This is a genomic window from Veronia nyctiphanis, from assembly GCF_004116385.1.
Lineage (GTDB): Bacteria > Pseudomonadota > Gammaproteobacteria > Enterobacterales > Vibrionaceae > Veronia > Veronia nyctiphanis.
Genome location: NZ_PEIB01000032.1, coordinates 1 through 57,671, shown reverse-complemented (window position 1 = coordinate 57,671; position 57,671 = coordinate 1). Strand labels below are relative to the sequence as shown.

The window sequence follows — 57,671 nt, the reverse complement described above, 5'->3', positions numbered from 1 at the left end:
CAATCTCACCACCCTCGGGTGTTACAGCGCTGTTTAACGCCATATTTTGTGGTTTAAATGGAGCCACTCGCTCACCACGCCTTGCAAACACCCGGCAAAGCCCTGCAACTAAAGTGCTTTTCCCTGCATCAGACGTCGTTCCTTGCACCATCAGCGACTTCTTTGACATCTCTCATCCTGCCTAATTTTTTTGTTAAAAAAACCACAAAACGACAATTACTACCAACAATATGCACTCGTTGTCCTTATATATTTTCCAGCCGGAGGCGGTGTTATTGCAAGGTTATATTGACGCAAGTTTACTCCATTTATGGCTATGACTTTTGGATATAAATAGATACCATCTCAGCCATACAGATGTCGCCCTGCTCTCAAAAATGGCATCGAGAACCCAGCCAATTCCTCGCCAGCTTGTCTGGCGTTATCCCCATCAATTTTAGAATTTTTGAGCATCAAAATTCCTCTTGTCATAGCTGTTGGTTGCTAACGAAATCGGCAAACAGTTTTTGTTTGAGTGGCATGTCTGAAATTTCCATCAGGCATTTGAATTCACGTTCAAGTTATTGTCTCTTGGTGGCTTAAACACGGTTTTCGACAAAGTGAAATGCGGTAGCTTTTTCAAAAGGTGCTGGCGGGCGTTAGCTTTCTTTGGGGAAATAATGAACTACGATACTTTAATACTCTTTAGCGTTGTTTCGTTTTTTTATATCATTAGTCCAGGTCCGGCAATATTTCTTGCAATCTATAACGGTGCCGTTAATGGAGTTAAATGCGTATCAGTTTCAGCATTAGGTAATATCTTGGGTTTGTTAATTTTATCTGCGCTATCTATTAGTGGGCTAAGCGCAGTATTAATGGCTTCTTCGTCTCTATTTATGGCATTTAAAATAGTTGGGGCTCTCTATTTAATCTATCTAGGTATTAAGCAAATACGTGCAAGTAAAGAAGCCAAAATTGAACATCCAGACGAAATCGTAAAATCTGCACGCCCGTTGTTCTCATATTTTAAGGAAGGCTTATTGGTTGCCGTCACGAATCCAAAGCCAATTGTATTCTTTGCTGCTTTATTCCCTCAGTTCTTGGATACCAAATCACCGCTATTAATGCAGTTTTCGGTAATGACACTAATATTTATGGCTTTTTCATTTCTATCTCTATCTACTTACGGGTACTTAGGTAGGCAAGCCAAAGAGTTTTTATCAGGTTCACATCAGACAAAGTGGTTTCACCGTATCAGTGGTGGACTGTTTGTTGGCATGGGTGTAAGCCTGTTTCACGTCAAGAGCGCAAGCTAACAAACGACTATGGCTTTAGAGCTAACCAAAAATACCTCCAGTAAAACGTAAATTACCCATATATTTCCTAATACATATGGCGGACACAGAACTCGTCTTGCCAACTTGATTCTGTCCAAATCCGCTACAGCTCGTCTGGCGTAACTCAAAATCGCCCAAATCTCTGCCATTGGTATTTTTTGTCGTGACATGATTACTCGGCATACAAAACTAAACGCAAAATTGTCACGGTGGTCGCATCATCAGCCTATGGCTATGGCTATGGCTATGGCTATGGCTATGGCTATGGCTATGGCTATGGCTATGCGAGAATAAAATTCGTGATGAGTTTGATAATATGAAGAGATATAAGTGATTTACGAGAACAAAACACCTAAATTAAATGTTACATTTATATTTCATTTTCTATTTGAATGATTAGTAAGAATGCATATATACTCGTGCTCCCTTTGGGGAGTAGCCTCTTCTTTTTGACGAAGATGATTGTCAACATAATTGAAGCTCAATCTTCATGGCAATCATGACTCACACCCTGTGAGTTTGGCGAGACCAATGGCATATCAACGTGAACCGGGCGGGGCACGAGGGTCTGTCTTTGGTACCTATAATTATCTCGCCTTTGTGAGTAATCCGTGAGTGTATTAGCAATATCCGTGTCTTCAGTCGCTTTGGCTGAGATTGGTGATAAAACCCAGCTTTTGTCATTTTTGTTGGCAAGCCGTTTTCGAAAACCCTTTCCCATTGTCGTTGCCATATTTACTGCAACCCTGCTTAATCATGCACTGGCCGCTTGGTTGGGCGTCGTTGTGTCTGATTTCCTCTCTCCCACTGTGTTGAAGTGGTTACTGGTAGCAAGTTTCCTCATCATGGCTTTGTGGATACTCATTCCGGACAAGCTTGAGGGGAACATGACGCTTTCTTCAAAAGGCCCGTTCGTCGCGAGTTTTGTAGCGTTTTTCATCGCGGAGATCGGTGACAAAACCCAAGTGGCCACAACAATGTTAGGCGCCAGTTATCCCGACGCAGTCATAATGGTTATTCTTGGTACAACGCTGGGAATGCTTATCGCAAACGTGCCTGTGGTCTTTGCCGGAAAGTACTGTTCAGATAAATTACCTTTGGATGCCATCCGCAAAGTAACTTGTGCTCTGTTTGTCTCGCTTGCCATGTTAACGGCAATCGCACACTGACTTGTTGCAGGGCCGCGCGTTGTATATTGACCGCGTGGCCCATAACCTTGATATCAATCTCAGCCTTTTATCTCTATCATTTACCTCCTTTTTCTTGCCCGATAACGTAAACCTCCCCCCAGAAAAACAGGCATTTGGTCATGGCTAACAGTATTACTCTCAGACAATTGGAGAACCAAGATCGCATTCATGCCTATGATCTCATTCAAGACAACGAGGCGATGCGTTTCCTAGGCCCAGGTCGTGCCCTTACAGAGCAAGAAGCACAAGACTGGTTTGACGATGCACTGATCTCACAATCTCGCTTTGTCATTGCATGCAGCAAAACCGACGAACTCATTGGCTTTGTGGGAATAAAAGAAATAAACGGCGTCAACGATTTTGGTTATTTCATCCGCCGCCAATTTTGGGGGAAAGGGATTGCACCCGAAGCATGCCAACTGGCCTTAGCTACCCTTTGTGAAGCAGGCATGACACAAAGCATGGAAATATTCATCGCAAACGACAATGTTGCGAGCCAGGCTGTGGCACAAAAAATCGGTCTAAAAAAGACTATCGAAGCCTTTAGACATGGTGGTATGGGGTATCTGTATACTGTCCCTAACATCTGAAAAATTTGATTTATCAGCACTTAACTATTTTATATTTCATCAATAAATCAGATACTTAAATAAATATTTCATACTCATCCATGGAACCCCGAACACCACATATGCACTTATATTAATATCGTCGAGGTGTATTTTAAGGAGAACAGTAATAAGCGGCCAGTAGGATTGGGGTAATATCAATACATCATCGGGTGAAATAACACAGAAGAAAGCACCAAAAAGTGTGGTGGATACATTCAAGGTTGAGTGGAAATCCGTGATTAACTTCCAAAACAAAGCGAAAAAAACCCACTATTGGCATGTTTCAGCATCATTCCGGTCCGCATCAAACCTTTCTGCCTGCGTTGTCATATCTTCTCTCACCCAGCATGAGAAAGCAGCAACTGAACAGGCTGAGAAATGCAGCCAAGCGATTTGAACAAGGTTTACCTGTGCTGACATCACGAGCATTGGAGCTTACGAGTCGGGGAGCAACTGCATTGCATAGAATCAATGCGAAAGTTTCATCGTCTTCTTTGCTGAAGAAGTTCAAACACATTGCCAAGCAATGATTTGAAAAACAAAAGCGACATTCCGATTTCTAAGAGCATCAATTTATATTGATGCTCTTTTCTTTCCGTATTGCATATTCACTCAATAAATCAGGTTTTATCACAATCTCAGACAATATTTATAAGGACTGGTCGATAAGTGCCTGAATAAACACAAAATAGAACACAAGTTCTGACTAAATAACAATGTGTTAGATAAAATTTATCAGGAAATTTTGGAACTGTATGCGGTAAAGACACACCTAGTCCAAGCATTGAAATTATCGTCAGGAGGTAAAAACGATGATATCCGCGACAAACCAGTTTTTGGTTCAGAACTACAGCCAGAAGGCTGCAGACATTGACAGTAAGCAAACGAACCCCGACGTGCAGAAGCTGGCGATTGTATTGCAGAATGCTGGGGTTGATCCCGTCCGCGCGCAAGCCATCGCTGAGTTATTCTACCAGCCTACTGTCGCGCAACAGCCGGATAACCTCGCTCATATCATGGCACAGCAACAACTCGATAGTGCCGTTATTGAAAGAGCGCTCGAGATGCAATTTGCGGATACGATTTCACAGCAGCAAGCCCAGTTACTAGAATTATCCAACCAGCCGTGGTCAATGGAAGAAGCGAAGCGCGATTTCGACGCTGCAATGCAGTTTGAACAGGAACAAGCAAAAGTGAAGCATACTAACCTTCACCAGAAAGATTGATTGTGCCCTTTCATTATGCTGACTGGTTCGTCTCTCCCAACCCTGCAGAATGCGCGAGAAAAAGACAGAAATGCTAAAAGGCACTCTATCTTTTTATTTAAACAAGGTGATAGCTCATTAAAAGGTACAGCTTTCTGACCTCTTGAGGGTTAGCAGAGAGAGCGGAAGTCGTCATCACTGCTTTTCTTCATCTGAACACTCAGTAAGTGAGACACATCAAACTCAGAAAAATCGAGTCCGCCTGTCCCATCGACGACAGACACTCGGTGCAAACCGTTAAGTGTTGTATCTCGCACCATATGGATATTCGTCGAGCCTGAAAAAGTGCCGTCCTCACGCTCAAAGGCGAGGCGTAAGTGATAGTCTTCTTCCTGCTCACAACGGGCAAGCACCTCAAGTTTATCGATAACTAGGGTTCGGTTACGCGCGAAAAAGGGCAGCCTGTTTTCCCCGATGGCAATCATCAGTTGCTGTTCACCTTCACTCCCCGGATGGTAAAAACGGTGCCATTTTGTAGTGAACTGCTCATCAAGCTGACCATCTGTACCAAGGGTGCACCAGACTGAGCCACATCATTCCTCAAAAAATCTTTCATATGTTCAGTGATTTTTGCTTTGAATGTTCCGCCGCTTTCTCTGGCACTGTAATCAATATTGAGTATCACATCGGCAATGCTGTCATAGTTGAACTGACGTAAGTTCCAAAGACCTCTCGCTGATTGCCCCTGCTCCTTCAAACGGTAAATACCGCTCGTCACCGAAACAAAATGCCAACACGCCCCTGTCTGACTGCGCATAACTTGCGGCAATCTGATTAACTGCCGCGTGTTCTGAATGAAAGCGCGTATCGGACAACAGGATGTCTCCATCTCTCTACTGAGGATATTCACCCTCGGTATTCATATCTGTATTCACGCGATAGTGATTTGAAAGCAGTCTGAGTGTGCAATTGATGCTGACGGAGGGGCCTACGACACAAGGTATACTGATACTCACTGAGCGGATCCGGCGGTCGAAGTGTCCCTGAAAATCAAAGTCAAACGCTTCTTCCGGCACAGTGAAATAGCATCGCCCCTGCTGTTCGGGTAATGATGCCAAACGGAAAAAGCCGAATGTTGCTGGAGAATAGTCAACCAAACTCAGGTTTTGACTGCCGGGCAAAGCCTGCAAGCTCAATAACGGGGAACCGGTTGCCAAACCGCTATATGAAGGCTTTTGCCCCACAGCCACTGCTTAGCCGAAGTTTGCGCTGCCAAGGTTAGCTTGTTAAAACCACTGGCTGCCAACGTCGGTCAAAATACCGGGTAAGCCTTCACGGTAGAGGTCAACCCATCGATGCTTTCCTCTGCTCGCTGGCGGTGCTGGAACGATATCAGCGATAACGGACTTTACCTCTCGGCTCCAGACATGCGGTTGGTAGGTAAAGCTGGCTGGAGCCAACATTTTCTCGCGTTTCTTCATCCCAGAGGTGACCTTTTTGAACGACATCACTGAGCTGACTAATTCCTGATTCATCAGATGAATAAGTAAGATGGGTCGCAGAGACAAGGCAAGGGCTCAGCGGCAACTCGTCGAACCGATGAAATAACAACACGCGCTCGCACAAGCGATAAGTGCGGATATCGAACCCTGCGCGGAAGTCGGAAAATGGATTAGCGCGAGCTGACCAGCTCTCCTGCTCGTCAGGCGTTGGAAACTGGCTGTCGTGTTCACCATAATCGAAGACAGTCTCGAACAGAAAGCCATCAATATTCGGTAACGAATCGCTCGGTTTATAAGGCGTTTTGACACCGTACCAAACACGCTTTAGGTAAAGCTGAGTACAATTACTGGTATGCCTGCACTTCTCTGAAAGTAAAGGGCTAACCTCCTCCCTGTTCTCACGTTTATAGCGATAGCGGATCAGGTTGCCTCTGTCATCCACAACATGTGACAACTTCCATTCGAAAACACGCAGAGGGTTCTCTGGATCGCTTAGCCTCGATTCCGCCGAGTATCCGTACCATAACTGCACATTACCTATAGTTATAGTGCGCCAGAAAACATCGTTCGTTGATAAATCCTGCCATCGTTCAATTCTCTGCCAACCGCCCTCATGACGGGGTCTGAATTGATCGACTCGGTAGCCATCGACATCTTGGCGGGCTCTTTGCCATTTGTTGTCTTGCTCAACTAACGCAGGCACCAGTTCTTCACCCGAAAACAGGAAAGTATCCTGCTCATCACCATCTTTGTAGGTAGGTAGCGCGCCTCTGTACTTCCTGATAATTGCAGTTTCAGATAACCTCCAGCCCAACCCAAAAGGCTTTGGCCTGACTGCGAGTTGTACTGGATATTGAGCTCTGGCGAACTTTGCTGACGGGAAGGTGAGACAGGAAGACCAATGGTGACTGATTGGCTGCCATTGACTGGGTTTACGTTGAAACTCTGCTCTATAGCACGAAGCGCGGCCCCCCCCTTCGGCAAAGAAGCGTCTGCTGTTTGCGAATTCTCAAGCCATGAATCAGGCGAGTTTTCACTGCTGCTCGTCGACTGTTCGTTTCGAAGGTCATACCCCATTGCCAAATCAACCTTGTATTTGAAGACTTGGCACAAACGAACATCATGCACCATTGATTAGCACAGATCTGTTAGTGTTACAGATCTGGGCTCGTACTGTTCTACATTGCGATGAACATTTTTTGGCAGTTACGTTAGTCAGTTGTCTTATGCACTTCAAGACCAGATTATGAGACAAAGAGTAAGTACGTATTTCTTGATAGGTAGCAACGAAAGAAGATGACTCTATCACTTGGCTCCCACATGGCCCTTAAACCATAGAAAACAACGTAAGCACATTGTTAATCCATTGGGTAATTGTAAGAATTGATTTCAAAGAAAAAACCATAGATCTTCAAAAAAATTAACTATAAATATAATTATTAACAATTAAACCACTGATTTATAAACAACCAACAATTACTATTAGCATTTATATTCGACACGTTGACTGGTGTTTGGCTAAGTAAAGTATGTGTTTTGAACATTTTGATGACAGATGCAAACAAAGGTATTTAAATTTCACCTAATAGCCATTATTCTTGCGTCGGCTCAATAAAGACATGCCTACAATGCTATACAATTTGATAGTTTTGTAGAAAAAGTGGCAAATTACTGCACGTACAGAGAATACGATAATAATGACTTCACAGCCTTGCCTGACGATGAGTAGTAGTACTGTCGGGAACGATTACAGCGTTTTGAATCAATTATCCAATCCGATCTGGATCTTTGATTTTGATTCCAGATCAATTGTTTGGGCTAATCGTAACGCGCTCACATTGTGGGAAGCTGACTCTTTAGAGGAACTGATTCAGAGAGATCTGAAGTCAGGGATGTCTGCTGCCGTCGATGCAACATTGGGTTACTACAAAAGTAAGTTCGAAAAAGGTGAGCAGGTAAGAACATGGTGGACGTACTCACCGAAGCAACGGTTAAAGCGCAAGCTTTGCCAGTTTTCTGGTTTTACACTGCCAAACAACAAACAAGCTATGCTGGTCGAGGTCATTTCAGATGAGTTTAGCCTAAAGCGTGATTTGGAAAACTCTATAGGCTCAAACCTGTCACTATTGTTCAAAGCTAACGGCCAGTTAAGCAGTTGCAACGATTACTTTAAAACCTGTTTCCATCAGGGCATCAACTCTCTTTCAGAACTGCTGGGGAGTAAACGCGAAGCCTGTGAGTGGATAGCGCGAGCCAAATCCGAAGGCGAGTTCACAGCAGAAATAGAGCCCCATATTGACAATACGCTTCATTGTTTTCGGGTGTTTGCTAAGTGGTTTGATGACAGGCAGCAGCTACTAATGGCACTGACTGATATCAGTGAGCAAAAACAGAAACTGCTTAAGGCGAATTTCCAAGCCACCCACGATGAGCTGACGGGCTTATATAACCGTCGAGGCATGTTAGAGGTCATAAACAATTCGGTTGAGCAGAGCGACCCATTTCACCTTGTTTTTATTGATGTCGATCGGTTCAAACAAGTTAATGACATTTATGGCCATCACATCGGCGATCAATTGCTGAGAAAAACAGCCGAGCGTTTGCAAGGTATTCTTGGAAAGTCTTGTCACATTGGACGCTTTGGTGGTGATGAATTTCTTGCTCTGATCCCAGAGCAGAACACTGCCAGTATTTACCTTAAGCTAGGACAAGTGTTGAGGAAAACGCAGCTCCCCCTCAGCCTGGAGACGCTTGGCGATATTTGCATCAGTGTCAGTGCGGGGTGCAGTATTTTTCCCGGTAATGCGGAAGATGCGGATTCACTGCTGAAACAAGCTGGGCTGGCAATGCATCAAGCCAAGCTGAATGGCAGAAACCGCTATCACCTGTTTACACCCAAGCTGATGGAAGACCAGCGGAGAAAAGTGCATATTCGCCATCGCCTTTCCCGCGCTGTTGAACTGAACCAATTCACTCTGGCTTATCAACCTATTTATGACGTGGTGGAAAAGCGATTCAGAGGCGCAGAAGCGCTGATTCGCTGGCATGACGAAGAGCTAGGGCGTGTGGCCCCGTCTGAGTTTGTGCCAGTGGCAGAAGAAACCGGCCAAATAGTCAACATTGGTCGTTGGGTACTGAGAAAAGCGATAAAACAGGTCGCAAAATGGCAAAAGGAGATGGATCATCACTTCACCTTGAGCATCAATGTCTCTCAGATCCAGCTTCACCCGGGGTTTGCTGAGGACCTTTCAGCCTTGCTTCAAAAGTACGATGTTGCGGCTGAAAATATCGCTCTGGAGCTAACAGAGTCATGCTCTGTGCTGAACTGCGGAGAATTAAGAGGCTGGCTGGAAGATATCGCCGCACTGGGCGTGAAGTTGTATCTTGATGATTTTGGCACTGGGTATTCGTCATTATCCGTATTGCACAACTTACCGTTTAATGTGGTGAAGCTCGACAAGAGCTTTTCACTGACAGAATCGGAAAGTAACCGGACAATTATTGCGACCACCTTGGCGCTGAGTAAGACACTGGACATGGCGGTCATTGCCGAAGGCGTAGAAACAGAGAGCCAGCAAGAGTTTCTCAAACAGCAAGGCTACAGGTACTTACAGGGGTATTACTACTCAAGACCGGTGTCAGAAACACAATTCAGTCACATTTTGTCAGAGCAATCAGCTAACCACTAACAACACTCTGCAAGACGCTGAAGATCTATCTTTCCTCAGCGTCTTTTCGTATTCGCTCAGTCGCTTCCAACTAATTCTACTCGCAGTGCAATGAGCTATTTTTTGGTGTATAACGCCGACACAGTATTCCAACATCACAGATGAATCATCAGTGCATGTACACGAAAAGCGGAACTTCACATGCAAACACCACCATCAGACGACAGTGCTCATTCAAAATACTTCCCTAAGAACGTCCACAAACAGTATCACGCACATGTGTACTTCGATCAGAAAACCTCAGATTTTGCAGCGTCGTTGAGAGAAAGAATCAGTGATGAACTTGGTCTTCCTGTGGGTCGGTTTCACGAAAAAAATGTGGGTCCGCATACAAGGTGGAGCTACCAGGTTTTATTTGATCAAAGGGATTTCGATCGCGCGATCACTTGGCTGGATTCACACCGCAATGGGCTGACTTTATTAGTCCATGGAGTAACAGGTGACGACTATGCCGACCACACAGATCATGCTTATTGGCTGGGCGAGCCAACAGAGATTAATCTCGCGGCATTTGACCATTAAGGTTTACCAATAAATCTTACACACACAAAATCACTGAGCCTTTCAGGCTAATATATCACGTCCATATATATTGGAATATTCATTCTGAATACTCAGTGACTAATATTATAGATATAAAAGCATAACAATGTTTTAAACATTTCTTTAAATAACAAACCCAAAAAAAAGTCTTAGGCAACAACAAACTATAAAATATAAACCGCAATAAGTAATACAAGCCCTTATTAAATCTCTACCAAACCTCAACCCTTTCCTATATTTATTTTCTCCAAGCAGTTAATTACTATCATATTTTCTCTCTATTGCAACAATCAATAATGCTGAATCGTCTAATACTTTCACTAATTACAATTCTTTTATTTTGAGTGAAATATGCCGTTGTTAAACGGTGTAAATGCTAATTTTTATATTTAGGGGTGAAAAAATGAAGAGCGTTTATACATGGCTGATAACTTGTATGTACTGTTTGTCCTTCTCTACTAGCGCAAGTGAAATGAAGCCACGAATTTCAGGAGGACAGAACGCGAGTTCAACGGTGCCTTCCGCAGTAAAAGTCGCCGTATTAGCCACAGATTCAAGCCTAGAGATTGATAGCGTATTGTGCCAAGGAACACTTATCAGTAAGCGTCATATTCTCACCTCAGGTTTTTGCGGGAAGCTCCTTGTCGATGGCTACGACGGTGATGCAGACGTGATAGTTGGTATATCTAACTTCAACACCCAACAAGGTCAACGTATCAACGTGGATAAAATAGATATCCATCCGGATTTCGTAACGGCTGAGTTAACGAGGAATAACCTTGCCATACTCACTCTCAAAAACAGCGTGAATAGCAGCCCAATCAGCATGATGTCAGAATCTGAGACCAATAGTCTTGCTCAATCCGACTCACTCACGACCGTTGGATGGGGACTCAAACAACTGCCACAGTCACAACAACCCCTGTCTGCCGGTCGCCCGGAGAATCTGCAAAAGGCGAGCCTTCGCATAGTCAATGGCGACTGCTCCCCTACCTTTTTTTATCTCGGCGGCTTAACCAACTACCACCTCTGTACTCAATCCACAACGTCATCCCTACAAGGAGTGTGCAGTGGAGACGGAGGCTCCCCTTTGATTCGGACATCAGGCGGCCAAATTAAACTTGTCGGTATAAATGGTGACGATGTGGCTGTATTTCCGCCTTAACGCCACACAGTGTATTTACCAAAGTATCTGCCTTCGCTGGCTGGATAAACACAATCATCAAAAGCGATAACACCGATTTTAGTCAGACAGTACAACTTGGTTATTTGCCGTCAGGTAACGTTGAGACAAGTATTCCTGTCAGCAATGAAACGTCAGAATCTTTTCAGGTGACAAGCGTTACTGCACTAGGCAATGCATCGATAACCGCAAACGCGTGTGAAAACACAACAACTGGCATTAATGAGCAGTGCAAGGTCACATTGGCACTTAACGCGCTGTCTGGAGAAAACCAAGAGACTCTCTCAATACAAACCACACATCCGCAAGCTCAAAGTTTCACTGTGACCGCAAATTATGAGGGCCTAACGCTTACTGCCAATGAGTTAGAAGACCAAATTGATATTGAAGATATCAGGGTGTTTAGTAACCAAGATGCATGGCAGACGGACGGCGAATTACTATTTCCTACAACAGTCAATAGCAAACAAAAGTCAGTTTTGATGGTATCGGATATCGACGCGAGACAGTTTCATTTTGACGTTTCAATTGATAGTGACTCGCCTGATAGCATCCTCAATATCTATCTCGATGGTGAGTTAAGAGACTCAGTTAAAGATACAGACAATGCATACAGACGATTTGAATTCAGTGGCGCTGACACTGTAGCGTTGGAATACATTGCACCGAATGGAAACGTGGCACAAACCAGTGTAAAAGTACGCGACTTTGCGGCAGGGTCATTCGCTTGGTTCTTGTTAGCTCTGGCTTCATTTGCTCTAGTGACTCGTAATCGCAGCGAATAATAGAAAGCAAAAAAGCCCAGATACAGTCAAATATTTGGGCTTTTTGTACTTCAATCTTTTTTAAACAGGTTGTTCGCAAAAGTCTGTTTCAACTAACGCCAGACCAGCGCTTTGAGTGAGTTCGCAACTTACCTACTCATCGCTACATTTTTTCCAAACTTCTACAACCTGCAACCAGATGTTTTCCGCCCCTTCCAACCTTTAGGAAGGTTGGTAATTGGAGACAGAGATGTCACTACGTTTAGCTCTTTTTTCTGGCGCAGAGCTACACAATCCCATCAACAATACCGAATAGGCCTTAGACTCACTCTCTTAAATTCTAAAGCACTTCCACTAGTGATTTTTCAATTAAATAGTAATACCAGTAGACGGTTAGACACCACTTCCTCACTTTCCTGCTGCGAGTTCATCCATTCTCTCCTTGAATCAAGCGTTTCATTTATAAAAGTTCATTGAATTCGCATGGCAAAGCTTTGCCATGACAAAGGTCAAAAGATTAGTCTTGTTAGCGAATTAAATATGAATTGAACAGATTAGTTCACGTTTCGAAATAGAGGATTAACACCGTTATGATGCGCCGATTTCACTCACTTTCCGCACTCCTCCTTTGCTTGGTTGGACTGACGTCATGCGCTGAAAAAGGCGTAAAGCCCACAGACGTGGATGGTGGTGTTGAAGGTCTGGCTTCGTGGGAAGTACAACAAGATAGCATTTCATTTACCGCCCGTTCGACGGGTTGCTCCTCTGATGCCAGTTTCAAAATATACATCGATAAGGCGGATAAAAACGTTATCGATTTAACCATAGTCAGGGTTAAGCCAGACTTTTGCCGCAGAATGCCGTTTTGGCAATCATTTACGTTGACCATACCAGAAAGCATACGTGGCAAAGAACTGAAGATATCAAATCCAATTGTTGAGGATGATGAACCAATAAATCGTTCGTAGTCAGTCAACCTCTATGTAGGCTACACCCGAAACCACTCGTTAATTATTAATATCCAAAGCGTTGTATTTAAAGAGGAAGTTCTATGCAACACAAGCAATTTAGTATTCTAATTCTCGCAGCGGTTATTCTCGCGTTCACACACGTTGCGCAGGCTCTTCCCGCAGAAGGAGGCGCACCAAGAATCGTCGGAGGCGTTGACGCGGATCGAAACGCGTGGCCTTTTATCACGGCTCTAGTTCCAAAAGGCGCAGATGCTACAAGACAGTTTTGTGGCGGAAGCTTAATAGCCAGCCAATATGTTCTGACGGCGGCTCATTGCGTAGAAACTGCAACTCCCGAAAGTATTGATGTCATCGTGAACATTCATGATCTTCGAAATGAAGGTTCTGAAGGTCAGCGTTCTGCGGTCGCTGCGATTTATCCCCACGAAGAGTACAACGCTTATACCTCCTCAAACGACGTCGCTATATTAAAGCTCAGTCAACCCATTGACGCGTCGAAAGGAACCCCTGTCGCCCTCGCAAGTCAGAGCGATATTGTTTCTCTTGAGCCAGGAAGTAATGCAACGACTATCGGCTGGGGTAATACCGTGGCGCAACCTGACCCTGATGACGGATACAATTTCCCAAATATTTTGCGGCAAGTCGGTGTGGAATACGTATCCCGAACAACCTGCCAAAATATCGGAGGTGGCTACAGTAGCATCACCGAGAATGCTATTTGTGCTGGCTTCGCCGAAGGGGGCAAAGATGCCTGTCAAGGAGACAGCGGTGGTCCGTTAATAATTAATGACAACGGCAAAATTAAACTGATTGGCGTTGTCAGCTGGGGGGATGGATGCGCTCAGCCTAACGCTTACGGCGTCTATGCCAATGTAGGGCACTTCAGTGGCGCATCAGGATGGATAGCAACGAAGAAATTGGATATCGACTACCCTACCTATACCAACGCGAGATTTATAAGTACCAATGACAGAAGTAGGGTAGTTACCATCTCAAACAATAGTGATACGTCATTTAATGTTATTGATGCAAAAGCACAGAGCGCGACGATCTCTCAGAACAACTGTCAATCAACGCTGACTCAAAACACATCATGTTCCATTATAATGCGCTGCCAAACACCCTCGGAGAAGCCTCTTCTTTGTTGACGGTTTCCACTGATCACCCTATTGCTGACGAACTCAAATCTAACCTGAGATATTACGGCCTAAAAAAGAGCTCGCAACTATTTGACGCACTGGGGAATGCCGGCCTGCCCCCTCAATCGGAACAACATAGTGATAATGGCGTCTGGACAAGCACTGGCGATGAAATCAGAGGCCCTAATATCTCTGTTGGAGAGACCTCAGTACTGAGATTGACAAATATCGCTAAAGGAACAATGAGTTTACAAGTCAGTGTCGGCGCATCACTTGACACAATTTCAATACTAAAAAACGGTGAACCGATTTCTGAAAATCCAGTCTCCGGTGAAGAAGCGACGCCTTCCTCTCTAAGACTCAAGTTATCCGAAGCGTCTAACTCCATCACCTTTTTGTTTTCACGGGAAGACAACAACAGCCCCACAGGGAACTCTGCAACCATAAAACAAATCAGCTTTATTGCAGAACAGAGCAGTGGCAGCAGCGGAGGCGGTGCAAACAATGTCTTTTCCCTAATCTTCATACTGTTTGTAGCAGTCATGTTACGGGCGGTTCGACGTAGAGCGTAACCTTCTATCAGGAGAGTAAGGGCCGTTAGCTTGGCTCTTTTTTATCTACCTAATCTGACACTTCCCCTATTTTGTATTGCAAATCAGACACTCAAGTCAGCAAATTACCTATAGATTAATAAACAAAAGCCTCTATATCATCGGTTTCAGTGTGACTAACGAAATGAGAGTTATCCTCAAAGGAAAAGCGGCGATCAAATTATGGCAACAAGGACGTGAAGAATGGAATCGCTGGGTTAAGGAACACACTGATGCCGATATCATTTTTGAGGCGGTGGATTTTTCACATTACCAGTCAGTCAACTTCTCAGGGTACATCTTTCCGAGTGGAGCTATCTCCTTTCAGCGTGCAAACTTCGCGGATGCGGAGATAAGCTTTTCGAATACGACATTTAACCAAAGTCGCATCATATTCAATGATTCAAGGTTTGGTGTGGGAAAGCTGACATTTTCAAGTGCATCATTTTCCACCTCCAGTTTTCATTTCCAAAATACCACTTGTAACGATACTGAAATTTGCTTTGATAACACCACCTCTCATCACACCACATTTAATTTTGCTAAAACGCGATTCGGCAACAGTAACTTCAGTCTTCGTCATGCTCAGATATCCGATAGCAGCCTAAATTTTAGTGAAACCTCCTTTGATGGTGGAAACATTAGTTTTTCAGACTCTACATTTTCCAATGATAAGTTAACCTTTATCGATACACAGTTTGGCTCTGGTAACGTGCTATTCAAAGACAGCACTTTCAAGCATGTTGACTTAAATCTAAAAGGAAGCCGTTATGCAGGGCCACTGTTTTCTTTTTCAGATTCGGTATTTGAATTTTCTGATGCGATGTTTACCGATATTCGTTTTGGCGATCAGAATGTTAATTTAGAAAATATGACGTTTAAACACGGAAAAATAGACTTCTCCGGGGCGATTTTTGATTGTAATCATGTTTCTTTCTATGGCTCTCGGTTTGAAGTTAGTAGCATTGATTTTTCTGCAACGCATTTCCAGTGCGAAACCTGTGATTTTAATAAAACATTTTATCGTCAATCTCCAGTAAAGTTTTCTGGCTCTTTAATTTCAGCTGAATACTTTGAGTGTGAAGACGCCGTTTTTAACGACATTGCCGACTTCAGAGAATTAATTATCACTGATTCAGTACAAAAGCTCAGCTTCAGACACAGTATTTTTCAAAACAGCTTCAGATTCTCAATCGTAGATAAAACGGAAACAGTACCAGACTTTACCGATACCATGGTGTCTGACCAACACCTTATTTCTCTGAACATTAATTTAAAAACAAAGAAAAGAGGTATTTTCAAAAAAGCCTTTAACGTCAGTGATGCGCGAAAAATAGCAGAATTACGAAGGTTGCTGGGAGATACCCCCCTTTCATCGACGCTAAGTATCACCGAGAGACGTGCAAAGCGATGGCATCACATGGCACTATTGAGTCAATAACTGAGCTTTTTTACGACAAATTCAGCAATTTTGGCACTTCGATTCAAAGACCCGCGTACGTCATTCTCTTTTTGTGGTTTCTATGTACTATTTATTCTGTTCTCAACAATATACCGAGTGTACTGGGTAATAACCATGAACTCTGGATAAAGAGCCTATCTTCTCTGACAATCAAAGATTGGGAAAATAGCGCCTTGTATTCTCTCAATGAACTGTTCCCTTATTTACCTCCATTATTTGATGATAAGTCTATTTATAATACTATTTACCCCCTCCCAAACTGGTATGTTATATCATTACAATTTTTATGCTTCATAAGTACTTTTTTCATTTTCCTGGGTATCCAGAATACTTTTAAGCACTTAGGAAAATAACGCAGACGCTTTATATTCATTGAACGATTTCTTCAAGTAATAATTTCGTTGCTAACATTGAAGATCAAATTGATATCAGTCTCAATTTTTTGATTCACTCAATATTTACTCTTTAAGCAATAATGCATGTAAACAATATGTCACTTACAAAACTCAAGATATTCGACGCTTAATTCAAACACACTGAACATGGAGTAGCGTCGTGAAACCCTCTTTTGTACTGTCGGCATTAACAGCCGCATTAATCTCAAATTCTGCCCTCGCTGAAGTACCCCAACAATCGGACAGCTGGTACCAAGAAGGCCAAAGCGCCTTGAGCAAAGCAAAGGCCAATAAGCCGATAATCGGCAAAGCCAAAAACGTCATCTTATTTGTCGGCGATGGCATGAGTGTTGGCACCATCACTGCAGCTCGAATATACGCAGGTCAAATGCAAGGTAAAACAGGTGAAGAAAATAGCCTTATGATGGGAAGCCTGCCGCATGTCGCACTAGCAAAAACATACAACACTGACATGCAAACGCCCGATTCAGCAGGTACAGCAACCGCTATGGTAGCCGGTGTGAAAACCAAAGCTGGCGTTATCAATGTTAACGACAACGTGAAACGCGGCTTTTGTAGTTCTATGAAAGGCAATGAAACTAAGACTATTTTCCAAATGGCCGCTGAGAAAGGCAAAGCACTGGGCGTCGTATCCACTGCGCGCCTGACACACGCAACGCCAGCCACTACCTATGCGCACAGCCCTGACCGTGGATGGGAAAATGATGGGAAAGTCAGCAACGTCAACAAAGCACAGGGCTGCGTAGACATTGCGCGACAATTTGTTGAATTTGACTATGGTGATGGCTTTCAGGTGGCATTCGGTGGCGGTCGTCGCGAGTTCATCCCAGCTGAGATGGCAGACCCAGAAACAGAAGGTAAAAAAGGTAAACGCAAAGACGGTCGTAACCTAATTAGTGAGTGGGAAACCCGCTATCCGGAAGGCCAATTTGTTTTTGACCGCAAAGGCTTTGATGCTGTGAACGCTAAAACGACAGAGCGCGTTTTTGGACTGTTCGAAAACAGCCACATGCAATATGAATATGACCGTAAGCAGGAAAACAACGAACCCTCACTGGCAGAAATGACTGAGAAAGCCATCGATATTCTTAACAAAGATAAAGACGGTTACGTCATGATGGTGGAGTCAGGCCGCATTGACCATGCACACCACGGTGGTAACGCAGCGCGCGCGCTTGAAGATACGCTAGCCTTCGATGCAGCAATCAAAGTGGCACTGGAAAAAACCAACCCTGAAGAAACGCTGATCATTGTTACGGCAGACCACGCTCACACCTTAATCATGAATGGCTACGCGCAGCGCGGTAACCCAATTCTGGGGCTGTCGAAAGCGAAAGGTAAGTTCAATGAAGATGCGGATGGTAAAAAATACACTACCTTGGTGTACGGTAACGGCCCAGGAGCAATAGACGGAGCACGCACCGAACTGAATGAAAAAGACGTGTTGGAACCAAACTACAAGCAGCAAGCACTGGTTCGTTTACGCTCAGAGACACACTCTGGTGAGGACGTTGCTATTTTTGCTCACGGCCCTCAGGCATGGCTGTTCCAAGGCACCGTTGAGCAAAGCTACATCTATCATGTCATTGATGATGCAACAAAACTGTCGCACTAAGCCTCAGCACTAACGGGAAAAACTAAAGCACCTTGACGGGGTGCTTTTTATTTCTCTCAACTAAACACTTTCAGAATCGGATAAAACCACTTAGGGTTACGTGTAATGCTTTTACATTGGAGTACCCTTCTCAATGCCCAAACTGCCTGTTTTTCTGATTTGTTTCTCCCTGTTTCTCTCAGGCTGCGTGCCTATTCCAACGTCGCGCACCTACCTAGCGCCAAACCCCGACGATGGTATCCTGACAACGTCCCAAGGCTGCGGCTATCAGAGAACAGGGAAAGACGCACTTTCTCGTGAAACTGATGATTATTACCTCAAAATCAAACCCTCTGATGACGGAACACATTCTTACGTTGGTATCTACATTCAGACCGAAAGCGATGGGATTGAGTTTGATCCCAATAAAGTGAAGATACTCGGTGATGGAATAGCAATGACCACGAGTAAAGTCACCGTGGACAAACGTCCACCAAGAAAGGGGAGCGAATACATCAGCTTCTTTATCAATATCTTTTATCCAGAAGACTTTGACACGTTGAATTCGCTAGAAGTGAAATTAGGAGATGCGATGACACTGAACGGCGCCCCGGTAAAACAAGCACCGCTCAGGTTCAACAGAGCAACGGTGAGTGACGTGTTTTTGGCATCGATTAACTGCTGAACTTATAAAGTCGATTTATGTGTACGTTTATCTACGATTTTCATGCGTTTTTTTCGCCGTCACCTGAATCTCGATTTTCATTTCATCGTTCATCAAGCGGGCTTCATACATAGTCGCAGCGGGGCGCACTCTTCCCAGCCATTTTTCTAGTACGGGCCAACACGGCTGGAAGTCGTCGCGATTCGGGAGGATATAAGTCACGCGAACCACATCAGCCATATCACTCCCCGCTTCAACCAATGCCTGCTGAATATTCTTCAGGCATTGATCGGCCTGTTCAACGACATCATCACTGATGGTCATGTTGCTATAGTCGTATCCTGTAGTGCCAGAAACAAAGACAAAATCACCATCAACAACCGCGCGCGAGTAGCCTACCAACGCCTCGAATTCTGAACCGCTAGAAATATGTTTTCGTGCCATACCAATCTCCCGCTAGATTTTCACTTGTAGCACCAATCATAATAACTTTGACGATGATGTCTTCGAGTCGATAAACGATATTGTATTCAGTGCGAGTGACGCCACGCTGCCTTGTAAACGACTGTTCATCACCAGCGTCGTTTCTTAAAACCTTTATCGTCGCCTTCTGAGCGTATCAATGGCCTCACGCTTTTCTCGAGCGAGCGTAGGACAATAGAGTCTAACGGTATAAGTCCCGTCACCATATTTAACATGAGCTTGCTTGCGTTCCACTCCCACTCGTCAACGGGAAGAGAAAATACTGTTACGAACATATGCAAAATTACTCATAAAACTTCTTCGATTTTGAAGCAATGCCTCTTAGACAAAGTTCTTACGACGTGCCTAGTTTGGTATGCTTCAGCATAAAAAATTAGAAGCTCCATTTTGTATTTTTCGCTTTAAACGCTTTTCACAGTCCCGTAAGGCCAGCCAACCTTAGACATGCAGGAGATTTTAAAAATAAGTTTATGACGTCAGTTTGGGTGAGAGTCTGATATTCCGCCGTTAGCTGACGCCCTGCTTTGAGAGGAATAAAAGAGTATGGGTATGTCCATCGAAAAATGTGCGCAGGAGCAAGTCCTTAATGAACTCCAGCGTAAGGCCGTCATTCGTAAATCATCGCTTGCTCAACGTATCTACCTGTTAGTTGAGGGAGAGTTAGAAGAAGTTACTTTTCCGATACTTCTTGAACGTGCTGGCATTGACTACGAAAAAGACAATGTCGTAATATCAAATTACAAGGGTATTAATAACTTACCTCATGCCCTACGGATTATTGATCAGACAAATGGCCATCGTTATCCAATTATCGTCACGCACGGCAATGGCTTGATGATGAAAGCACTCGCCGGGTACTATCACAAGATACCAACAGCCTCAGCCACATAACACTTTTCGCTCTCCCTTTTCAAAATGTGGTTACTTATAAAAACGGCTGTAAAGGAAGCTCGTTTGAAGAGTCTTTCGACCCTGTACACTTTATTGATGTGTGTTTTACTACTGAGGTGATGCCTGAGCGCATTGTTGCAGTGAAGCAGACGTTTCTCACTGCTTTCGATATAAATACGCCTTGGCTACGTCAAATTGCTGAGTTTTGTCATGCGAGTGGTGATATGAACTTCGGTACCAGTGAGCTAAAGCTGGCTGAGCTACTGGCATTGTCTTCTCCCACATTACCCTCGAGTTTTATTGATTTAGCGAATTTGATAGCTGAAACCCGGCAAAAAAACGCATTCAAGCACTGCGATAAAACCAAACGACCGAAAATAAGCGGTATTACGCGTCCGAATATATGAAAGCGTAACTACGCAATACGACCAATAGTTACAGGTGTTAGTTACACGTTTAAAGCCCATCACAGGGGTCAGAAAGTACTACCTGATATACCAAGACTTCCCTTGTCCCGCAATGCGGGACTCTCCTTATCACTGGTTGGTCTCAATCATATAGCTACGCTATCCAAGGCTTTGGTATCTCCCGAAGCCACCTCGGGCAGCCCGCCATTGGAATGGATGACAGCTTCGAAGTTAACGCAGACTCAGGTTGCCAACAACATCCAAATGTTCCCGCTATAAATCTTTCCATGCAGCAATCGAAGACGCTGCAATCCAATTCGCCCAAGCGGCTCTCAACGCTGATAAGCTACTTTCAAAGAGTAGAAAATTCTTATCAATTATCTGAACAAACCAATACGACGCGCCTAATATGCTTACTCTATTTTGGCTTTGGCGTAAACTTGTGAACGCTTTAACGCAAAGACGGATAATGTTTGAAAGGAAAGTGGCAAAAGCGGTGTCTTATCTCAGTGCTATCCGTTGAGTAGTGTGTAATACGTATCAGCCAAAGAGAGATCGGAGAATACATAATGAAAAAATCACTTGTAATTGGACTGCTTGTTTCACATTCATTGGTGCTGGGAATTGGCTTTGCTGCGGGTTTGTATGTACTACCCATATTAATCGCACCACCACCACCAGACTCAGTGAGCATCCAAAGCGCTGTTCAGGCGAGTGAATATACCGGAGCCTTTACGAAAGACCGAGAAGACAGTGATGGTTTGCATTGGGGCGAGGGAGAAGTGTCAATCGGTGACGATCAGGTCGTATTCACAGGAGAGCTCGCTCCAGGTCCAGACTACTACCTGTATTTTTCACCGGAATTCGTAGAAACGGAAGCCGACTTCAATAGACTCAAAGCCAATATGGCTCAGGTTGGTCAGGTGAAAACATTTGAAAACTTCATTGTCGATTTACCTGATGATTTTGACCCATCAAAGTACAAGGCTGTTATTGTCTGGTGTGAATCCTTTGGGCAGTTTATTACATCTGCTGAATACACCCAAAAGAAGTAAGCACTTCCTATATCTGGTGCATTATGGCAAGGGGAAGACGTCACCGTAGGTGATCACTGTTTGTGAGACCACCTACGACACATCATAAAGCATAAGTGCCCCTATCACCCGTCATGGCAGTACGTGCCGTCAACGGTGAAATAGCCAAGGAGAAAAAGACAATAATAGCCACCCCAAGAGCCTTCATGACCGCAACTAACCGAACATGGCATCATGTTGGTGTGCCGCCAATGTGGGCTTTTTTCTGTCCACCAGCATATCTCGCGTATAGTCATCACCAATAATTGCACCGTGATGACGAATAACGCGACCACCGAGTTTATTTCCCTGTCGGCAACATTCGGTGAGATCTTCACCCGCACACAAATTTGCGAGAAAAGCCCCATTAAACGCGTCACCGGCGCCTGTGGTATCCAGCGGTAAATCAACACAGTCTGTTTCAATATGCGTCTGTTCGCCGTCAACACTGAGTAAACAACCTGCACCCGCAAGTTTCACCACCACCGTTTTGACTTTGAGTTCATGAAGCCGCTCACAAGTGAATTCAGGGGAAGGGTCACCCCAGAGTTGTTTTTCATCCTCGAACGACACCATCGCGATATCAACGTAATTCACAATCCTCAGATACCACCGCCTTGCCGAAGGAATATCTGCCAGAGTGATGGTCGGTAGTTGGAGTCGAATACAACTTGCGCGTTGTTCTGGCGCGCTTTACCCAGCAACGCTCTCAGATGACGCCTGTCATTGTCCATCAATATGGCCACAGAAATTGCGGTCAGGTAAATCAAATCAGAGTACTGCAGTTGTTCGCTGATTTGACTGAATTGTTTGTGGCGAAACATTGCACGTGCCGCTGAATCAACCCGCCAATACTGGAAAGACCTCTCTCCTTTCTCATCAAGCTTTATCATGTATAGGCCAGGCTGCCTTTTTTCGTCCCGCATGACAAAGCTGGTCCGAATGCCATCGGCTTGCATTCGCTCAACCATGCCATTGCTGAGGTCATCGGTACCGACAGCTGTGACAAAGTTTACCTCGGTAAAGGCTTTCCCAAGCCTTGCCAAGTATGAGGCGGTGTTTACTGTGTCTCCACCATAATATTGCGACATCTCACCGAAGGGCGAACCTCTGAGTTCGACCATGCCCTCACCAATGAAGGCGGCGCGTTTTTTTATAGTCATTATTTTTCTCCTAACGGGCCGACAAACTCCTGACCCCGAAAATCCACTACTGCAGATAATGCGTAGAATTCGCATCATCAACGGCTTTAAGGAATTGTTTCATCATCATCACACCCGGCTCTCCCAATGCAGACTCAATTTGAGCTTCAACCGCAGGTTGCGCCGCTTTACGCATCTTCTCGCGCTCTTCTGGCGCAAGCGCATTGACTTTCATTTTTGCCTTCAGCCTTCAAGACCGCGATCTTTGGACGCTTCAATTAAACGCGAGAGTCCACGGTTGGCGCTAAGAGCAATTTCCGTTGCATCAGAGACAATTTTTTTCTCCTCTGTCGAAAGGCTGTCGTAGACCGTTTTGTTCATCATGAAGGTATAAGGGGCAAACAAATGATTGGTCAGGGTCAGGTATTCCTGAACTTCATTGAACTTAGCAAATGACACAGTGGGAATAGGGTTCATTTGTCCATCAATAACGCCAGTCTGTAAGGAGGTATACACCTCACCCCACGCAAGCGGGTAAGCCTGTGCGCCCAGAGACTGAATAATGGCTTGGTGGGTGGGTAGCGTCATGGTACGAATCCTGAGGCCTTTAAAGTCTTTCAGGGTTTTCAGCGCTCTTTCTGAATTCGTGATAGAAAAAAAACCACCCGTATCAGGAAACGCCAGCACCTTTACATTTCCCAGATCTTTTTCAATATCTCTGGCAAGAATTTGCCCAAACTCACCGTCAAAGACACGATAAGTGGAGGCGTTGCTGGTGAAAACAAAAGGTACATCCAGCACACCGATTTTGGGGTAATAACCCGCCAGCGCGCCAACCGAGGTCAGCGTGGCTTGAAGCTGTCCATCACGTACCATCTGGACATGCTCCTTTGCACTGCCGAGTTGGTTACTCGGAAATACCTGTACTTTCACGCTGCCATTTGTTGCCGTTTCGACAATATTTTTGAACACAGCTGTAAATGCATGGGCAGGGTTTTCCATTGGATCTGCTTTATTGTCATGCGCAAAACGAATGACCTTTTCAGCCGCCGCCGTTGGTGAAAACAATAACGCAGCAAGTATCGAGGTGATTATCTTTGTAGACATTTTGCTCTCCGCTTTTAAACGAGACGGCTATTTATTGTTGTTCCGTCAACATATTTATCTTCAGTACCCAAGCATCCTCGGTATAAACAGGGCTAACTCTTCGTTATATGCGATAGTCAGTAACAGTGCTATTTGCCCGATAAGAAAAGGCATGAGCTCTCTAGCAATGTTTTCCAACCGCTCGCCAGTCACTGATGACAACACAAACAAGCAAGCACCTATTGGTGGTGTCATCAAAGAAATATTCAGTGCAAGTACAAACACAATGCCAGCATGAAGTGGGTCCATGCCGATTTGTTCGGTCAGAGGGATCAGGATGGGCGCCAGTATTACCAACATCACATTGATATCCATGATGGTTCCCACTACCAGCAACAGACCAATGATCATCAGCAAAACCAGATCTTTGTTGTCTGTAATCGCAAGAAACGCTTCTGCAATCTGCTGAGGAATTTGATTAAAGCTCATCCACCAGCCAACAATGCCCGCTGAGCCGATGATTAAATAAATCACCGCAGTCAGTTGAGCAGTCCTAACCAACATCTGGTAGAGATCGTTTAAGCTCACGTTACGAAAGACCACCGCACCCAAGAAAAGCGCGTAGGCAACCGCAATGGAAGCGGCTTCTGTTGGTGTCACGATACCAAAAACAATCCCGCCAATAATAATGAGCGGCATAATCAACGCCAGCGAGGCATCTTTCACACGAGCCATAATTTCGCCGAATCTCGCTGGGCAGTCAGTCTTGGGGAGACCTTTTCTTTTCGCGGTAACGGCGATAATGATCATGCAAATGGCACACACTAAAAGCCCCGGCAACACACCGGTGGCAAAGAGGCCTCCAATAGACACGCCCATCAGGCTTCCGTAAATGACCATAAGGCCGGAAGGGGGATAGTTGGCCCAATAATGGAGCCAGCAGCAGTGACAGCGCAGGCATAAGCCCGCCCGTAACCCTGACGCTCCATCGCAGGCACTAACGTGCGCCCGAAAGCTGCCGCGTCAGCGGTTGCAGCGCCTGTGATGCCGGAAAAGAAAACAGATGCGAGCATATTCGAGTGCGCGAGGCCACCACGCTTGTGGCCGACCATCGCATCAGCTAACAGCACCAATTGGCGGGTGATGCCGGTGTGATTCATGATTTCAGCCGACAAAATGAAGAAGGGCATAGCAAGAAACGGGAAAACATTGAGGCCATTGAATATTTTCGACGGAGCGAGGGAGGCAAAATGAGCACCGCCGATATCAAATAATCCCGACACACCAGCAACGCCAAGCGCGACGGTAATAGGTGCGCCCAGCACGAGTAGGAGAATGAAAAGCATTGCGACAATCATGAGACCGCCCCTTTCACATCCGAATGACGAGATTCGAACAGCGCTATCACGTCAAGGGCTAGCACCAACAGTCCTTGAAAGGCGGTGAGACCAAAGGTCACGGGAATAGCGAGGTAGGCCCAAAACATAGGCAAGGCAAACACGGTCGAAAACTGCTGAAAGCCCTTTTCAGCAAACGCAATACCCGTAACAGCAATCAATGTGAAGAAGCCGACGCTGGTAACACCAATCGCAATCGAAAGCAGTTGCTGCGGGAATAAAGGTAACCTATCAACAACAAGCCTTAACCCCATGTGCTCACGTGCAGCCGTGCAGCATGGCACTGCGAGCATAATCCCCCAGATCATGATGTAGCGCGCTAACTCTTCAACCCAAGCAAGTTGAAGGTGCAACACATATCTGTCTAATACGCCAAGCCAGACATCAACCAGCAAAATTGCCATCAGTATGCCCACGAGGCACGATTGAGCCTAACACTGACCTGTTGGACAGTGACGAGTCGTTGCCGCAAAACTTCCATCTTTGTGTTCCTCAACAGCAAACTTACTTACAGCCTGACGAAGGCTGAGTAATCCCTGAGGACGGCTCTATGCGCGTTCTTATATTTGTTTTTTGTTATTGTTTACGGTTTGTAGCAAGTCACATCCACTTCGACTTTACAATCAACCACCAGATCGGCAACGAGGCAGATCCGTGCAGGTGGATGCTCACCAAATATCTCTTTAAACACTTTGTTGAATGACTGAAAGTAGCGGGCATCTGTCAGCACGACTTTTGCGTGTACGACATGCTCAAGACCATAACCCGCCTCTTTCATAATCTTCAGACAATTGTCAATCGCGATTCGCGACTGGTCGACAATCCCCCTTTCGACGACTTCGCCGTCAATCATAGGCGTTTGTCCTGATACGTAGAGCCAGCCACCAGCTTCGACTGCCCTTGAAAAGGGTAGGTGTTGACCACCGGTACCCTGTCCGCCTTCTACTCCATAGCGTGTAATTGCCATCATGACTCCTCACCCTTCATGGGTTTTGCTAGCGGAGATGATGCACGCCTAAGCAGTCTTCCCCGTCGGTTTTGGGTGACTTTTCCGTCAGTAAACGACAACTCGCCATTCACCCAGACTGCATGAATTCCTTCCGCCTGTCTGACTGGATTTTGATAATCCGCCACATCTTTCACTTTTTCGGGGTTAAACAGAACGAGGTCTGCATAGTTACCCACTTTGATGACGCCGCGTTCTACAAGGCCAAACTCACTCGCTGACAAGCCCGTCATTTTGCGCACGGCCTCTTCAATGGTCAGTAATCCGAGATCTCTTGAGTAGTGTCCCAGAACTCTCGGAAAGGTGCCCCAAAGACGTGGATGAGGCTTGGGGTCGTTGGGAAGCCCGTCAGAGCCAACCATACAAGCAGGATGTGAGAGCACACGCTCAAGATCGTCAGCCAGCATACAATGGTAAACCGCTCCTGCTGGCTGCAAACGACGCGCGGCGTCTTCAATAGATACACCCCATTCTTTTGCAATATCAACCAACAACCTGCCGGCCTGATCGGGTTCGCTATCTGACCAGGTAATTTGGATATCGTAATCTGCGGTGACCTGCTTGATATCGAGATTGCTTGAACTCGCGGTATATGGGTAGCAATCCAGCGCCACGTGTTGTTTGCAACGCATTTCGTCAATTTTGGCCAGTGTTTGCTTTGTCCGCCCCCAGTTCGCCTTACCCGCACATTTGTGATGCGAGAGCACAACAGGGACTTTAGCCATATCGCCCACTTCAAAGGCTTCATCCATCGCCGCGAGAATCTCTGCAAACTCGGAGCGTAAATGCGTGGTGTAGACACCGCCATACGTGGAGAGTTCACAGGCCAGCGCAATGACTTCTGAATTCGGTGCCGCCATTGCAGAGCTGTACGCAAGGCCTGAACTGAGACCAATCGCACCTTGCTGCAGTGCCAACCTCAGCGCATCGCGCATTGCCGTAATTTGTTCTTCAGTTGCAGGCTGCTTGAGATCAGAAAGTGTCGATGCTCTAAGCGAAGTATGCCCAATCAGTGCAGCAACATTCACGCTTGGACGTGCTGTTTCAACGGCCGATGCGTAGCTCGCGAAATCGGGATAGGTGAAGTCGAATCGATCGCCGAGCAGATTCATTGGATCGGGTGGGTCACCATCTAAAATCACAGGAGAGGCACTAATACCACAGTTACCCACAATGACAGTCGTTACCCCCTGACTGATCTTCGCCATCATTTCCGGCGAATGAATCACATTGGTATCGTCATGGGTATGAACATCAATAAAGCCGGGTGCCAAGCAATACCCTTTTCCCTCGAATACAGTATCAGCGTCTTCAGCATTGAACTGACCAATGGCCGCAATGCGGTCACCCGATATGGCGATATCGGCAGATTTTGCTGGCTGACCCGTACCGTCTACCAACATCACATCTACAATCACTGAGTCAAATCGTGCTGACATTGTGCTTAATCCCCCAAGGGTAGTCTGTCATGGCCTTTGCGATGCTCATCCAGGCTGACCTTGATTCGTCTTAGGTTGTCCTGTGTGTCTTCACCATTTACTTGCGCCAGCCGGAGAGCCAGAATATCGAGCATCAACAGCGCTGCGTAACGTGACGATGTAGGACGATATATATCGTCACCCTCAAAGGTTTCCATCAACAAGCCGCAGTCCATCACCGTCGCCAGTGGAGACCCCGCTTGGGTAATCGCGACCACTCTTGCACCGTAACGTTTGGCAATCATGCTGATCTCAAGCACTTCCGGTGTGTAACCCGTCAGTGAAAAGACAAGAAGTACATCTCCCGCTCTGAGCGTCGATGCCATCATACGGGCCATTAAACCATCGGTGACTGCGCTGCAGCGAATACCCAACCTGAACATTCTGTTTTGGGCCTCTTGAGCCATTATGGTGGACCCACCGCCACAGCCAAAAATGATGGTATTTTCAGCCTTGCTGATAACACGTACCGATTCTTTCAAGGCCATCTCATCAATACGTTTCTCATTGTGATCAAGCAAATCTCTTATCCCCTGAAAAATCCCGCCGATATCGGTGTTAACAGGAGTAGCGACGAAGCGCTGCCCAACAGCCAGCGATTGTGCCAACAGCACCTTCATTTCGCGGACATCTTTACACCCCAAAGCTTTCGCCAAACGCGTCACACTGGCTTCACTGACACCCACTCTTTTGGCGATATCTGAGATATTTGCCTGCGAACAAAACACTGGATCGTCTTTGATTGTGTTCGCGACTTTCTTCTCTGCCTCTCTTAGATTGGGCAGACAAATTGCAATGCGAGTGAGAATATCTGTCTGTTGAGTCATTGTGCCTCCGCGTTTGTTCCACGATAATTTAGTGACATTTAGCTAACATATTTGTTAACTAGATCACTATTCCGCAATTTGTATGTTAGTTTCTAACATGGTTAAACAAGTAACATCTCGCAAAACTATGTAATTAATGACTTTTTAGTCAATAGTATAACAAGATAAATTTTTTGACATCGTGATACTAACTAACATGCAGTTGTTCAGATCACACAATAGGAGTAAGTGTTTGATATGGAGAAGGGATATTGTTTTCTGCCTGAGGAAATAGGAGGTTCACCTAATTTAGTGCGTGAAGAAATAAGCCTTCCGGCTGCCGTTATTTTTGCTGAACAACTTGAAGAAAACCTGATGTGGATGCAGGAGTTCTGCGACCGACAGGGTGTCCTTTTCGCACCACACGCCAAAACAACCATGACTCCCTATATCTTCACCCGACAGCGCAAAATTGGCGCATGGGGGCTGACATTTGCAACCCCCGTACAAATCTATAACGCATACCGCAGCGGCGCCAGAAACCTCATCATGGCGAACCAACTTGTGGGTCGCGCCAACATGAAAATCATTGCGGCGATGCAAGAAGACCGAGATGTAAATTACTTTTGTGTTGTCGACTCCATTGATAACGTTCGAGACCTTGCAGACTTTTTTGCCGAGCACAACCAAACACTGAATGTCATGATCGAACTCGGTGTGCCCGGAGGGCGTTGTGGATGCAGGACTGACAAGCAGGTTGACCGACTGGTCGCCGAAATCGCCAAACATGCGTCTATTCGTTTAACCGGTATTGAGTTCTACGAAGGCGTTGTGCATGGTGACGACCCAGAAATCTTGGTCAGACAGTTTATTGAACGTGCTGTTTCGACACTCAAACGCCTGATGGTGGAAGATGCATTTGATGATGATCAGGTGATTGCGACAGGCGCTGGCTCGGCATGGTATGACATTGTGGCTGACGTATTTTCAAAAGCAGATCTACCGCTGAATGTTTTGCCGGTGTTACGACCGGGCTGTTACGTGACGCACGACTGCGGCATCTACCAAGACGCACAAGATAAAGTATTACTGAGAAGCCCCTCTCTTTGTGAGATCCCCGGTGAACTGACCAACTGCCTCGAGGTGTGGGCAATCGTCTGCTCAGTACCGGAAGATGGCAAAGTTGTTGTGAATCTTGGTAAACGCGATGTGGCTTTCGATGCCGGCTACCCAGGCGTCGTTCGTCATTTCCGCAAAGGCAGAGCCATTGCCTCAAATTTTGCTGACTGGCAAGCAACAGAGATTATGGATCAACATCTGATGATAGATGTACCCTTGACCACCGACATCAAGCCCGGCGACATGTTAGCCTTCAGCCAGAGTCATCCGTGCCTCACCATGGACAAATGGCGTCAGGTTCACCTCGTCGATAATCACTTTAATGTGACAGAGACTGTATCGACCGTATTTTGATTATTTACAAAAAGCCCGTGAAAACCGGGCTTTTTGCTCAATATCAATCTGTCGGTTCAGTCGCTTTGACGGGTTCTCGTGTTTGATTAGACGTAAAGAATCGATTCAAATTTGCAAACGCTGACCAATCATAAAGCTCCCGAAAAGCGACCCAATCAAGAAGGCAATAGAGACAAATCGCGGGGTAATCCCAGTCCGCAAACTGTCCTTGTGCCGCCGCATCATCAAGGTGTTCAAACGCAACAGCCGCACGTTCACGATGAAGGTTGAAACAAAAGGTATCGTCTTGGACATCAAAGCCTGATCGCTTAAGCGTCAACAGCTGAACCATCGAATCGTTTACTGCGTTAATCACTGTCAGCAGGTTCTCTTGCTGCCAGGTTAAATCAATGCAGCCAAACTTTTCTTGTAGATATCGATAGATAACATTGGAATCAAAGATGAACTTACCGTCATCCTCCAACATAGGAATTTTTAATGTCGGATTCTTTGAAATCAAAAACTCACGTTGTTTTTCCTCGAAGATGTTCATCGGAACAAATTCAACATCTTTTCCGTCCAGCAAGATGCGTATACGACGAACATAAGGAGAAGGCAGAGAACCATACAAAGTCAGCATGTTGTGTCCAAATTCAAGAGAGTAATGTCAACTACATTCAACGCCCATTGAACGACGCAATCAAATAACTTGAGTGCAGGGAACCAAAAAACCGGTTAATGATAGAGACAGATCACTCATTGATTGATGTTTCAAAGCCAAAATAGGCAGCGCCAGCCAATACAGTACCGCTTCGATAATTATCATTAATCGTGCTGAAATCCTCTTTGTCGGAATAAAAAACTACCACCCTCCTCTATAGAAATGACCGACGAAACGGGAGAGTGGCAGAAACTTTTATACAATGGCTCTGGCTTTACTTTTTGCCCTACTGATAGTAGTCAGGACACCATGACAAACCGCCCAGCGAGAATGTCAAAGGTTTAAAAGAAAATGAAACCAATCAATCAGATAGTCTGATACGTGTTTTTCCGAATGAGGAATAAAAAGCTGCCACACTCCACAACAGGAATTGCCGACGAAACGGGAGAGTGGCAGAAACTTTTAAGATGTGGTCACTGACTCGGTTTGTTTTTCGTCTGACGCCTCTTCAGGGAAGCTGAAAAGCCACGCAGAAAGAATGCCCACGGCATAAAAACTTACGAAAACGAAATCGATGAACCAGAGCCACTCAAAATGAGTAATGGGAGTATTGGCGAACGTGATCATGCATGTAAACAGGACAAGTCTCGCGACTGGCAGCAGTGCTTGTTTTTGTCCTTCCATCACGGTGGTGTACGTCCAGACATTAAACAACGCGAAGCCACCGAAGAGATAAGAATGAAATACCGACAGTTGTGGTAAAGCCAAGAAATAAAGCATGATCAATAATGTCGCAGCATTTAGCTCTAGAAATGACCACACTTTGAGCGCTCGCGATGTTTTCGGCTGGTACTTTTCTAAGCGATAAACATCACCGACACGCTCAGACGGAAACTTCTCTTTCACATCTTCAGGGCGCCAGTTGGTTGGTGCATACCAGATTTTTAGTTTGTCAGACCATTTTTTCGTATGAAGAGTGTCACGGAGCATTTTCGCCCACAACATGTAATCAATTTTGATTGGATTCCACGTTTTTACCGGATGAGTGATGCCATACACTTGCTCTACACCGGGGATTTTCAATTGGAAGGTGCCAAACATCTGGTCCCAGATACTGAACCACGCACCAAAATTCGTATCGATATACTCTTTATTCATTGAATGGTGAATGCTGTGCTGCTGTGGCGTCACGATGATGTACTCCAACCACCCTAAATCGCCGATAAGTCGCGTGTGGTACCAGTACTGATAAAACAAGTGTACAAAGCCAATGATGGCGACCATTTCAAACGGGATCCCAATGAGTGCAGCAGGGATGAGAGCGACGCTCGCGTAATTAACAAAGCCATTCGTCGACTGTCTGAGCGCAACGGGAAGGTTATATTCCTCACTGGAGTGGTGGATTAAATGAAGCTGCCAAAGACTATTAACGCGATGCGTCCATCGATGAAACCAATATGCTGAAAAGTCTTTGCAAAGGATGACAACCACCCATGCTATCCATGAGTCTGCCGGCACGTGAAATATTGCGTAATTCTCTACAAACCAGTTGTAGGGAGCGAGGACAAAAATAAAACCGATTGCAGCAAACGTTATGTTTGCGAGGCCAGAACTCAAGGAACTTACAACATCTTCAAAGCTCGGATAAACATTTTTTTTCATATACAGCGACGCGCCGTACTCAATGGCTATCAGAAGTACAAAGGCAGGTACAGCGAAGAATAAACTATCCTGAAATGTCATGCTTGCTCGTCCATTAATTAAACATGCAATCATATTGAAGGCTTAATCGACAATCTTCCTATGGAATGGTTTGCGACAACCAATGAAAACGTTTAATCAAATTAAAAACAGTAAGTTAAGATAGAAAAAACATGATTAATGAATTTGTATATTGGATAATTTCAACAGAAAAAGTGGTAGGCTTTTTAATATTTCCAAACACAGTGTGAATAAATTCAGAGGCGATAATTGTCCCTTGAGTCACTGGCGACAGAAAAGAGGTAAATGGGGAGTTTACGCAAGCACAACATAAAAAAAGCTGCCCCTGAGGACAGCAAATCATCGCTAGAAATAACTTACGTTATGAGGCAGTGGGAGCCAGCGCATTGACCGAGCGGTTCCAGCTCCATCCTACCCATAGACCTGCCAGATAAATGCCAGCAAGCAGCGTATCAACAAATGCTAATGCATCGTTGTTAAAGACTGTCACTCCGATATATTGGGTCAAAATAAGAAAGGCACTAAATCGCAGTAAAGGTAAAAGTCGAGCGCCTTTCCCCTCCATCACAATGGTGTAGACGGCGACATCAAAAATGATAAACACACCGAACATCAAGGTCTGGAATGCAGACAACTGTGGTAATTGGAAAAATAAGCCAAACACTAAAACAAGGGATAAAATAAGCTCCATCATTGACCACACCAATAAAGGGGTGGAAATTTTTGGCGCAAATTTCTCAAGCTTTGACACATCATCCAGCTTATTGATTGGGAACCGCGTACTTACATCCTCAGGTCGCCAGTTAGTTCCCTTGAGAAGCACGCCAAACTTATCGCGTATTTTTCTTGTGAATAACAAATCACGGGTAATTTCCCATAGAGGAACAAAGTTTATCGTGACTGGATTCCAGGTTTTTACTGGCTGAGTGACACCATAGACAGGCTCGACACCCTTCACTTTGAGTTGGAAAGTCCCAAAGAGCTGATCGAAGATACTGAACCATTTTCCGTAGTTTTTGTTCTGGTATTCCTTGTTCATCGCATGATGAATACTGTGCTGCTGCGGCGTCACCAGTACATATTCGAGCCACCCTAAATCACCGACTAATTGGGTGTGATACCAGTATTGGTAGAAAGTATGAACGGCCAACATCACAACCAGCATTTCGGGCGGTACGCCCAACATCGCCGCGGGGAAAAAGAATAATCCAGTTATCTCAACAAAGGTGTTGATGTTCTGACGGAGCGCACACGCTAAATTAAACTCTTCGCTTGAGTGGTGAATAATGTGGAAGCGCCAAAAAAGGTTATTTTCATGTCCCAGTCTATGGCCCCAATACCCTATGAAATCAGCAATCAATACAACCGCTAACCACGCCAGCACAGGGTTATCTGAAATATCGACAATGATGAGATGCTGATACATGGCCTCGTAAGGTACAAAAACGAAGATAACACCCAGACTCGCGAAGGTGATGTTCGATATGCCGGAGCTCATTGAGCTAATCGCATCCGGGATGTTGCTGTATACGTTTTTTCTTTTGTAAAGACCGACAAAAAATTCTAACCCGACCAACAAAACAAATACGGGTATCGCGAACAATAACGTTTCTTGGTAAGTCACTCGACATACTCCTTTGCATTCCGACAGCTGAGTCTCCTTTAAACAACTGCGGCATTAATTGAATGTCGGTAAGTGTTGGTCAGGTTTGCAAAACCATCCTATGAAAACGTCACAATGAGATAATGAAAAAATACAAAAATAGATAATTCATTTTTAAATCAGAGTATTAAACTCAAATAAATTAGGTAATATTTTCTTTTTTTCTGAATTCACTCGGGGTAACACCACATATCTCTTTAAAGGCCTTGTTAAACGTCGACAGGTTCTTATAGCCGACTTCTATGGAAATCTTGAGGATGGTATCGTTGGCCTCTTTATCAATTAACCGAGACTTAGCTTCAGCGATCCGGTACTGGTTGAGGTATGCGTTAAAGTTTCGAAAACCCAGTCCTTGGTTGATCGCTTTCCTGAGTCGGTAAGTGGGAATGTTAACTTCCTCTGCCAGCTTGGTCAGCGATAACTCCATATCGTGGTATAGGTTATTTTCTTCCATCTCTGTTTTCAGGCAACGCAAGTCGGCCTCATATTCTTCTGCAAAAGCCTTGGTTTTCTCCGGCATGGCATCAGGTGAAGCACTTTTGATGAACTCCGGCTTGAGGTCGAAATAAACAACAATGATGAATAAACAATGAATGATGATAGCAATGGAGATGATGGCATTGGTCAGCAGAGACCAATATATGACGCCAGCAGGGGAGCTATTGATGGCATATACATAGAGAACGATGGAAATGATAATAACCGGACCCGTCACACACAAAATGAATGTTCGAGCCAAGCGGCGATATTGCAGTAAATCATCCGACCAATTCCGAAACATGGTCCAGTAAGCGAATATCACACACATCACATCAACCATAAACTGAGTGCTAATCAAGTAGTAACGGACCCCTCCCTCCGTCTCTTCACCTGTTGATGGCCCCTGAGCCATAAACGCAATGTAAAATAGCGCGGTGAATACTAAGGTGCCTTTCTCGACATAAGTGAGGACAAACCCATCTTCAAAATGAAGCCTCAAACAAATTAGAAACAACACCGGAGTGAAGTATTCTAGTCCATTAAACATATGCGCAAGGTACGGCGAATTACCATCAAATAGCATTCTGAACACATAAGCCAGAATACAGAGGTTAAAAGCCAGGTTCCACAAGCTGTAATATGAGGATGGAATAACCCTGATTGTCTTTATGCTTAACAGCGAAACGGTAAGCAACATAGTTATCGCTGAAAAAAGTAAAGGTGTTAGATAGTCCGACATGCCAGCCACAGTAAATTAAAAAACAACGATGCTATCATTTAGATTATAAGTTAAGTGTCTCAAAGGCCGTTATATCATAAACATCTTTTAATTTAGTTTGATCTAATTAATAACGATGAGTCGCTGATATTGATTTCGCAAATCTCCAAAGGCCTAAAAAGAATACGTCCATAGTTTCATACCTTATGCCTATATTTTTAATACACAGCAAAATTAACTCGCCGACCAAGCAATAATATTTACGCAACACTGACACCATGCTTAGAACAAAAAAAGCTTTGTAATCAGTATAAAACAACAAACAATCATTTAATTAACTGGTTAAATATAAATTTATAATCAATAACCCTTCATTTACATTGCTTAGTAATTATTTTAACTAGCTTGGTGCTTATTGATAATTTAAAATACCTCCATAATAAGAGGAACGTCATTATGTCTGTAAGTCAGGTCCTACCTCAGAGAGAATCCTCTGAGGCCTTTAGCCTTTTCGTTTTATTTTCTGTTGTATTTTTGGGCTCAGCGGGTTTCTTTATTACTATTCCCTCCTACGTTGGGCTCTTTTTGAGTCACTCAAGAGGAATGACTGACAACAGCATGAGTATTGAGGAGAGACGCCAGCTTTACGGCTTGGTCATGTCTTTCGCACCATTCATTTCCATGCTGTTTACACCGTTTCTTGCGCGATTATCTGACAGTATTTCACGCAAATTTATGATGTCACTTTGCCTTGTTATCGCCGCCATTGGTTTCGCCATGCCTGTGTTGGCCATTGCAGCAGGCTCTATTGTACTTCTGTTTGCCGGAAACATGATCAACAGTCTTGGCTCTGCGAGTCAGCCTATTGCGCAAGCTGAGCTGTCCAAAATCTCTGAGGGACCAAAACGCGTCAAACTGATGAGCCTCGTGGGTGTGGTCATGACGGCCGCCATGTCTTTTGGCCCGGCGCTGGGCAGCAAATTGAGTGCAGAATTCGGTGTTTCAGCGCCCTTCTATGCGTGCCTCGGTTTATCACTCATCAATCTGATCATGCTGCAATACACCCATGTATCAACCAAGGCTGAGGTAAAGGAAAACCCAATTTCCTTACTCGCACCGCTCAAGCGGAGTCAAAAAGGATTTTTTAGCTCGCTCGGGCTGGTATTCCTGTGTCAGTTTTGTTGGAGCCTTTATTTCCAGAGCACGGCTTTTATTCTTCCTGAAGTTTTCAACTACTCCATTGAAAGTAGTTACTATCAAGGATTGATGTCAGCCATTGGTATCATCATGATCGGCTCTCTTCTACTGCTTCCGACAGCGCTAATGACACATTGGCCGCTAACGACATGCATAAGAGTGGCATTAGTTGTCGCTGGTGCTGGAATGTTGATCATGACATTGTGTAATGAATATTGGCTTCATATGCTAGTACTCGTGCCCACAATCATTGCCGTTGCGGTCTTGTATCCTTTTTATCTCATACAGCTGTCAGAGGCAGCAGCGAGAGACGATCAGGGCTGGGCAATGGCTTTGGCCAGCGCAGCTATTGGGCTGGCGTGGACATTAAGCGGATACCTGACAGCGATGATGATAAATATCACGCTCTATTTGCCTCTTTGGGTAGCATCGGCGGGGCTGTTCGCGGCGATAACGCTGACCAGAAAAGGAAAAACGAATGCCAACACACTTTGAATCGTTGTTAAGCAGCCTTGATGTATCAACGGTTTTGCCGCCTGAGATCCAATTTGGCCAAGCGTTGATTGTTGACCTCTCACGCACTAGACCAATGTGGCAAGCCGTCGGTGATGGAAATCCCGATGAATGGGTACTCAATCAAATGCGTGCGATCGGCGCGACAATGTCCATTGGACGTTACAACGAGCAACGTCCAATCTACGAAAACACAGAACAGTTCGAAGGAACACCTGATCGCGATTTGCACATCGGTCTTGATTTAGGCGTGATGCCCGGTACACCGCTAACAACACCAGTTGATGCGACCGTTTTCAGTCTTGCTGACCACCAGCATCAAGGGGATTACGGGCCAACGGTGATTCTTCGCCACCAAGAAAAAGGCCTAACGTTCTTCACGCTTTACGGACATCTCGCCGCTGATACCTTGAACAAAATTAATGTGGGGCAAACGCTGGTTAAAGGTGAACTGTTTGGGTGGGTGGGTGATAAAAGTGAAAATGGCGGATGGGCACCTCACCTCCACTTCCAGATCATTCAAGATCTTGGTGAATGGAAAGATGACTACCCAGGTGTGACTTATTCAAATCAGGCAGAAGTCGTTCTTGAAAACTGCCCGGATCCAAACCTGATAATCCGCCGAGATGACCTTTAAGCTATCGCATGTTTACACAGCGCCACTGGCGCCTATATCCTAAAAGGTATAGGCGTCTGCTACACCGCCGAGTTGGCCAACCGCAACCCATTAAACACGCTCTCAATAATCCTCATACTTCGTTCAACAATCTCCATGTTTCTGACCTTAGAAACCACTCTCATGCCATATAATTGCGTGATCACCAGCGCTGCTAATGCGTCAACATCAGTGTCTTTACTGATAGAGCCGCGTTGAATATCGTTCACCAGTGCATTGCAGACAGCAGATGCCATCGAGTCCAGCGCGTTGTCGCACATCCGGTGAATGTCTGAGTCAGACATCGCACGTTCTGCCAACGCATTCTGTAGCAAACAACCGTGCGGGTCGCGATGGAGCATCGACACAAACCCGGAGAAATACTTAACAATTTCGATTGTCCCTGCTTCCTTCGACCTCAGGGGCTCTAAATCCTTGAGAACAACATTCTTCAGGTAGTAATCCAAAGACTCTTTGTACAATGACTCTTTATCTGTAAATGCGTCGTAAAGGCTAAACCGATTCATGCTCAGTTCATTGACTAAATCAGCCATGGTTGTTTGAGCAAACCCTTTACGTCTAAACAAATTTATCGCCATTTGCAGTTTTTCGTCTTTATCTATCCTCTTCACTTTTCCCATTTTCGAATAATCTCTTTTCTGAAACACATTTTTTGAACAGTTGTTTAAAAAACAAATATCGGTGAAATTGACTACCGATAAAACTATGTTTAAATAATAGCCAGAACGTTCATTCTAATATGAGGTATGATGAAAATATATCAGCGAGCAGGCACACCCAGCGCTAGCAGGGTAGCTATTTATCTCAAACTGAAAGGCATAGAAATCGATGAAATCGATATCGATATTCGTGGAGGTGAAAACCTCACTGACGCCTTCAAAGCCATCAGTGTTACCGGTTTAATACCCGCTCTAGAACTGGATGACGGTACGACGATCAGTGAATCCGTGGCTATCTGTCGTTACTTCGAAGCCTTATATCCAGACCAAAAGCCGAACCTGTTTGGCATCTCGCCTATCGAGCAGGCGAAAGTGGAAATGTGGCAGCGGATAGTGGAACTGAACGGATTGCGCAATGCTTTCGATGCCTTCAGAAACGTAGCCCAAATTTACAAAGACAGAGAGAATTGCATTGAGGAGTGGGGGCACGAAGCAAAGCTCAGGCTAACTCAGTTTTTGCCCAAGCTCGAAAGACAACTCTCAATGCATCCCCATGTCGCAGGAGAAAACCTGAGCATCGCTGACATTACCGCGTTTGTTCTGGTGAACTTTCTCCCCTATGTCGATGTTTCCATTGATGACAATAGCTACCCGTCACTGCTTGCGTGGCATCAGAAGCTGTCACAAAATCCTGCCTTTCAACGGCGTTAGGGTCATCACCCTTTCGCTGATTGCTTTGCTTTCATTACCGGTCGTTATACTCTCAACACCCAAGTACGCTTTTCGACACTCGGTGAAGTTCGAAAACCGTTAAGCCGTCTCCTCTCTGCTGAAGGCAAAAATATGATTGAGCTATACACTGCCGCCACACCTAATGGTCACAAAGTCTCCATAGCGCTTGAAGAACTGGGGCTCGACTACACCGTCCATGCGCTCAGCCTGACCGATAACGAGCAAAAACAGCCTGACTTTCTTGCTATTAACCCCAACGGACGTATTCCAGCCATCGTCGACAAAAGTAACGATGACTTTGCGGTATTTGAGTCTGGTGCAATACTGCTGTACCTCGCGGAAAAAACGGGCAAGCTGTTGCCTTCTGACGCCAAAGCGCGCTCTAGAGCCATCCAGTGGCTGATGTTCCAGATGGGCGGTGTCGGTCCTATGATGGGTCAGGCCAATGTGTTTTACCGCTATTTTCCAAAGAAAATTCCTGCTGCCATTGACCGCTATCAACATGAAGGAAGACGACTGTTTGAAGTCATGGATACCCAGCTTGCCGACAATACCTATCTGGCAGGCGATGAATACAGCATTGCCGATATCGCGACCTGGCCTTGGGTAAGAATCCATGAGTGGAGCGGTATCAGTATTGACGGCCTAGAAAACCTTCAACGCTGGGTGGCATTACTGGCCGAACGACCCGCCTGTCAAAAAGGCATATTGGTGCCGCCGCCTTCAGAATTGTCTGACGAAGAACGGGCGAAACAGATCAGTAAAATGGTTTCTCGCTAGTATAAAACACACTGCATATTTTCCTTTTAAACCAACCTCCAAATCTTTGATTAACTCCGGTGATGGCGCTCCTTTAAGCGGTAATGCGCTTCAAAAGTCAGACCCGGAGTAACTTGCCATCGCGTCTCCTTGTTTTTTTTCTCAATACCTAACTAGGATGAAAGCAGGGAGAGCGATATAAATCGCTTTATAGCAGCAAGGAGAGTTATGGGCCGTACAACACAGGAAAAAAAGCTAAACACGGTTTCGAATACTGAACAGGACGCCATAGATCCGGACAACCCGTTGCCCGCGCACAGTAACGTCAGTTACTCAACGGAACAACAGCACATCAACCCGCAGGTTATTGTGCCGTGCGAAGTGCCGCTGGCTATTAGCTACAACGGCGTGAACCATGCCGTCATGATGGTGACCCCGCAAGACGTCGATGACTTTGTCGTGGGGTTTTCGCTCACATCTCACATCATTAAAGACAGTAACGAGGTCCATGATATTCAGCTGACTCGAAGCAACGATGCACTCCTTGCCGACCTCTCGCTGGCAAACCGTGCGCAAGCAAGACTGAGTGAGTCAAAGCGTCAACTTGCAGGCTCAACAGGCTGCGGCATCTGCGGTATCGAGTCTTTGCAAAAAGCCTTTCCAGATCTTCAGCCTCTCAAACCAGCCGAACCTTTGAGTGAAGCCCAGCTTTGTCATGCGCGATGCACATTGAGAGACTGGCAGAAGCTAGGCAATGTCAGTGGGGCTATTCACGGCGCATTAATCCTCGACAGCAAGGGGGATATAAAGCTATCACGCGAAGACATTGGCCGTCATAACGCGTTGGACAAAGTGATTGGGGCAGCAATGAAAGCAAACCTGCTTTCAAGTGATGCTACCCTTCTGGTGACCAGTCGATGCAGTATCGAGTTGGTTCAAAAAGCCATTACAGCGGGTGTAAGTAGTTTAGTCACCCTAGGCACACCCACTACTCTTGCAATCAAAACCGCACAGCAATATGGCCTTAACCTTATCCATCTGCCAAGACGCGATACCCCCCGTTTTTATGACAAAAATGCCTAGGGGAAAAGAGGCGTTCAGGAAGCACTCGCTCTGCACGTCTCCCGAATCCAACTGAGATAGTCAGTTGAGCCCGCAGTAATGGGCAGCATAATGATTTCAGGAACGTCATAGGGGTGGAGCATTTTGATGCGTTCAGAGAGCGCGTCGAATAGCTCCCGGCGGGTCTTTATCATCACCAGCTTTTCATCGTCACTCTGAATTTCGCCCTCCCAGTGATAAAAGCTCTGTACCGGATACACCTGTACGCATGCCGCCAGCTTTTCTTCCAGCAAGGTTTTGATCATGGCTTGCCCGGAATCATCATCCGCATAGGTGGTGACAACAACTACAAACTCGTCACTCGCTGAGTGGGTTATTTCAGACATGTAAATACTCATGGTTGATTGTTCATACATCAACAAAGTAAGGCATAAACGCTTTATGTAATGCAAACATGAATAACAACAAAGTAGGTGTAGAAAGTAGGAAAAATAAACAGGGCGCAATAAAGCGCCCTGAAAAGAGGTGTAGTTAGAAGCCAATCACGACGACTCAGTCGCCACGTTTAATGGACGTTCCTTCAATAACGGCAACGCGCTGCGTACCACCCGCCAATGCATCACCCAAAGAACAATTGCCACCAGCCCGGCAACCGAACCAATGGCAAACGGCAGCAGCGACAAAATTTGTGCGGTACACCAGCCGTAACCTAGCCAGAGTCCATTAGTTTTCAGCACAGTCAGAGACGGTCGCCGCTCACGTTCACTGTCTAACGCATCAGCGACATTCTTCATGATGAAGAAATCTTCGATAAAGTTATAGGGGATAAGAAACATCAACCATACACTGGTTGGCTTTACCTTTCGTGACTCAGGGTGGACCAGCAGCATCAAATGATAAAGATCGCGACAATACAAATAGACCAAAGCAAGAAAGCCAAGCGCCACACAAACTGAGCCAACGGGCCCAAACACACTGAGCTCTGCCATAGTCCCCCCTGCCGGGCCATCGCTGATAAACGGATAAGCGAGGCCATAAGCGACGGGAATCGACAGTAATAATTTTAGTAATAGCAAAATTCTCTCCCCTTTCTTTCATGTTTTCTGAGTTAAAAGTGTGTAAAACAACGCGTTCATCAGAAAAGTAGCCAGTATGTATGATTTGATTCTAATCGATAGATTTGAACCGGTGAGTATCCGCTCTATTTTTTCGAGCTAAATCATCAATTTCTGAAAATATAGTGGTTTTATCCGTTTTGTTTCCTTGCTCAGTTTTCGCTAACTAAAACAGCGAGTGAAAGAATCTGCTGCCGAAATGGTCTAGTTCAAAGTCCGTTATAAGGAGTCAGCTATGAACATCAGGGAATTTTGTGCATCGATTAGCGCGACGCTGTTACTCAGCCTGCCTGTCAGCGCTCAAACCTGGGTGAATAACCAAGCACCCGCCACGATTGTCGAGTTATTCACATCTGAGGGGTGCAGCAGTTGCCCATCTGCAGAGAAGAAGCTCAATACATTGAAAGAGAGAGAGGAACTCTGGACCAAAGTCATTCCTCTCGCGTTTCATGTTGATTACTGGAATTACATCGGCTGGAAAGACAGGTTCTCAAAGCGCGAATTTTCAGACAGGCAACGCATTAAAGTTGCCAAGCGTCAGGCGAAAGGCGTTTATACGCCGGGCTGGTTTATCAATAATCAGGAATGGCGCGGTTTCTTTGCCCGACACCCTATCCCTTTTCTTTCAGGATCAAAGGCTGGTGAGCTGAAAGCAACACTTGAGAATAATCAGGTGACCGTGAACTATGACCAGCCTGAAGAATATTCCGTCAACATTGCCTTACTCGCGATGGATGAAACGACCAAAGTCACTCGTGGTGAAAATACCGGAAGAAAGCTCGACCATGACTTCGTTGTCGTTGACTTCGCGACATACTCTGGCAAACAAAAATGGCAACATAACCTGCCTCAAGCGATGTCAGCCGAGCCAGACGCCATTGCAGTATGGATTGAATCGGCAGGAAACCGAGATCCGATACAAACCGTTGCAGGAGTGATAGCGAAATAAACGCCCCCCAATTCGCGAGATGTGTTTCAAGGCCAAACCTGCCCTATGGGGTTTGGTTTTTATCATCAACACATGAAATAACCCCTTGCCTCAACGATACAACAACATGCAACTCTCTGTTCCCGTAAGCTTTCTCAGCCATAAAAGGTTTTGCCAATTGCAGCGGTAAGCAAAACCACGTTGTACGAATTTCAACCAATCACTATACCTGAATAAAGCCACACAGAATGGAACAGGAGAGGAATATGGATAGCAATAGCAAGTGCCCATTTCACCATACAGCCGGTGGCGGTAAAACCAACCGTGACTGGTGGCCCAACCAACTTCGTATCGACATCCTGCACCAACACACATCAGAATCAAACCCGTTGGATGGCGACTTCAACTATCGTGAAGCGTTCAAAAACCTCGATTTAAAAGCGGCAAAACAAGATTTGCACGCTGTGATGACAGATTCACAAGCGTGGTGGCCAGCAGACTTCGGTCACTACGGCCCACTTTTCGTGCGCATGGCTTGGCACAGCGCAGGCACATACCGTACCTCAGACGGCCGCGGTGGCGCTGGTACAGGTAATCAGCGCTTTTCGCCGGTTAACAGCTGGCCTGACAATGGCAACCTCGACAAAGCCCGTCGCTTGCTGTGGCCAGTCAAACAAAAATACGGTCAGAGCATTTCATGGGCTGACCTTATGATCCTTGCCGGTAACGTTGCGCTAGAGTCGATGGGTCTCAAAACTTTTGGTTTCTCCGGCGGTCGAGAAGATATCTGGTCACCAGAAGAAGACATCTACTGGGGCAATGAAAAAGAATGGCTCGATGATAATCGCTACACCGACGACCGAGACCTCGAAAACCCACTGGCAGCGGTTCAAATGGGGCTTATCTACGTGAACCCAGAGGGGCCAAACGGTAACCCCGACCCTATCGCCGCCGCCAAAGACATTCGCGAAACCTTTGCTCGCATGGCAATGGACGATGAAGAAACCGTCGCCTGATCGCAGGCGGTCATACTTTTGGTAAAACCCACGGTGCAGGCGATGCAGGCAATGTCGGCCCTGAGCCAGAGGCATCCCCCATTGAAACGCAAGGGTTTGGATGGAAAAGCAGTTATAAGTCCGGCAAAGCGGGCGACAGCATCACAAGTGGTTTAGAAGTCACTTGGACGCAAGCCCCAACACAATGGACTAACTACTTTTTTGAAAACCTGTTTGGTTACGAGTGGGAGCTGTCGAAAAGCCCCGCAGGCGCACACCAATGGGTAGCAAAAGATGCAGAGGCCGTGATCCCCGATGCCTTCGACGCAGGCAGTAAACATTTCCCGATGATGCTGACCACAGACCTCTCGCTTCGATTTGACCCCGAATACGAGAAAATCTCTCGCCGCTTCCTGCAACACCCAGAGCAATTCGCCGACGCCTTTGCCCGCGCTTGGTACAAACTGACGCACAGAGACATGGGGCCTAAAAGCTGTTACATCGGCCAAGAAGTGCCAGCAGAAACCATGTTGTGGCAAGACCCTATCCCCGAGCAAAACCATAGCCTGATCGATGAAAACGACCTCGCCACACTGAAAAACAGCATCGCGGAGAGCGGGCTCAGTGTGTCCGAATTGGTCTCAACCGCATGGGCATCGGCCTCTACGTTCAGAGGGTCAGACATGCGCGGTGGCGCCAACGGCGCGCGAATCGCACTTTCGCCTCAGAAGAATTGGGAAGTAAACAAACCTGACCAATTGGCGAAAGTGCTGGATGTGCTTGTGGATATACAGAGCAAATTCAACGACGCACAAACGACCGACAAGCGGGTCTCTCTGGCTGATACCATTGTTATCGCGGGCAGTGTCGGGATTGAAAACGCTGCGCGCGCGGCAGGCACAGATCTGTCAGTACCGTCACCCTTGGCCGTATGGACGCCACGCAAGAAGAGACTGATATCGAATCATTCAACGTTCTTGAGCCTTATGCTGACGGCTTCCGTAACTTCCAGAAAACCAAATACACCGTAAGTCCTGAAGATCTTCTGATTGACCGCGCACAGTTACTCACGCTGACAGCACCTGAAATGACGGCGCTGGTCGGCGGTCTGAGAGTACTGAACACCAATGCAGGCGGCGATTGCCACGGTGTGTTCACCAATAAACCGGAAACCCTGACTAATGACTTCTTTATCACCCTGCTCGACATGGGCGTCGAGTGGCACGCGCATGAGGGCGACATGACGTTCGAAGGCCGCGACCGCAACAGCGGAGAAGTAAAATGGACAGGTACCCGGTTCGACCTGGTCTTCGGCTCTAACTCGCAGTTACGCGCCCTTGCCGAAGTCTATGCTTCGAATGATGGCAAAAAGAGGTTCACTGACGATTTCATCGCCGCTTGGGCGAAAGTCATGAACCTCGACAGGTTTGATCTGGTGGCTGATTCAGTCGTGACCGACTATTTCACTGCCAAAATAACGCACAAGGGCCATCTCGTATGGCCCTTTTTATCAAGAACAATACATTAACAATTTCGCTATCAATTCCTTACATCACACATTTCCTGAGACTACTTCGTCGCACTGTTCAAAAAATATGCAACCACTCGAAAGCTGACACTTCGAGACAGATCTCATCATAACCACTGGTTACTGTCTGAACAGACCAACCTCCAAGTTAATGAAATGTAGGGATAAAAGGATGAAACAACCACGTTTTAGACGCAGTACGCTGATGAAAAGCCTGCTGCTGCCCGGACTGCTGTTTTCCGCCAGTGTGCTGGCAAGCTACCCGCAATACAATGAAGAATCGGTATATTCCGGTGGCCAAACGGTCATTCATGAAGGACACATCTACGAAGCCAGATGGTGGACACAGGGTGAAATACCAGACAAAGACAACCCATGGGGTCCATGGAAATTAATAGGCCCTGCTGATGGCACGAATCCCGACCCTGATCCGGACCCAGACCCAGATCCTGACCCGGATCCCGATCCAAATCCACCGGGCGACACATATCCCGGGCAATGGCCTGCATACAAAAACGGTAACGTCTATACAGCAGGTGAAAAAGTCAGCCATGTCGGCAATGTCTATGAAGCACAATGGTGGACGCAGAACGAAGCGCCTGACAGTGCTGAGCCAACAGGCGTATGGAAGTATCTGGGTAAGGCCGAAACCCCGAAAGACCCGGACCCCGATCCAGACCCAACGCCAGACCCGGGCAATGGCATCATAGGCCAAAACCCAGACGGCAGCTACATCATGAGTAAAGCGTTCCTTGATAAACGCGAAGCGGCATTGACTGATTCACCAGAGTTCCGAGCCGCTCTCGCGTCTATCGCCACACGCGACAATGCCGTGGTTGAAGCTGTCTCACCCGGTTCAGCCGCCAACCCAGACAACGTCCAGCGTGTCGAGAAACTGATCTCGCCAACCAAGTGGGATAACCTCTTCCCAGAGCGCAATGCCGCCTATACCTATGACAACTTCCTCAAAGCGGTTGCCAAGTTCAAAGGCTTCTGTGCCACCTACACCGATGACAGAGCCGCGAAATCTGACGATATTTGTGCCAAATCACTCGCCGTGATGTTCGCGCACTTTACGCAAGAAACCGGCGCGCACAACCCATTCTCGCCAAACCCAGAATGGCAACAGGGCCTCTACTTCGTGCGTGAATCAGGCTGTAGCGCAGACTCCAACTCTTGCGGCTACAACAGCGAATGTGCAGCGAGTAACTGGCAGACAGAAGAGTGGCCATGTGGCACCGACAGCAATGGTCAATATGTGAAGTACTTTGGCCGTGGTGCCAAGCAGCTTTCTTACCACTACAACTACGGACCGTTCTCAGATTTCATCTTTAACGATGTAACTGTGCTGCTGAACGACCCGGACCGCGTAGCAGAGAGCTGGCTGAACCTAGCATCCGCCGTCTTCTTCTTCGTTTATCCGCAACCGCCGAAACCTTCAATGCTGCATGTGATTGACGGCACATGGCAGCCATCTGCGGCAGACATTGCAGAGAAACGTGTACCGGGCTTTGGGGTCACCACCATGATCATCAACGGCGGTATCGAATGTACCCAAGACACCGAAAAGCCGCAGTCGGTCAACCGCATCAAGTACTACCGCGGCCATGCTGAAGCGCTCGGCGTGCCCATCCCGGCAGACGAGCAATTGGGCTGTGCAGGCATGAAAGCCTTCAATGCAGACAGCGCCAGCTTCGGCCTCTACTGGGAAAACGACTGGAGCTACAACAAAGACAACCCGGGCGGTAAGAGCTTTGCCTGTAAGGTGATCAGCAATTACCAGACACCGCACACAACCCTTAAAAAAGGCGACTACGCCAAGTGTGTCCAGAGATACTACGGCGTGACCGTCGAATAACTGGATAGTACCTCTCAAAGCCCCGTTTTAAGGGGCTTTTTTGTTTTTAACAACGCATAAGTCACCATTTATAAATCATCCAATTTTATGGACAAGTCAGTGTAGTTGATAGAGATATCAAAATTCACATTTTGAAAAAGTGGCGATGAAGTGGCGATGAAAAAATTTTACTCATTCGCGCTAAAAGTTGGTATCCGATGGCAACATCACACTGCACTTTTTCAATTTTGAAATTCCAAGCGAACACCTAAAGTGTCTGGAAACCCCGTTTTTCTTGGGTCTGCATCAACTCCACTGAATTGACGCATGATCAACAGATCATTCTGTTTTCTGACTGAAATAACCGAAAGCCCGTAATTTACTGGCCTGCAAGGCAGAATGTGTCTATTCCACGGATCGTAAAAACTTCTATTTTTTTCAAAATTTCGAGATCGAAAACGTCGCAGGTGGGCGAGGGGGAGCGCGGATTTTGTTACTAACTATTTTCCGTTTTAATAAAGTCTGGTTGTGTCTAGAGAGGTATGAGATTGAAAACCGGACTGAGTCAGCCAACTAGACAAAACTCAAAAGACGTCAGCTCTTGTTTAGTGAACCCATTCTAATTAATCGCAGCAAAGATTCTCCATATCACAACCAATCTATAGACTGCGCAAAGCTAAAGTGTAATTGGTGAAATATGATGAAGAACAGTTCAATACTTATACTGTCAACAATTTTCCTATCGGCATGTTCTAGCAATAGTACATCACATAGTTCTTTCGCAGTTGATGGCGGGTGGATTGCAGTCAATTTAGATGCTTCAGGTAAAGCGATTCCGCTAGGAGTAGTTTTTTCTGAAAACATTGCTCATATAGCAGATTTGAATAGTCAGTTGTCGAGGCGCAAAGACAGTGTCAATTTTGATTTGAAATATCAAAATAAAAAAATCAAATATCGCTTTAAACAAGTGTCAGAAAATATGATGACTGGTACTGCCAATGATGGCCGAATAGAGTCGCTCAACTTGAAGTTGCTAAAAGGATTTGAGAACAATGGCGACTTACAGAGTCTAAATAAGAAATGGACATTGTTAAGGCAGGGCGAGGTCACTTCGTTTCAAGATACTTTCACTTTAAATTCATCTGGTAAATTCAGCGATGAGTATCTTGTCGATTGCCAGGTACAAGGCTCTCTGCAGCATAAATTCTCAAATGTATTCAACTTTACCTTTTCACTGAAAGACTGCTTGACCAGCTCCCACAATGGCATCGTCAAAGGTATTGCAAGCTACCACTCTTCAGAGAGTTTATCAAAACTTGGGATAAACAAAGACAACATGGATTTTCTGTTCTTTTATACAACTGAGCATTCAAACGAAAACCTCTCACCTAAAGAGTTTTCTAAATTAGGAAGGCAAATATACGTTGCTACAGCTCCATAAACTAGCGCGTTAATAGGTCTAAAAACTAGCTATTTTATGTTGCACTTTGCATATATCGTGAAGAGTTACGCTTAAATTTCATCTCGTTATCGGGTCGAGCCTACCTTTTAGGGCGCTGCTGTCACCGCCGTGTCCATTGAAGCTTCGGCCTGTCCGGGGGCACCTGTTGTGCCTGCCCCTGCGGGGTCGCCCCACGAATATGGGTGCGAGTGGCTGGCGCAAGAGTTGGAAAGGTCGGTTACCACTTGCATAAGTTCGCTTAATAACTTCAGTACGTTTTCACCCTCTGACCCGACCCACGTTTTCGGGATTTTGTATTCCTGTTCCGCACTGGCTTGCACCTGTCTGACCTTGCATTGCAGCGCGGCCAGCTTATCGGTGACGCTGTGAAAATTGCCGTCCTGATCAACATGGTGATACACGCCGGAGCGTTGCTGGTAGCGGCTTTCCCCTTCTTTGATAGCGGGCAGGGCGTTGCCCAGTGGCAGCACGGTGCGGATAAACGGCTTGTCGGGTTGGCCGAACGCAAATTCTGCCGTGATTATTTTCAGTTTGGCCACGGCGCACTGCTGAAACTGCTGAAACTGCGTAACGTCTTTGGCAACGTGACCGGGCTGTGCCACCTGCCCGCCATGTATTTACGCAAACGGGCCAACGGCGACTTTTGGTTGCTGGAGCGCGAAAACCAAAAGCGCCCCTACCGCAAAGAAGACGTAATATACCTGCCGCAATACGACCCGCGCCAGCAGGTGTATGGCCTGCCCGACTACCTTGGCGGCCTGCAGAGCTCGCTGCTGAATAAAGATGCCACCCTGTTTCGCCGCCGCTATTACAAAAATGGCGCCCATATGGCTTTATCTTTTACGCCACCGACCCCAACCTGAGCCCCGGCGATGAAACCATGATGAAAGAGGCCATTGCCAGCTCAAAGGGCATCGGCAATTTTCGCAGCATGTTTGTGAACATTCCAAACGGCAGTGAGAAAGGGATTCAGTTAATTCCGGTGGGCGACATTGCCACCAAAGACGAGTTTGAACGGATAAAGAACATCACCGCGCAGGATGTGCTGGTGTCGCACCGCTTTCCGCCGGGAAAAGGCGGGATGATACCGCAGGGAACCGCCAGCTTTGGCGACCCGGAAAAGGTAGGGCGAGAATATGCCCGAGATGAGATTTTACCTGTGTGTGAGTTGATTTTGGATGAGGTGAATAGCGACCCGGAGATACCGGGTCGTTTATCAACAAACTAGGCTAAGCCGGAATTGACTCCCTTAGCCTCTTGCTCTCATGATAATCTTTAGCGATTGCTGTCATTTTGAAGTCTGCATCGATGCCAGCCAGTTTGGTAACTGCTTCGCGAATTTCGTCCAAATCTACTTTAAAAAACTCTTTTCGAAGGTTAACAGCATTAACCTTCGAGTACCAAACTCTCTGTGAAGAGCCGTTTCAAGAGCTGGAGCATCCTCTGTATACACCATTGCATGAACATCAAAAGGAAAAGGTACACTGGCATCGCCCAACTCTTTAACTCGGTCCAGAGGTTCAAGTCGTCTCGTAAGGCCTATCTTGTATATGTCTTCGCCGAAAGATCCAACGTTACTTATTACGTAAACATGCCCTTTTCTAGTTTGCTCAGCCATGCTTTTCGCTCTTTGCTCCTTTGCCTCCGCAGCTAATAATTGCTTTTCAAGTTCGGCTATTCTCTGCTCGGCAATGATTCGCTCATTCTCATCAGCTTGAATAAGCTCTTTACGAGCTTTTTCAAGCAATGAACGATAAACTTTCTCTTCTTTTTCCGCTTCTGCTATGGCTTTTTCATATTCCCTGATTGCTCTTTGTTCTTCCCTTATCTGCTCCTTGATAAGCTTCTGCTCTGCAATTTCTTCCTGTCTTTTTAATGTGTACTGATACTGAAGCCTACACTCCTGAAACTTTAACTCGACATAATCTATGTCGAATCCACACTCAAAAGTTGCTGCAGATTTCTCTAGTGTGTTTGCCAGTTTCTCAATCCTTTCCAGTGTTCGTGGAAAACTGCTGGGACCTACTTTTGAAATGAGAAAATCACATTCAATATTGAAAGCAGTCAGCATGAGCTTCACTTGGCCATCGAGTATTTTTTTGTTGTAGGCCTTGTTCGAGGAAATGACGGTATAGTCAGGGTAACTGATCGCACTTTTTTGCTTAATCATTTCTTTCTGTTCATTTCTGATCTCTTTTATCTCTTCAGCGAACCGTTCTGAGGTTTCATAGAGATAATCAGGTGTTTCAAACAGACCACAAGAGCTGTACTCATCAACGCGAGAGTATAAGTCTAATTTAGACATGAGATTGTCTACTGAGCTTTTCATAGTTTCAATTTCTTGGGCCAAATTGTAAGCTCAGTAGAGAGATCGTGTGATTCCTTCTCTTTCTTAGAAACCGATTGTGCTAGTTCTTTCTCTCGTGATTTCAACTCAATTAAGTCTGCGTATTCTTTCTTTACACCTACTAGCTTTTTGTAATTTTCTTCTTTTTCTATTTTTATTGACTCCAAATCTTTATCTAAGACCTGAATTGCCTCAGAAATCGATTTAAACTTATCTATTTTTTTATTAGCTCTCTGATTTGTAATAAGATAAGTAAAAAAGATTGCCAACACTGAGCCAATGAGAATGAATAATATATCTTGGTCCATTTTATTACTTTAAAGCCTCTCGTATGTAATATTTTCTTAACTCAGCTCGCTCATCGCAACGTTCTTCATACTCGGATTTAGCATCTTCGAGATTATCTTTAAAACGTTGTTTCTCAGCTTTAACGTTTGCTCTTTCTAGTTCCCGCATGTGGCGAGCTTGTTCTCTCTGAAGCTTTGCTGTTTCTCTTGCCGCTGCCTTTGCACGTCTGTCAGCTTCACGAACTGCTTTTTTATTTGCTTTATCAAGCGCCTTATATACCTTGATTGCAGTTTTTAAACCGCTACTTTTTCTAGCCAAAATTCTCCACCGCTAAATAAGAGTTAAACCAAGTTAACACCACCAAGATCTATGAAACCATTTGAAAACAACAGTTATGTAGACACTTGATAATTCCATATACAAAGCATCAAATGTACTTTAACACTTCCAACAATGTATACTCTTCTGGTCATTAATTAATCGGATTAATAACCATGCGCATACTGTGTCAATGTGGTGCAGCCTCGATTATACATAGAGTAAATGCTCTGTCTAACAGTACCGACACCGAATTAATGTGCTCCTGCACTGACCCCGAGTGTGGTCACTCTTTTATCAGTGGTGTAAGTTACAAACACGCCACCAAGCCGAGCCGGTTAACCCTTGATGAGCCAGTAAAAATTGGCGCCAGCGTATTACCTGTGGCTGTGGCTCGCGGGCGGTGATCACCAAAACCAATCGGCTATCAAATAACTGTGCAGATTTGTATTGCAGGTGTAAAAACGCGGAGTGTGGGCATGAAATGGTGCTTTCGGTGTATTTTTCTGAAACCCTGAGCCCTTCAGCGAAGGCGGCCCAAACGCTCGCCACCGCGATGGTGAAAACGCTGGGCGCCCGCAATGTGCGTCAGCTTGAACTCATGTTTTGATCCCCCTCTCTGGTTACCCTGGCCAATGGGCTGATACGCTGTCGGCCATCCCTTCAACAAGCCCGATTAAAAACCCCGCGACCTGTTCTGCGTCCGCCGTGTTCTCTGCAGTTCTCTGCGCCATCGCTTCGCGGATGAAGTCGATGGCCTGGCTGTGTAGATCAATCATTATTGCTCCTGACTGATGAAAGGTACTGTATATGTATACAGTATTTTTATATTGAGGCAATACGCTGTAACCAATTTGTGAGGGAGCAAGAAGTGTACGCAGTAACCGCAAAATGAACACAGGGAGAAAACGCAGAGGTAGTAGCAAAGTGATTGCTTTATAGAGAGAAGTGGCTGCCAAGCGACATGAGATGAGTAATAAAGGTACCCGGTGAGAGAAACTGCTTAGGGGCAGGCACTATTAGGAGATAGCCTCTCACCGGGTAAGCCAACGCCGCCGGAAGGTGCGAACATCGACACTTTCAAACTAGTACGTTAAAGACGCATCATCACCGCCGAATAATCAGTTTGCGGCTGACCCGCGCTTTCAATTTCAAAACGCTGTTTGTCAGTACTCACAGCATTTGAATTTGCCCACATAAACTTTCATGCCTGCGCATTAAGGCAGCGAGTTGGTCGGTCAGGGTGACCAGTTCACTCTGTTGCTCACTGAGTTGGTGCTGTATCTCGGTGAGTTCTGCTTTGCTGATCAGCGCCAGCCCGCGTTGCTCGGCCTCGCTGTGCAGGTCGCTGGCATTTTTCACGCTGGTGAGGTTTTCCAGCTCAGTTTTGATGGCTTTATTGGTGAGCGCGACGGTGACGGTATCGCACTCTGGCCATAAGGGGCTGTTGAACTTGCGTCGGTAGTGGTTGTGTATGGCGGTAATGCTGACGCCGCGTAAATGCGCAAGCTGGTAGATGCGATCGCGAAGTTGTTGCTCAGGGCGCGGGGTGGCGGAAAGTGCGGGGCTGGCCTGTATCGGCTCGGCGGGTTGTTGGGCTGTCCAGTGTTGCCAGAGCACATCGTCGCACTCGTTTTGAAAGCGCAATATCCGCTCGCGGATCTCTTTCCGCACTTTGTTGGGGCTGATGGTTTGCAGCCAGCCAAACAGTTTACGTAATGGCATGCAGACCGCATCCTGACTGGCGCCGTTGGTAGGTATGATCATTTTGATCATACCCCATCTGTCAGCGTTGGCATTTAGCTTTCTTAGTTGGGGTTCCCATGTTAAGCCCATGCCTTCGACAATGGCTTTCATTGGGGTATATGGCTGGTTTTGGTGCTCTACTACATACAACTCAGCACCGTTAAAAGGAACGGTAATTGCCGTGGTCATAGTGACCTCCTGCGTCTGATTTTGTGTAAATCACCACTCAGGGGTCCTAATCTCTGGGTGGCGAACTGAGCAAGGTTAGGACTACCGCGACGCATGGAAACGGCCCGCCGAAGCGGCCTCACTCAGCCCACCATAAACTGCAGGTGCGCGAGTGTAACACACAAAAAAACCAGCACGAAAAGGCTGGCGTCTGTGCGCCATACGTCTCTGTACGGGGTCCTAATCCCGGCACCGGATTTTGCCGATGCATCATTAGGTTAGCGATACATTGCGAACTGTGTCAATGGGTTGTGGTGTGATGCAGGGTTGGTTTTGACAAAGTATAGAAAAACATATACTTTCTGATGCAATTAAAATTTCAAATAATAAATAATTTTATTTAGCAGGCAAGTAATGCTCACACTTAAAAATGTAAAGATCAATGGCCTATTTGGCTTTTTAGACCACGAAATAGAGTTTAAAGAGGGTGGATTAACATTTATACATGGACCAAATGGTTGTGGGAAAACAACCGTATTAAGAATTATTGAATCTTATTTTAAACCTAAAGATTCATTTTGGAAAAATTCAGAATTCAAATCAATAATATTCACTTTTTCTGACGATGAAAATATTGCTATATATAAAGAAAAAGAAGAAGAAGAAGGGAATGAGTATAGTATAATGTACGTCTCTCTTGACGGGTTAAAAGCAATTGCTTCCTGGAAAGAATATAGTTATGGATTATTAGGTTTTGATATTAGCCCCAAACGACTAACTAAAGAGTTCCCCTTTTTAGAGTTAAGAGATAATGGTGTTTTATATGACATCTTTGAGGATAAAATAATTACAAAAAAAAGAAAATTGAATACTATATTTCTATGATAGCAAAGAAAAAGCCAAACATAGTAAAAAACAAAAGGCGTCCAGAGTGGGTTGAAAAATTTAATAACAAAATCAACTGCCATTTAATAAAAACTCAAAGGTTAATTAAGACATCTAGTTTTATGAGTAATCATAACTGGGCTTTAGCTAATGGTAATATGAAAATTACTGGGGATAAAAATGAAGACCTCGGCCTTGGAGGAAATATCTATATCATAGATGAATACTCAATTGATATAGCAAATAAAATTTCAAATGCGCACACTATATCAGCTGATATATCAAGGAAACAAGATAGAACATTCCCACAGCGACTTCTCTCTTCAAACTATTCAAATCTGACTAATGATGAGATATTTAATAAATATGAAAAAATACAAAATAAAATACTGGATTTGTCTGTTGCTGGTCTTATTGAAGAAAGTGAGCTATTTCCGATCGAAATAACAAAAATTAACGACACCCAAAATCATGTTCTTTATCTTTACTTAAATGATCTTGAAGAAAAGCTGAAAGTTTACGATGGATTGTTAAAAAAAATTGAGACATTCCGGAGTATAATATCATCTAAAATACTAAAGAAAAGTATAAAATTAAATTCAAAAGATGGTTTCTCAATAGAGCTATCTACAAATAAAAATGATAAAGAATCATCACGTGAAATACAGCCACATGATTTATCCTCAGGTGAACAACATCAAATAATTTTATTTTATGACCTTATATTTAAAACTGATAAACATCAGCTTTTTTTAATTGATGAACCAGAGATATCTTTACATGTCGACTGGCAAAGAAGATTCATAAATGATATTTTAAAAGTTTCTGAGATCGGAAATCATAACTTTCTTGTTGCGACTCACTCACCGCAGATTATTGGACCGAGAAGAGATTTAGCTGTTGCGTTAGATGGTGGTATTTTAAATGTTTGATTATATGCCACCTTATGAATTAGTTACTGAAATAGAATTTTCTAATGACCCAAATCCATGGCTTCTTGTTGAAGGTGGTAGTGATGCAAAGTTCTTCCTGACTAAAAATTTGCCTAGAGATCCTAAAATACAAATTTGTAATGGATGGGAGAACGTAGTTAGTGTAATCTCCAACAATCCAAAAACACAGGATACTAATTCAGTAGTAGTAGGTTTCATCGACAGAGACTATAGAGAAGAGTTAGGAAATAAAAATACTTTATGCAATATAGTTGAAACTGACTATAGAGATTTAGAGATATCTCTTTTTGAATCTAGTTCTCTAGATAAACTACTTATAGAAAAAGGATCTAGTAACAAAATCCCAAAGAAAGTAGGGAAAATAGATACTGATGAAGTAAGAAAGCATATATATTTAATAGCAAAAGATTTAGGTAAGATCCGGTTAGGGTTATTAAGAGATCAGAACGATATTTCATTAAAAAAAATAGATTATTCTAAATTTATAGATAAAAAAAGTTTAAATTTAAATCTTGCAAATCTAGTCAATCAAATAAATGCAAAAAATACAAATAAACTAGATATTGACTATTTAAAGAGTAAAGTTGATGAAAGCTGTGAAATAGAAAATCAATTCATCTGTTGTGGTCATGATATAAGCACTATTCTTGGTATATCTCTACATAGCTTGTATGGTAATGGTAAGATGAACCAAGAAGAAGTCGAAGAGTTTTTAAGAAGTGGCTATGAAGAAGCAATTTTTAAAGATACAAATATGTATAAAAAGCTTGAAACACTTTTATTAGGTGGCGACATTTCTAGTGATACCGAGCTAAAAGAGGCATCATAGTCATCTAACTTCATTTACACCACCCCAACCGCTTACTCCCATCATAAGGCCGAGCTAATCCGGCCTTAATCAGCTTTTCTGCCAGCCGTTCACCATCTATCTCAACATCAGCCAGCAACCGGAAGTATTTGCCCCGCTCGATATTCACCAGCCTGATCACCTCCGCACCCCGCAGCATCGCAACCGTAAACTGCTTCGCCTACCTCGCCTTCTGCTTTTCAGATTCACACTTCCCACGAATCTCAGGCGCATCCACCCCTTTCACCCGAACAGGAACACGCTTGCCTAGAGGCATGAGGAATTAAAGGCGTATAGAGGGTCGCAAATTTCACCCTTGAATTACATCGAACAAAGAGCAGGAATTATATTGCACACTTTGGGGTATATAACACTGTTATACGCAGTGCCGATATCGTGATTCTTGGTATTTGCGAGTGGATTAGATATACGAGTTAGTGACTAGGTTCAACGAGGTAAAAATATGTTTAAAGTGGATTTTTCACACTTTGAAAATAAGATCGATAAGGTTTCGTTTGAGAAGACCTTAATCGAAATATCAGTTAAGTCCGCTGAGGATGTGGTCTTTTTCCTCGATAATGTAGAACAACCTGAAGTGTTTTTCTTTATCCGTCGCGGTGTAGAGGCTGTATTGGTCTCTCGTGGAAATGTAGAGAGCTCTTACCTGAATAAGGTCGCAGAACTATTTAAAGAACATAGCGCAATAGTTTTAATGTCAGATGATCCGGAATTTCAGCGTCTCATGTCAGAAAACTATGGATTTGGTGTGGTAGAGCGACTTAGCTTTCAGTACGCACCATTGTCTCCGAGAATTGTGCAGCCTGTTGGAGATGGACTTGAGCTAAAGCGAATTGATTTGTCGTTAGCAAAACGTATCGAAGGCGAAATAGACCCAGATTTCAGACTTTTCTGGAACTCGCCAGATGACTTTATTGAGGCCGGCGGTAGTGGTTTGTGTCTGCTAAGAAATGGCGAAATAGTTGCCTGTACTTGGTCGTCTTATACTACCGATAAGAATGTAGAAATAGCGGTCGCGACGCGGGAAGACTCCCGCCAAAGTGGCTTTGCTAGTTTGATATGCTCCCACTACATAAATCAACTGCTATCTGAAGGTCGCGTACCTTGGTGGAGCTGTCATAAGAGTAACAAAGCGTCGATAGCCCTAGCTAAGAAGCTTGGCTTTCAAGTTTTACAAAATTATTCATGGATGTTTGCGCCCAGAAAGTAGGGGCAATCGTTTATGAAAGCGTATAACAACTGTAGTGGTTTAATGAACCCGGACACCATTTAAGGTGGTAAAGTCTCCACCAAAG

Annotated in this window: 57 protein-coding genes, 7 pseudogenes and 1 riboswitch (1 of these 65 running past the window's edge); of the genes and pseudogenes, 35 read left to right on the top strand and 29 right to left on the bottom strand. The window is 45.2% G+C overall.

What is annotated here, in order from left to right; genetic code table 11:
- Window positions 1–169 carry the start of a cobyric acid synthase gene (locus CS022_RS19695; protein WP_235869803.1) on the bottom strand. The gene continues 1,292 nt to the left of window position 1, outside the view, so only the first 169 of its 1,461 coding nucleotides appear in the window; its start codon is at window positions 167–169; its stop codon lies off the left edge, out of view.
- A 490-nt stretch (window positions 170–659) separates the two neighbouring features.
- Between CS022_RS19695 and CS022_RS19690 the strand changes: the two genes are divergently transcribed.
- The 4 genes from CS022_RS19690 (at window position 660) to CS022_RS19665 (ending at window position 4,343) form a co-directional block, all read left to right on the top strand.
- Window positions 660–1,295, top strand: a complete 636-nt coding sequence (locus tag CS022_RS19690; RefSeq protein ID WP_129123673.1) for a LysE family translocator — start codon at window positions 660–662, stop codon at window positions 1,293–1,295.
- Between the two features lie 445 nt (window positions 1,296–1,740).
- Window positions 1,741–1,922: riboswitch (yybP-ykoY riboswitch) on the top strand.
- Window positions 1,923–1,927: 5 nt separating this feature from the next.
- Entirely contained in the window at window positions 1,928–2,485 is a 558-nt protein-coding gene (locus CS022_RS19680; protein ID WP_129123672.1) for a TMEM165/GDT1 family protein, read from the top strand.
- A gap of 140 nt (window positions 2,486–2,625) precedes the next feature.
- The gene (locus tag CS022_RS19675; protein WP_129123671.1) at window positions 2,626–3,096 is read left to right on the top strand and encodes a GNAT family N-acetyltransferase; all 471 of its coding nucleotides are present in this window, start codon (window positions 2,626–2,628) and stop codon (window positions 3,094–3,096) included.
- An 833-nt stretch (window positions 3,097–3,929) separates the two neighbouring features.
- Window positions 3,930–4,343, top strand: coding sequence for a hypothetical protein (locus CS022_RS19665; protein ID WP_129123669.1), 414 nt, complete (start codon window positions 3,930–3,932; stop codon window positions 4,341–4,343).
- Between the two features lie 149 nt (window positions 4,344–4,492).
- On the opposite strand, the gene CS022_RS19660 is transcribed toward CS022_RS19665, so the two are convergent.
- The 4 genes and pseudogenes from CS022_RS19660 to CS022_RS19645 all read right to left on the bottom strand — a co-directional run bounded on the left by CS022_RS19660 (window position 4,493) and on the right by CS022_RS19645 (window position 6,901).
- Window positions 4,493–4,807 (bottom strand): hypothetical protein, encoded by a 315-nt coding sequence (locus CS022_RS19660; protein WP_129123668.1) that lies wholly within the window; start codon window positions 4,805–4,807, stop codon window positions 4,493–4,495.
- Entirely contained in the window at window positions 4,807–5,139 is a 333-nt protein-coding gene (locus tag CS022_RS19655) for a hypothetical protein (RefSeq protein ID WP_129123667.1), read from the bottom strand. The genes CS022_RS19660 and CS022_RS19655 overlap by 1 nt, the downstream gene beginning before the upstream one ends.
- Window positions 5,021–5,566 (bottom strand): annotated as a pseudogene (locus CS022_RS26750) (Tc toxin subunit A-related protein). Before CS022_RS26750 ends, CS022_RS19655 begins: the two are co-directional and overlap by 119 nt.
- Before the next feature lie 148 nt (window positions 5,567–5,714).
- Window positions 5,715–6,901 (bottom strand): annotated as a pseudogene (locus CS022_RS19645) (SpvB/TcaC N-terminal domain-containing protein).
- An 815-nt stretch (window positions 6,902–7,716) separates the two neighbouring features.
- Here CS022_RS19645 and CS022_RS19635 point away from each other — a divergent pair.
- From CS022_RS19635 to CS022_RS19590, 10 genes are all read left to right on the top strand, one after another.
- Entirely contained in the window at window positions 7,717–9,513 is a 1,797-nt protein-coding gene (locus CS022_RS19635; protein ID WP_235869797.1) for a putative bifunctional diguanylate cyclase/phosphodiesterase, read from the top strand.
- 180 nt (window positions 9,514–9,693) lie between these two features.
- Entirely contained in the window at window positions 9,694–10,074 is a 381-nt protein-coding gene (locus tag CS022_RS19630; protein WP_129123662.1) for a DOPA 4,5-dioxygenase family protein, read from the top strand.
- 493 nt (window positions 10,075–10,567) lie between these two features.
- Entirely contained in the window at window positions 10,568–11,260 is a 693-nt protein-coding gene (locus CS022_RS19625; RefSeq protein WP_161569685.1) for a S1 family peptidase, read from the top strand.
- 167 nt (window positions 11,261–11,427) lie between these two features.
- Window positions 11,428–12,063: a hypothetical protein gene (locus CS022_RS19620; RefSeq protein WP_129123660.1), complete on the top strand. Its 636-nt coding sequence runs from the start codon at window positions 11,428–11,430 to the stop codon at window positions 12,061–12,063.
- 569 nt (window positions 12,064–12,632) lie between these two features.
- Window positions 12,633–13,010, top strand: coding sequence for a hypothetical protein (locus tag CS022_RS19615; protein WP_129123659.1), 378 nt, complete (start codon window positions 12,633–12,635; stop codon window positions 13,008–13,010).
- Between the two features lie 83 nt (window positions 13,011–13,093).
- On the top strand, window positions 13,094–14,161 hold the full coding sequence (locus CS022_RS19610) for a S1 family peptidase (RefSeq protein ID WP_129123658.1): 1,068 nt from the start codon (window positions 13,094–13,096) through the stop codon (window positions 14,159–14,161).
- Entirely contained in the window at window positions 14,158–14,724 is a 567-nt protein-coding gene (locus tag CS022_RS19605) for a hypothetical protein (protein WP_161569684.1), read from the top strand. Before CS022_RS19610 ends, CS022_RS19605 begins: the two co-directional genes overlap by 4 nt.
- A 151-nt stretch (window positions 14,725–14,875) precedes the next feature.
- Window positions 14,876–16,183, top strand: coding sequence for a hypothetical protein (locus tag CS022_RS19600; RefSeq protein ID WP_129123656.1), 1,308 nt, complete (start codon window positions 14,876–14,878; stop codon window positions 16,181–16,183).
- Window positions 16,184–16,759: 576 nt separating this feature from the next.
- Entirely contained in the window at window positions 16,760–18,235 is a 1,476-nt protein-coding gene (locus CS022_RS19595; RefSeq protein ID WP_129123655.1) for an alkaline phosphatase, read from the top strand.
- A gap of 133 nt (window positions 18,236–18,368) precedes the next feature.
- The gene (locus tag CS022_RS19590) at window positions 18,369–18,899 is read left to right on the top strand and encodes a hypothetical protein (RefSeq protein ID WP_129123654.1); all 531 of its coding nucleotides are present in this window, start codon (window positions 18,369–18,371) and stop codon (window positions 18,897–18,899) included.
- A gap of 27 nt (window positions 18,900–18,926) precedes the next feature.
- On the opposite strand, the gene CS022_RS19585 is transcribed toward CS022_RS19590, so the two are convergent.
- Entirely contained in the window at window positions 18,927–19,322 is a 396-nt protein-coding gene (locus tag CS022_RS19585; protein WP_129123653.1) for a RidA family protein, read from the bottom strand.
- Between the two features lie 588 nt (window positions 19,323–19,910).
- On the opposite strand from CS022_RS19585, the gene CS022_RS19580 reads away from it, so the two are divergent.
- The 3 genes from CS022_RS19580 to CS022_RS19570 all read left to right on the top strand — a co-directional run bounded on the left by CS022_RS19580 (window position 19,911) and on the right by CS022_RS19570 (window position 21,714).
- Window positions 19,911–20,252, top strand: coding sequence for a TOPRIM nucleotidyl transferase/hydrolase domain-containing protein (locus CS022_RS19580; RefSeq protein ID WP_129123652.1), 342 nt, complete (start codon window positions 19,911–19,913; stop codon window positions 20,250–20,252).
- 119 nt (window positions 20,253–20,371) lie between these two features.
- A complete protein-coding gene (locus CS022_RS19575; RefSeq protein ID WP_129123651.1) occupies window positions 20,372–20,659 on the top strand; it encodes a hypothetical protein in 288 nt (95 codons plus the stop codon).
- A 569-nt stretch (window positions 20,660–21,228) separates the two neighbouring features.
- Window positions 21,229–21,714 (top strand): DM13 domain-containing protein, encoded by a 486-nt coding sequence (locus CS022_RS19570; RefSeq protein ID WP_129123650.1) that lies wholly within the window; start codon window positions 21,229–21,231, stop codon window positions 21,712–21,714.
- A gap of 195 nt (window positions 21,715–21,909) precedes the next feature.
- On the opposite strand, the gene CS022_RS27460 is transcribed toward CS022_RS19570, so the two are convergent.
- The 9 genes and pseudogenes from CS022_RS27460 to CS022_RS19530 form a co-directional block, all read right to left on the bottom strand.
- Window positions 21,910–22,329: a carbohydrate kinase family protein gene (locus CS022_RS27460; RefSeq protein ID WP_161569683.1), complete on the bottom strand. Its 420-nt coding sequence runs from the start codon at window positions 22,327–22,329 to the stop codon at window positions 21,910–21,912.
- Window positions 22,330–22,334: 5 nt separating this feature from the next.
- Window positions 22,335–22,895: a PfkB family carbohydrate kinase gene (locus tag CS022_RS27455; protein WP_161569682.1), complete on the bottom strand. Its 561-nt coding sequence runs from the start codon at window positions 22,893–22,895 to the stop codon at window positions 22,335–22,337.
- A gap of 46 nt (window positions 22,896–22,941) precedes the next feature.
- The gene (locus CS022_RS26740; RefSeq protein WP_235869789.1) at window positions 22,942–23,109 is read right to left on the bottom strand and encodes a hypothetical protein; all 168 of its coding nucleotides are present in this window, start codon (window positions 23,107–23,109) and stop codon (window positions 22,942–22,944) included.
- An 8-nt stretch (window positions 23,110–23,117) separates the two neighbouring features.
- Window positions 23,118–23,981, bottom strand: a complete 864-nt coding sequence (locus CS022_RS19555) for a TRAP transporter substrate-binding protein (RefSeq protein WP_235869787.1) — start codon at window positions 23,979–23,981, stop codon at window positions 23,118–23,120.
- Window positions 23,982–24,041: 60 nt separating this feature from the next.
- Window positions 24,042–25,306: pseudogene (locus CS022_RS19550) on the bottom strand (TRAP transporter large permease).
- A gap of 8 nt (window positions 25,307–25,314) precedes the next feature.
- Window positions 25,315–25,761, bottom strand: coding sequence for a TRAP transporter small permease (locus CS022_RS19545; protein ID WP_129123647.1), 447 nt, complete (start codon window positions 25,759–25,761; stop codon window positions 25,315–25,317).
- A gap of 179 nt (window positions 25,762–25,940) precedes the next feature.
- Entirely contained in the window at window positions 25,941–26,324 is a 384-nt protein-coding gene (locus CS022_RS19540) for a RidA family protein (RefSeq protein WP_129123646.1), read from the bottom strand.
- Entirely contained in the window at window positions 26,324–27,802 is a 1,479-nt protein-coding gene (locus CS022_RS19535; RefSeq protein WP_129123645.1) for an N-acyl-D-amino-acid deacylase family protein, read from the bottom strand. The genes CS022_RS19540 and CS022_RS19535 overlap by 1 nt, the downstream gene beginning before the upstream one ends.
- Window positions 27,803–27,807: 5 nt before the next feature.
- Window positions 27,808–28,668, bottom strand: coding sequence for a MurR/RpiR family transcriptional regulator (locus CS022_RS19530; RefSeq protein ID WP_129123644.1), 861 nt, complete (start codon window positions 28,666–28,668; stop codon window positions 27,808–27,810).
- 237 nt (window positions 28,669–28,905) lie between these two features.
- Here CS022_RS19530 and CS022_RS19525 point away from each other — a divergent pair, with 237 nt between their 5' ends.
- Entirely contained in the window at window positions 28,906–30,120 is a 1,215-nt protein-coding gene (locus CS022_RS19525) for an amino acid deaminase (protein WP_129123643.1), read from the top strand.
- A gap of 43 nt (window positions 30,121–30,163) precedes the next feature.
- On the opposite strand, the gene CS022_RS19520 is transcribed toward CS022_RS19525, so the two are convergent.
- The 4 genes from CS022_RS19520 to CS022_RS19505 all read right to left on the bottom strand — a co-directional run bounded on the left by CS022_RS19520 (window position 30,164) and on the right by CS022_RS19505 (window position 35,208).
- On the bottom strand, window positions 30,164–30,739 hold the full coding sequence (locus tag CS022_RS19520) for a glutathione S-transferase family protein (protein WP_235869785.1): 576 nt from the start codon (window positions 30,737–30,739) through the stop codon (window positions 30,164–30,166).
- 483 nt (window positions 30,740–31,222) lie between these two features.
- Entirely contained in the window at window positions 31,223–32,503 is a 1,281-nt protein-coding gene (locus CS022_RS19515; protein ID WP_161569681.1) for a sterol desaturase family protein, read from the bottom strand.
- A gap of 340 nt (window positions 32,504–32,843) precedes the next feature.
- The gene (locus CS022_RS19510) at window positions 32,844–34,106 is read right to left on the bottom strand and encodes a sterol desaturase family protein (RefSeq protein WP_129123641.1); all 1,263 of its coding nucleotides are present in this window, start codon (window positions 34,104–34,106) and stop codon (window positions 32,844–32,846) included.
- A 181-nt stretch (window positions 34,107–34,287) separates the two neighbouring features.
- Complete coding sequence (locus tag CS022_RS19505) at window positions 34,288–35,208, bottom strand: helix-turn-helix domain-containing protein (protein ID WP_161569680.1); 921 nt, start codon at window positions 35,206–35,208, stop codon at window positions 34,288–34,290.
- A 591-nt stretch (window positions 35,209–35,799) separates the two neighbouring features.
- Here CS022_RS19505 and CS022_RS19500 point away from each other — a divergent pair.
- Window positions 35,800–37,035 (top strand): MFS transporter, encoded by a 1,236-nt coding sequence (locus CS022_RS19500; protein ID WP_129123639.1) that lies wholly within the window; start codon window positions 35,800–35,802, stop codon window positions 37,033–37,035.
- Complete coding sequence (locus CS022_RS19495) at window positions 37,019–37,690, top strand: peptidoglycan DD-metalloendopeptidase family protein (RefSeq protein WP_129123638.1); 672 nt, start codon at window positions 37,019–37,021, stop codon at window positions 37,688–37,690. The genes CS022_RS19500 and CS022_RS19495 overlap by 17 nt, the downstream gene beginning before the upstream one ends.
- Before the next feature lie 59 nt (window positions 37,691–37,749).
- On the opposite strand, the gene CS022_RS19490 is transcribed toward CS022_RS19495, so the two are convergent.
- Window positions 37,750–38,349, bottom strand: a complete 600-nt coding sequence (locus CS022_RS19490) for a TetR/AcrR family transcriptional regulator (protein ID WP_129123637.1) — start codon at window positions 38,347–38,349, stop codon at window positions 37,750–37,752.
- Window positions 38,350–38,478: 129 nt separating this feature from the next.
- Between CS022_RS19490 and CS022_RS19485 the strand changes: the two genes are divergently transcribed.
- The 3 genes from CS022_RS19485 to fdhD all read left to right on the top strand — a co-directional run bounded on the left by CS022_RS19485 (window position 38,479) and on the right by fdhD (window position 40,962).
- Window positions 38,479–39,099 (top strand): glutathione S-transferase family protein, encoded by a 621-nt coding sequence (locus tag CS022_RS19485; RefSeq protein ID WP_129123636.1) that lies wholly within the window; start codon window positions 38,479–38,481, stop codon window positions 39,097–39,099.
- A 132-nt stretch (window positions 39,100–39,231) separates the two neighbouring features.
- On the top strand, window positions 39,232–39,900 hold the full coding sequence (locus tag CS022_RS19480; protein ID WP_129123635.1) for a glutathione S-transferase family protein: 669 nt from the start codon (window positions 39,232–39,234) through the stop codon (window positions 39,898–39,900).
- A gap of 207 nt (window positions 39,901–40,107) precedes the next feature.
- Window positions 40,108–40,962 (top strand): formate dehydrogenase accessory sulfurtransferase FdhD, encoded by an 855-nt coding sequence (fdhD, locus tag CS022_RS19475; RefSeq protein ID WP_129123634.1) that lies wholly within the window; start codon window positions 40,108–40,110, stop codon window positions 40,960–40,962.
- Window positions 40,963–40,976: 14 nt separating this feature from the next.
- On the opposite strand, the gene cutA is transcribed toward fdhD, so the two are convergent.
- Window positions 40,977–41,327: a divalent-cation tolerance protein CutA gene (gene cutA / locus CS022_RS19470; protein WP_129123633.1), complete on the bottom strand. Its 351-nt coding sequence runs from the start codon at window positions 41,325–41,327 to the stop codon at window positions 40,977–40,979.
- A gap of 156 nt (window positions 41,328–41,483) precedes the next feature.
- Window positions 41,484–42,017, bottom strand: a complete 534-nt coding sequence (locus tag CS022_RS19465; protein ID WP_129123632.1) for a hypothetical protein — start codon at window positions 42,015–42,017, stop codon at window positions 41,484–41,486.
- A gap of 274 nt (window positions 42,018–42,291) precedes the next feature.
- Here CS022_RS19465 and CS022_RS19460 point away from each other — a divergent pair, with 274 nt between their 5' ends.
- The 4 genes and pseudogenes from CS022_RS19460 to CS022_RS19445 all read left to right on the top strand — a co-directional run bounded on the left by CS022_RS19460 (window position 42,292) and on the right by CS022_RS19445 (window position 48,785).
- On the top strand, window positions 42,292–43,005 hold the full coding sequence (locus CS022_RS19460) for a DUF1223 domain-containing protein (RefSeq protein ID WP_129123631.1): 714 nt from the start codon (window positions 42,292–42,294) through the stop codon (window positions 43,003–43,005).
- A gap of 245 nt (window positions 43,006–43,250) precedes the next feature.
- Window positions 43,251–45,417: pseudogene (katG, locus tag CS022_RS19455) on the top strand (catalase/peroxidase HPI); the annotation flags it as partial.
- 262 nt (window positions 45,418–45,679) lie between these two features.
- Window positions 45,680–47,365 carry a glycoside hydrolase family 19 protein gene (locus tag CS022_RS19450; RefSeq protein ID WP_161569679.1) on the top strand — a complete coding sequence of 562 codons (1,686 nt, stop codon included), beginning with the start codon at window positions 45,680–45,682 and terminating at the stop codon, window positions 47,363–47,365.
- Between the two features lie 676 nt (window positions 47,366–48,041).
- Window positions 48,042–48,785, top strand: a complete 744-nt coding sequence (locus tag CS022_RS19445; protein WP_129123629.1) for a hypothetical protein — start codon at window positions 48,042–48,044, stop codon at window positions 48,783–48,785.
- A 107-nt stretch (window positions 48,786–48,892) separates the two neighbouring features.
- On the opposite strand, the gene CS022_RS24950 is transcribed toward CS022_RS19445, so the two are convergent.
- Window positions 48,893–49,126, bottom strand: coding sequence for a hypothetical protein (locus tag CS022_RS24950; RefSeq protein ID WP_161569678.1), 234 nt, complete (start codon window positions 49,124–49,126; stop codon window positions 48,893–48,895).
- Window positions 49,127–49,318: 192 nt separating this feature from the next.
- On the opposite strand from CS022_RS24950, the pseudogene CS022_RS19435 reads away from it, so the two are divergent.
- Window positions 49,319–50,034, top strand: a pseudogene (locus CS022_RS19435) (phage portal protein); the annotation flags it as partial.
- Window positions 50,035–50,157: 123 nt separating this feature from the next.
- Here CS022_RS19435 and CS022_RS19430 read toward each other — a convergent pair.
- From CS022_RS19430 to CS022_RS19425, 3 genes are read right to left on the bottom strand one after another with little or no spacing between them, the layout of a single operon-like run.
- The gene (locus tag CS022_RS19430; RefSeq protein WP_235869779.1) at window positions 50,158–51,111 is read right to left on the bottom strand and encodes a DUF4041 domain-containing protein; all 954 of its coding nucleotides are present in this window, start codon (window positions 51,109–51,111) and stop codon (window positions 50,158–50,160) included.
- Between the two features lie 20 nt (window positions 51,112–51,131).
- Entirely contained in the window at window positions 51,132–51,461 is a 330-nt protein-coding gene (locus CS022_RS26735; RefSeq protein WP_235869777.1) for a hypothetical protein, read from the bottom strand.
- A 4-nt stretch (window positions 51,462–51,465) separates the two neighbouring features.
- Complete coding sequence (locus CS022_RS19425; protein WP_129123627.1) at window positions 51,466–51,759, bottom strand: hypothetical protein; 294 nt, start codon at window positions 51,757–51,759, stop codon at window positions 51,466–51,468.
- A 176-nt stretch (window positions 51,760–51,935) separates the two neighbouring features.
- Here CS022_RS19425 and CS022_RS26730 point away from each other — a divergent pair, with 176 nt between their 5' ends.
- The 3 genes and pseudogenes from CS022_RS26730 (at window position 51,936) to CS022_RS27450 (ending at window position 52,369) form a co-directional block, all read left to right on the top strand.
- Window positions 51,936–52,166: an ogr/Delta-like zinc finger family protein gene (locus tag CS022_RS26730; protein WP_129123626.1), complete on the top strand. Its 231-nt coding sequence runs from the start codon at window positions 51,936–51,938 to the stop codon at window positions 52,164–52,166.
- Window positions 52,163–52,216 (top strand): annotated as a pseudogene (locus CS022_RS26725) (ogr/Delta-like zinc finger family protein); the annotation flags it as partial. The gene CS022_RS26730 and the pseudogene CS022_RS26725, both read left to right, overlap by 4 nt.
- Before the next feature lie 27 nt (window positions 52,217–52,243).
- On the top strand, window positions 52,244–52,369 hold the full coding sequence (locus tag CS022_RS27450) for a hypothetical protein (RefSeq protein ID WP_268967916.1): 126 nt from the start codon (window positions 52,244–52,246) through the stop codon (window positions 52,367–52,369).
- Window positions 52,370–52,382: 13 nt separating this feature from the next.
- Here the strand turns inward: CS022_RS27450 and CS022_RS24945 are convergent, their stop codons facing one another.
- On the bottom strand, window positions 52,383–52,538 hold the full coding sequence (locus CS022_RS24945) for a hypothetical protein (protein ID WP_161569677.1): 156 nt from the start codon (window positions 52,536–52,538) through the stop codon (window positions 52,383–52,385).
- 394 nt (window positions 52,539–52,932) lie between these two features.
- Entirely contained in the window at window positions 52,933–53,694 is a 762-nt protein-coding gene (locus CS022_RS19410; protein ID WP_129123624.1) for a phage antirepressor N-terminal domain-containing protein, read from the bottom strand.
- 393 nt (window positions 53,695–54,087) lie between these two features.
- Between CS022_RS19410 and CS022_RS19405 the strand changes: the two genes are divergently transcribed.
- From CS022_RS19405 to CS022_RS19395, 3 genes are read left to right on the top strand one after another with little or no spacing between them, the layout of a single operon-like run.
- Window positions 54,088–54,558 (top strand): AAA family ATPase, encoded by a 471-nt coding sequence (locus CS022_RS19405; RefSeq protein WP_129123623.1) that lies wholly within the window; start codon window positions 54,088–54,090, stop codon window positions 54,556–54,558.
- Complete coding sequence (locus CS022_RS19400) at window positions 54,555–55,490, top strand: AAA family ATPase (protein WP_129123622.1); 936 nt, start codon at window positions 54,555–54,557, stop codon at window positions 55,488–55,490. The genes CS022_RS19405 and CS022_RS19400 overlap by 4 nt, the downstream gene beginning before the upstream one ends.
- Window positions 55,483–56,340, top strand: a complete 858-nt coding sequence (locus tag CS022_RS19395; protein ID WP_129123621.1) for a DUF4435 domain-containing protein — start codon at window positions 55,483–55,485, stop codon at window positions 56,338–56,340. Before CS022_RS19400 ends, CS022_RS19395 begins: the two co-directional genes overlap by 8 nt.
- 10 nt (window positions 56,341–56,350) lie before the next feature.
- On the opposite strand, the pseudogene CS022_RS25515 reads toward CS022_RS19395, so the two are convergent.
- Window positions 56,351–56,527, bottom strand: a pseudogene (locus CS022_RS25515) (thermonuclease family protein); the annotation flags it as partial.
- 294 nt (window positions 56,528–56,821) lie between these two features.
- Between CS022_RS25515 and CS022_RS19385 the strand changes: the two are divergent.
- Window positions 56,822–57,586, top strand: coding sequence for a GNAT family N-acetyltransferase (locus tag CS022_RS19385; RefSeq protein WP_129123620.1), 765 nt, complete (start codon window positions 56,822–56,824; stop codon window positions 57,584–57,586).
- The last annotated feature ends 85 nt before the right edge of the window (window positions 57,587–57,671 follow it).

Bases quoted from the DNA above. Each gene is read 5' to 3' on its own strand.
- CS022_RS19535 (WP_129123645.1), bottom strand. From the start codon at position 27,802: ATGTCAGCACGATTTGACTCAGTGATTGTAGATGTGATGTTGGTAGAC.
- CS022_RS19485 (WP_129123636.1), top strand. From the start codon at position 38,479: ATGAAAATATATCAGCGAGCAGGCACACCCAGCGCTAGCAGGGTAGCT.
- CS022_RS19570 (WP_129123650.1), top strand. From the start codon at position 21,229: ATGAAAAAATCACTTGTAATTGGACTGCTTGTTTCACATTCATTGGTG.
- CS022_RS19480 (WP_129123635.1), top strand. From the start codon at position 39,232: ATGATTGAGCTATACACTGCCGCCACACCTAATGGTCACAAAGTCTCC.
- CS022_RS19660 (WP_129123668.1), bottom strand. From the start codon at position 4,807: ATGATTGCCATCGGGGAAAACAGGCTGCCCTTTTTCGCGCGTAACCGA.
- CS022_RS19460 (WP_129123631.1), top strand. From the start codon at position 42,292: ATGAACATCAGGGAATTTTGTGCATCGATTAGCGCGACGCTGTTACTC.
- CS022_RS19505 (WP_161569680.1), bottom strand. From the start codon at position 35,208: ATGCTATTTGATGGTAATTCGCCGTACCTTGCGCATATGTTTAATGGA.
- CS022_RS19410 (WP_129123624.1), bottom strand. From the start codon at position 53,694: ATGACCACGGCAATTACCGTTCCTTTTAACGGTGCTGAGTTGTATGTA.
- CS022_RS19520 (WP_235869785.1), bottom strand. From the start codon at position 30,739: ATGCTGACTTTGTATGGTTCTCTGCCTTCTCCTTATGTTCGTCGTATA.
- CS022_RS19500 (WP_129123639.1), top strand. From the start codon at position 35,800: ATGTCTGTAAGTCAGGTCCTACCTCAGAGAGAATCCTCTGAGGCCTTT.
- CS022_RS19495 (WP_129123638.1), top strand. From the start codon at position 37,019: ATGCCAACACACTTTGAATCGTTGTTAAGCAGCCTTGATGTATCAACG.
- CS022_RS19575 (WP_129123651.1), top strand. From the start codon at position 20,372: ATGCCTGAGCGCATTGTTGCAGTGAAGCAGACGTTTCTCACTGCTTTC.
- CS022_RS24945 (WP_161569677.1), bottom strand. From the start codon at position 52,538: ATGATTGATCTACACAGCCAGGCCATCGACTTCATCCGCGAAGCGATG.
- CS022_RS26730 (WP_129123626.1), top strand. From the start codon at position 51,936: ATGCGCATACTGTGTCAATGTGGTGCAGCCTCGATTATACATAGAGTA.
- CS022_RS27455 (WP_161569682.1), bottom strand. From the start codon at position 22,895: ATGACTATAAAAAAACGCGCCGCCTTCATTGGTGAGGGCATGGTCGAA.
- CS022_RS19405 (WP_129123623.1), top strand. From the start codon at position 54,088: ATGCTCACACTTAAAAATGTAAAGATCAATGGCCTATTTGGCTTTTTA.
- CS022_RS19690 (WP_129123673.1), top strand. From the start codon at position 660: ATGAACTACGATACTTTAATACTCTTTAGCGTTGTTTCGTTTTTTTAT.
- CS022_RS19585 (WP_129123653.1), bottom strand. From the start codon at position 19,322: ATGGCACGAAAACATATTTCTAGCGGTTCAGAATTCGAGGCGTTGGTA.
- CS022_RS19590 (WP_129123654.1), top strand. From the start codon at position 18,369: ATGCCCAAACTGCCTGTTTTTCTGATTTGTTTCTCCCTGTTTCTCTCA.
- CS022_RS19615 (WP_129123659.1), top strand. From the start codon at position 12,633: ATGATGCGCCGATTTCACTCACTTTCCGCACTCCTCCTTTGCTTGGTT.
- cutA (WP_129123633.1), bottom strand. From the start codon at position 41,327: ATGTCTGAAATAACCCACTCAGCGAGTGACGAGTTTGTAGTTGTTGTC.
- CS022_RS19580 (WP_129123652.1), top strand. From the start codon at position 19,911: ATGTCCATCGAAAAATGTGCGCAGGAGCAAGTCCTTAATGAACTCCAG.
- CS022_RS19630 (WP_129123662.1), top strand. From the start codon at position 9,694: ATGCAAACACCACCATCAGACGACAGTGCTCATTCAAAATACTTCCCT.
- CS022_RS27450 (WP_268967916.1), top strand. From the start codon at position 52,244: ATGGTGCTTTCGGTGTATTTTTCTGAAACCCTGAGCCCTTCAGCGAAG.
- fdhD (WP_129123634.1), top strand. From the start codon at position 40,108: ATGGGCCGTACAACACAGGAAAAAAAGCTAAACACGGTTTCGAATACT.
- CS022_RS19445 (WP_129123629.1), top strand. From the start codon at position 48,042: ATGATGAAGAACAGTTCAATACTTATACTGTCAACAATTTTCCTATCG.
- CS022_RS19665 (WP_129123669.1), top strand. From the start codon at position 3,930: ATGATATCCGCGACAAACCAGTTTTTGGTTCAGAACTACAGCCAGAAG.
- CS022_RS19625 (WP_161569685.1), top strand. From the start codon at position 10,568: ATGAAGCCACGAATTTCAGGAGGACAGAACGCGAGTTCAACGGTGCCT.
- CS022_RS19635 (WP_235869797.1), top strand. From the start codon at position 7,717: ATGTCTGCTGCCGTCGATGCAACATTGGGTTACTACAAAAGTAAGTTC.
- CS022_RS19515 (WP_161569681.1), bottom strand. From the start codon at position 32,503: ATGACATTTCAGGATAGTTTATTCTTCGCTGTACCTGCCTTTGTACTT.
- CS022_RS19655 (WP_129123667.1), bottom strand. From the start codon at position 5,139: ATGCGCAGTCAGACAGGGGCGTGTTGGCATTTTGTTTCGGTGACGAGC.
- CS022_RS19540 (WP_129123646.1), bottom strand. From the start codon at position 26,324: ATGGCAATTACACGCTATGGAGTAGAAGGCGGACAGGGTACCGGTGGT.
- CS022_RS19395 (WP_129123621.1), top strand. From the start codon at position 55,483: ATGTTTGATTATATGCCACCTTATGAATTAGTTACTGAAATAGAATTT.
- CS022_RS19450 (WP_161569679.1), top strand. From the start codon at position 45,680: ATGAAACAACCACGTTTTAGACGCAGTACGCTGATGAAAAGCCTGCTG.
- CS022_RS19530 (WP_129123644.1), bottom strand. From the start codon at position 28,668: ATGACTCAACAGACAGATATTCTCACTCGCATTGCAATTTGTCTGCCC.
- CS022_RS19675 (WP_129123671.1), top strand. From the start codon at position 2,626: ATGGCTAACAGTATTACTCTCAGACAATTGGAGAACCAAGATCGCATT.
- CS022_RS26735 (WP_235869777.1), bottom strand. From the start codon at position 51,461: ATGGACCAAGATATATTATTCATTCTCATTGGCTCAGTGTTGGCAATC.
- CS022_RS19490 (WP_129123637.1), bottom strand. From the start codon at position 38,349: ATGGGAAAAGTGAAGAGGATAGATAAAGACGAAAAACTGCAAATGGCG.
- CS022_RS19400 (WP_129123622.1), top strand. From the start codon at position 54,555: ATGATAGCAAAGAAAAAGCCAAACATAGTAAAAAACAAAAGGCGTCCA.
- CS022_RS26740 (WP_235869789.1), bottom strand. From the start codon at position 23,109: ATGAAAGTCAATGCGCTTGCGCCAGAAGAGCGCGAGAAGATGCGTAAA.
- CS022_RS19545 (WP_129123647.1), bottom strand. From the start codon at position 25,761: ATGGCAATTTTGCTGGTTGATGTCTGGCTTGGCGTATTAGACAGATAT.
- CS022_RS19430 (WP_235869779.1), bottom strand. From the start codon at position 51,111: ATGTCTAAATTAGACTTATACTCTCGCGTTGATGAGTACAGCTCTTGT.
- CS022_RS19385 (WP_129123620.1), top strand. From the start codon at position 56,822: ATGTTTAAAGTGGATTTTTCACACTTTGAAAATAAGATCGATAAGGTT.
- CS022_RS19610 (WP_129123658.1), top strand. From the start codon at position 13,094: ATGCAACACAAGCAATTTAGTATTCTAATTCTCGCAGCGGTTATTCTC.
- CS022_RS19525 (WP_129123643.1), top strand. From the start codon at position 28,906: ATGGAGAAGGGATATTGTTTTCTGCCTGAGGAAATAGGAGGTTCACCT.
- CS022_RS19555 (WP_235869787.1), bottom strand. From the start codon at position 23,981: ATGTCTACAAAGATAATCACCTCGATACTTGCTGCGTTATTGTTTTCA.